General features: G+C 48.4%; 34 protein-coding genes and 1 tRNA gene (2 of these 35 cut by a window edge). 4 read left to right on the forward strand and 31 right to left on the reverse strand.

The window, feature by feature from the left end:
* From Q8L79_RS16585 to Q8L79_RS16600, 4 genes are all read right to left on the reverse strand, one after another.
* A protein-coding gene (locus tag Q8L79_RS16585) for a methyl-accepting chemotaxis protein (protein WP_305273505.1) crosses the window boundary here: on the reverse strand, positions 1 to 1,116 show its 5' portion. The gene continues 1,104 nt to the left of window position 1, outside the view; only the first 1,116 of its 2,220 coding nucleotides appear in the window; its start codon is at positions 1,114 to 1,116; its stop codon lies beyond the left edge, outside the window.
* A 123-nt stretch (positions 1,117 to 1,239) separates the two neighbouring features.
* Positions 1,240 to 1,512 carry a hypothetical protein gene (locus Q8L79_RS16590; RefSeq protein ID WP_305273508.1) on the reverse strand — a complete coding sequence of 91 codons (273 nt, stop codon included), beginning with the start codon at positions 1,510 to 1,512 and terminating at the stop codon, positions 1,240 to 1,242.
* 222 nt (positions 1,513 to 1,734) lie between these two features.
* Positions 1,735 to 4,881 (reverse strand): ABC transporter substrate-binding protein, encoded by a 3,147-nt coding sequence (locus tag Q8L79_RS16595; RefSeq protein ID WP_305273511.1) that lies wholly within the window; start codon positions 4,879 to 4,881, stop codon positions 1,735 to 1,737.
* Complete coding sequence (locus Q8L79_RS16600) at positions 4,878 to 9,185, reverse strand: EAL domain-containing protein (RefSeq protein WP_305273515.1); 4,308 nt, start codon at positions 9,183 to 9,185, stop codon at positions 4,878 to 4,880. Before Q8L79_RS16600 ends, Q8L79_RS16595 begins: the two co-directional genes overlap by 4 nt.
* A 797-nt stretch (positions 9,186 to 9,982) precedes the next feature.
* On the opposite strand from Q8L79_RS16600, the gene rpiA reads away from it, so the two are divergent.
* Positions 9,983 to 10,660, forward strand: coding sequence for a ribose-5-phosphate isomerase RpiA (gene rpiA / locus Q8L79_RS16605; RefSeq protein WP_305273517.1), 678 nt, complete (start codon positions 9,983 to 9,985; stop codon positions 10,658 to 10,660).
* Between the two features lie 49 nt (positions 10,661 to 10,709).
* Here the strand turns inward: rpiA and Q8L79_RS16610 are convergent, their stop codons facing one another.
* The 10 genes from Q8L79_RS16610 to Q8L79_RS16660 all read right to left on the reverse strand — a co-directional run bounded on the left by Q8L79_RS16610 (position 10,710) and on the right by Q8L79_RS16660 (position 19,725).
* Positions 10,710 to 11,813 (reverse strand): TIGR00266 family protein, encoded by a 1,104-nt coding sequence (locus tag Q8L79_RS16610; protein WP_370870021.1) that lies wholly within the window; start codon positions 11,811 to 11,813, stop codon positions 10,710 to 10,712.
* A gap of 230 nt (positions 11,814 to 12,043) precedes the next feature.
* Positions 12,044 to 12,403, reverse strand: coding sequence for a VanZ family protein (locus Q8L79_RS16620; protein ID WP_305273520.1), 360 nt, complete (start codon positions 12,401 to 12,403; stop codon positions 12,044 to 12,046).
* 199 nt (positions 12,404 to 12,602) lie between these two features.
* Complete coding sequence (locus Q8L79_RS16625) at positions 12,603 to 13,985, reverse strand: glycosyltransferase family 39 protein (protein ID WP_305273522.1); 1,383 nt, start codon at positions 13,983 to 13,985, stop codon at positions 12,603 to 12,605.
* 296 nt (positions 13,986 to 14,281) lie between these two features.
* Complete coding sequence (locus Q8L79_RS16630; protein WP_305273524.1) at positions 14,282 to 15,148, reverse strand: glycosyltransferase family 2 protein; 867 nt, start codon at positions 15,146 to 15,148, stop codon at positions 14,282 to 14,284.
* Positions 15,149 to 15,166: 18 nt separating this feature from the next.
* Positions 15,167 to 15,526, reverse strand: coding sequence for an SMR family transporter (locus Q8L79_RS16635; protein ID WP_305273527.1), 360 nt, complete (start codon positions 15,524 to 15,526; stop codon positions 15,167 to 15,169).
* A complete protein-coding gene (locus Q8L79_RS16640) occupies positions 15,523 to 16,359 on the reverse strand; it encodes a sugar phosphate isomerase/epimerase (protein ID WP_305273530.1) in 837 nt (278 codons plus the stop codon). Before Q8L79_RS16640 ends, Q8L79_RS16635 begins: the two co-directional genes overlap by 4 nt.
* Positions 16,356 to 17,147 carry a hypothetical protein gene (locus tag Q8L79_RS16645; RefSeq protein ID WP_305273532.1) on the reverse strand — a complete coding sequence of 264 codons (792 nt, stop codon included), beginning with the start codon at positions 17,145 to 17,147 and terminating at the stop codon, positions 16,356 to 16,358. Before Q8L79_RS16645 ends, Q8L79_RS16640 begins: the two co-directional genes overlap by 4 nt.
* 39 nt (positions 17,148 to 17,186) lie before the next feature.
* On the reverse strand, positions 17,187 to 17,330 hold the full coding sequence (locus Q8L79_RS16650) for a hypothetical protein (RefSeq protein WP_305273535.1): 144 nt from the start codon (positions 17,328 to 17,330) through the stop codon (positions 17,187 to 17,189).
* Between the two features lie 242 nt (positions 17,331 to 17,572).
* Positions 17,573 to 18,697, reverse strand: coding sequence for an FAD-binding oxidoreductase (locus Q8L79_RS16655; protein WP_305273537.1), 1,125 nt, complete (start codon positions 18,695 to 18,697; stop codon positions 17,573 to 17,575).
* A complete protein-coding gene (locus tag Q8L79_RS16660; protein WP_305273540.1) occupies positions 18,697 to 19,725 on the reverse strand; it encodes a glycosyltransferase in 1,029 nt (342 codons plus the stop codon). Before Q8L79_RS16660 ends, Q8L79_RS16655 begins: the two co-directional genes overlap by 1 nt.
* Positions 19,726 to 20,923: 1,198 nt before the next feature.
* Here Q8L79_RS16660 and Q8L79_RS16665 point away from each other — a divergent pair.
* Positions 20,924 to 23,269 (forward strand): right-handed parallel beta-helix repeat-containing protein, encoded by a 2,346-nt coding sequence (locus Q8L79_RS16665; protein WP_305273542.1) that lies wholly within the window; start codon positions 20,924 to 20,926, stop codon positions 23,267 to 23,269.
* Positions 23,270 to 24,011: 742 nt separating this feature from the next.
* Here the strand turns inward: Q8L79_RS16665 and Q8L79_RS16670 are convergent.
* The 17 genes from Q8L79_RS16670 to queA all read right to left on the reverse strand — a co-directional run bounded on the left by Q8L79_RS16670 (position 24,012) and on the right by queA (position 56,485).
* Entirely contained in the window at positions 24,012 to 25,115 is a 1,104-nt protein-coding gene (locus tag Q8L79_RS16670; RefSeq protein ID WP_305273543.1) for a glycosyltransferase family 4 protein, read from the reverse strand.
* 329 nt (positions 25,116 to 25,444) lie between these two features.
* Complete coding sequence (locus tag Q8L79_RS16675; protein ID WP_305273546.1) at positions 25,445 to 25,681, reverse strand: Ig-like domain-containing protein; 237 nt, start codon at positions 25,679 to 25,681, stop codon at positions 25,445 to 25,447.
* An 86-nt stretch (positions 25,682 to 25,767) separates the two neighbouring features.
* On the reverse strand, positions 25,768 to 28,851 hold the full coding sequence (locus tag Q8L79_RS16680; protein ID WP_305273549.1) for a PIG-L family deacetylase: 3,084 nt from the start codon (positions 28,849 to 28,851) through the stop codon (positions 25,768 to 25,770).
* Positions 28,852 to 29,418: 567 nt separating this feature from the next.
* The gene (locus tag Q8L79_RS16685) at positions 29,419 to 30,546 is read right to left on the reverse strand and encodes a glycosyltransferase family 4 protein (RefSeq protein WP_305273552.1); all 1,128 of its coding nucleotides are present in this window, start codon (positions 30,544 to 30,546) and stop codon (positions 29,419 to 29,421) included.
* 2 nt (positions 30,547 to 30,548) lie between these two features.
* Positions 30,549 to 31,661: a glycosyltransferase family 4 protein gene (locus Q8L79_RS16690; protein ID WP_305273554.1), complete on the reverse strand. Its 1,113-nt coding sequence runs from the start codon at positions 31,659 to 31,661 to the stop codon at positions 30,549 to 30,551.
* 110 nt (positions 31,662 to 31,771) lie between these two features.
* Positions 31,772 to 33,019 (reverse strand): glycosyltransferase family 4 protein, encoded by a 1,248-nt coding sequence (locus Q8L79_RS16695; protein WP_305273557.1) that lies wholly within the window; start codon positions 33,017 to 33,019, stop codon positions 31,772 to 31,774.
* Positions 33,012 to 35,915, reverse strand: a complete 2,904-nt coding sequence (locus Q8L79_RS16700) for a flippase (protein WP_305273559.1) — start codon at positions 35,913 to 35,915, stop codon at positions 33,012 to 33,014. Before Q8L79_RS16700 ends, Q8L79_RS16695 begins: the two co-directional genes overlap by 8 nt.
* Positions 35,916 to 36,033: 118 nt before the next feature.
* Entirely contained in the window at positions 36,034 to 36,708 is a 675-nt protein-coding gene (locus tag Q8L79_RS16705) for a glycosyltransferase (RefSeq protein WP_305273562.1), read from the reverse strand.
* Positions 36,705 to 36,977 (reverse strand): hypothetical protein, encoded by a 273-nt coding sequence (locus Q8L79_RS16710; RefSeq protein WP_305273564.1) that lies wholly within the window; start codon positions 36,975 to 36,977, stop codon positions 36,705 to 36,707. The genes Q8L79_RS16705 and Q8L79_RS16710 overlap by 4 nt, the downstream gene beginning before the upstream one ends.
* 203 nt (positions 36,978 to 37,180) lie before the next feature.
* A complete protein-coding gene (locus Q8L79_RS16715; RefSeq protein WP_305273567.1) occupies positions 37,181 to 44,371 on the reverse strand; it encodes a non-ribosomal peptide synthetase in 7,191 nt (2,396 codons plus the stop codon).
* Between the two features lie 75 nt (positions 44,372 to 44,446).
* Positions 44,447 to 47,188 (reverse strand): amino acid adenylation domain-containing protein, encoded by a 2,742-nt coding sequence (locus tag Q8L79_RS16720; protein ID WP_305273570.1) that lies wholly within the window; start codon positions 47,186 to 47,188, stop codon positions 44,447 to 44,449.
* 856 nt (positions 47,189 to 48,044) lie between these two features.
* Positions 48,045 to 49,724, reverse strand: coding sequence for an XrtB/PEP-CTERM-associated polysaccharide biosynthesis outer membrane protein EpsL (gene epsL / locus Q8L79_RS16725; RefSeq protein WP_305273571.1), 1,680 nt, complete (start codon positions 49,722 to 49,724; stop codon positions 48,045 to 48,047).
* A gap of 211 nt (positions 49,725 to 49,935) precedes the next feature.
* Positions 49,936 to 50,829, reverse strand: coding sequence for a chain length determinant protein tyrosine kinase EpsG (gene epsG, locus Q8L79_RS16730; RefSeq protein ID WP_305273574.1), 894 nt, complete (start codon positions 50,827 to 50,829; stop codon positions 49,936 to 49,938).
* Complete coding sequence (epsF, locus tag Q8L79_RS16735; protein WP_305273577.1) at positions 50,829 to 52,265, reverse strand: chain length determinant protein EpsF; 1,437 nt, start codon at positions 52,263 to 52,265, stop codon at positions 50,829 to 50,831. Before epsF ends, epsG begins: the two co-directional genes overlap by 1 nt.
* 81 nt (positions 52,266 to 52,346) lie before the next feature.
* Positions 52,347 to 53,156, reverse strand: coding sequence for a polysaccharide export protein EpsE (gene epsE, locus Q8L79_RS16740; protein ID WP_305273579.1), 810 nt, complete (start codon positions 53,154 to 53,156; stop codon positions 52,347 to 52,349).
* Positions 53,146 to 54,177 carry an undecaprenyl-phosphate glucose phosphotransferase gene (locus Q8L79_RS16745; protein WP_305273581.1) on the reverse strand — a complete coding sequence of 344 codons (1,032 nt, stop codon included), beginning with the start codon at positions 54,175 to 54,177 and terminating at the stop codon, positions 53,146 to 53,148. Before Q8L79_RS16745 ends, epsE begins: the two co-directional genes overlap by 11 nt.
* A 1,261-nt stretch (positions 54,178 to 55,438) precedes the next feature.
* Entirely contained in the window at positions 55,439 to 56,485 is a 1,047-nt protein-coding gene (gene queA / locus Q8L79_RS16750) for a tRNA preQ1(34) S-adenosylmethionine ribosyltransferase-isomerase QueA (RefSeq protein WP_305273583.1), read from the reverse strand.
* 89 nt (positions 56,486 to 56,574) lie between these two features.
* Here queA and Q8L79_RS16755 point away from each other — a divergent pair.
* Positions 56,575 to 56,661, forward strand: a tRNA-Leu gene (locus Q8L79_RS16755).
* A gap of 177 nt (positions 56,662 to 56,838) precedes the next feature.
* On the forward strand, positions 56,839 to 57,671 hold the 5' portion of the coding sequence (locus tag Q8L79_RS16760) for a tyrosine-type recombinase/integrase (RefSeq protein WP_305273585.1). It continues 421 nt past the right edge of the window; the window shows 833 of its 1,254 coding nt (coding positions 1-833); its start codon is at positions 56,839 to 56,841; its stop codon lies beyond the right edge, outside the window.

Consider the following 57,671-nt stretch of genomic DNA (forward strand, 5'->3'; position numbering starts at 1 on the left):
GGCTTTAACGCGCTGACTGACGTCGCCTTGAGCAACTTCGGCCATAATCTCACCCACATCGTCCAGCATGGTTTGCATCGCTTTCATTGCGTTATCGACAGTCAGTTTGAATTCGCCTTCGACCCTGACATCAACCCGTTTGGTAAAATCGCCTTCATACAGGGCTTTCATGACCTCGGTAAGCGCATCCATGGTTAGTTCAAGCTTGTCTACGCTGGCGTTAACGTTCTCTTTCAGACAATTCAAGTCACCACGCGCGGCGACGTTTACCCGCGTAGTGAAATTGCCCTTGGCTACCGCTCCCATAACGGTATTGGTGTCAGACAGCACGCTTTGCAAAGAGTCCATCATACTGTTGAAGGAAGACGCGACGTGTCCCAGCTCATCCTCAGTTTGAATATCCGAGCGTATGCCAAAGTTTCCGGTATGGTTGATTTCCTGGGTAATCTTTACCAAAGCAGCCAGGGGATGCGCAATACGACGGAAGATATACCAAGCCAGCATACTAAAAACAGTCATCGACACAGCCAGAATCAGCAGGGTATTTATGCGGCTACCGGATACACGGTCATCCGCGGCTTGCTGTGCCGTATCGGCTTCTTTCTGAATCAGGTCGGCGAGCTTCTCCATCTCATCTTCCAATGCCTTGAACTCGTGATCGAAAGTCGCCCTTGCATCCGTTTCAACCTTTCCGTTTTGAATTGCAGCTACGACGACCGCTTGAGCTTGCTGGGTATAGGAGTTTACAACGGGAATAATGGTCTCAATCTGGCGCTTGACAGACGCGTCCAACTGAGCCTGGGCATTGTCGGCAAAGTTCTTGTTAAAGCGCGCGATGTGGTCGTTTAGCTCATCCTGGATTGCCTTCATCTTTTCGGTATGTCCGTCCAGGCTGGCTAATACAACGCCGAGAACATCGCTGCGGATGGCATCGTGCATCATGTCTGCATCCATCTGCCTGCGTAGGGCCTGTCCGGTATTGGCAACGAAAGTTATGCCCTCGTTGAGTTGCTGAACATTACGCAACCCCACAAAGGAAAGCAGTAGCATGGACAGCAAAACCACTAGGGTCATCGCCATCAACATCTGACTTACTGTGAGCTGGAGCTTATTCATTTGGGTAATTCCTTTATCTTTATAATGTATCGTGAAGAGTTGCTGAATGTATCGGTTCTGCTACGAGCTTGTATAAGCGCGTTATTTTTAATAAATTTGTGTTTGTCACAAGTGTTTCGGCTGCTATCGTTGGCCCGCATTACGAGCACTTAAAACCTTAAAGTCGAGCATGATGGCGCGTTTTATCCATGCCTCGCATGACGACTTAAGCGTCTCGTTTTCCTGCTCTAAGGTAGCAATATAGGCTTTTGAGTGTTTTAAATTAGCGTTTATGGTCTCAAGCAGACTTTCAATCTCTCTCAGCGTTTTAATGCTGTTGTTCAGCTTTTCACCCAACACATATTGAGCATTCAAACTTTCGCTTAATTCATTTTCAAGTTGTTCGATCTTTGTCATTTAAATTTCCTCTTCATAATTACCAATGTTGTGATTCCGGCTATGGCAATCACAAATACGGCGTGTAACCAAGCCATAAAAACCACATCCCCGGTCACAACCACTTAAATATTGCCGGGGTGGACAAGCTTTTTTGTTTGCAGACTCTGTATCGGTTACCGGCATATTGATCTTCATAAACGGTCTCTGTATTGGTATTTTCCCGAAAGGCGGGCTGTAAGCTTATGGGTTAATGTCATTGTGTTCTTTTGCCGTCATCGGCACTGGTGACACAGGCAGGGCATGCTGTTGCAAATCGGCTGTATGTTTCATCTCAAGCATTCCTGATCCTGCAGGCAACTGATTTTTGAAAGTTTTTCGGATCAGAGCAATCAGTTCGGACACGTTGAACGGTTTGGTCAGGTAAGCCAGAAAACCGGCTTTCAGCCCTGCCTCAATATCATCAGGCATAGCCGCAGCGCTTACGGCAATCACCGGAATAGAGCTAGTATTCGGATTGGACTTGAGTGCATGCAGTGCCTCCAGACCCCTCATGCCGGGCAGGTTAACGTCCATCAGCACAAGTCCGGGCGGTGTCCTGCGAATCAGTTCCAACCCTGCTTCGGCGTTTTCGGCGGTTAGCAGCTCAATATCAGGAAGCCGGCAAAAAACGTCTCTCATCACATTAAGGTTGATCGGGCTGTCTTCAATGTAGAGCACTTGAGCGCTGACCAGCCCGCTTTGATCCGAGACTCCCGTTCTTGCCTTAGCCGACGGTTCGGTAAAAGTTCCGCAAGCGGGCGCGACAATAGGAAGTTCGATCCAGAACTGGCTACCGATACCCAAGAAGCTGTGGAAGCCGATGCTGCCGCCCATGGCCTTAATCAGTCGATTGCAGATGACAAGACCGATACCGGCGCCCTCAATAGCGGTTTTTTCGATACCCAAGCGCTGGAACGGTTGAAATACCTCTGCTTGATACTGATCGGATATGCCCATACCCGTATCCAATACGGTGATACGTACATTATTGCCGATTACGTCGGAGGACAGCGCTATGCTGCCGCCCTGCCGGTTATACTTGATGGCGTTGGACAGCAGGTTTAGCAATATCTGCCGGAGACGGCGCGCGTCAGCGCGGACCAACACTCTGTCGTGGCCGGTGTAGCTGTGACCAATGTCGATATGGCGTATTGCGGCCATCGGCCGTATGCGCGATAACACTTCGTCCTTCAATACTTCCAGATCAACCGTTTCGATGTTCAGCTTCAGCTTGCCGTTTTCGATGCGCGCCAGATCGAGAATTTCGTTAATCAGGCTTAACAGATGGCTGCCGCTGGTCATGATGTGTCCAACCGCCTCTTTTTGGACACTGCTCAGCGGCGTTAATTCGTCAATTTCCAGCAATTGTGCGAAACCGATGATGGCGTTGAGCGGCGTGCGCAGTTCGTGACTCATGTGCGACAGAAAATCCGACTTGGCTTTATTGCCGTCTTCGGCGGCGGTTTTAGCCTCAACCAGCTTGTCTTCGATGTGTTTGCGTTCGCTGATGTCCCATAAAATGCAATGAGTGCGCATAAATTCGCCATTGACATCGCGTTGGATGCGTCCGTCGATTAACACCGTTAAGGTGCTGCCATCCTTGCGGCGCAATTGCAGTTCGGAATCAACACCGCGTGCAGTTTTAAAGTCTTCGCAGATAACAGGAAACTGACACTTAGCTGTTTCAACCAAAAAATCCTTAAAACAACGGCCTAGCAATTGTTCCCGGCTATAGCCCAACATTTCCGCCATTTTGCTATTCAAGTCCAGGTAATGGCCTTCAATATCCAGCGACTGGTAAGCGACCGGAACATGCTCAAACATTTGCCGGAAACGGTTTTCGCTGTTTTGCAAGATCTGCTCCGCATGTTTACGTTCAGTAATGTCGCGAATAAAACCATGCCATAAAACAGCATCACCGTTCAGCCGTTCCGGTGTGGAGTGGCTTTCCAGCCAGATTTCGCCTTTTTGGGGATGAATCACGCGAAACTGTTGCATACAATCGGTCATTTGCTGTGCGGAATTACGGATAGATTCCCAGACAAGTGCGATATCATCGGGATGCAACCGTAAAAAAATCGCAGTGGCGTCGTGTTTAACGGTCTTCGCCTCAATACCGAAAACGTCGGCAATGCCTTTGCTCGCAAAAGGGAAGCGGCTGCTGCCGTCGGCATTGAGTTGAAATTGATACGTCATGCCCGGCGCGTTACCGACTAACTTATCCAGGGTTAACTTGGCGATACGTAATTTATGACGACTGTGCGCTACATAGGCGCTAAAGAGCGCTAATATCACCAGCAAAAATGCCCCGCCGCCCAGCCATGGATAAAGTTGCTGCAAATCGTAAGGCTTGGAGTCGTAAAGCATGCCCGAGAAATCAAAGTCTGGCGGCAGCATGCCCAATTGCGCATAAGTATCGGCAATATGTTGCCAGCGTCTGGAGCTCATGTGTCCAAGTTCGATCAAATCCGCCATGATGAAAGGCCGGTAGCGACGCGCTTCCCACAGCAAATGGTCGAGCGAACGGTCTGTGGCATAGCGTTGATGAATCAGCTCGGCAATTTCGTCGGGATGTTGCATGGCATACGCCCAACCTTGCAAGCTGGCCTGGCGAAAAGCTTTTACCTGTTCGGGATGATCCTTAATCTGTTGTTCGGTGGTGAACAACACATCGCCGTAAAAATCGATACCGCCATTCAGGGCTCTCAACTCCAGGTAATCGACCCCGGCTTGTTCCAAGGCATAAGGCTGATTCGGCGTGTAAGCCGATAAGCCGTCGGTGCGCCTGTTAATCAGGTCAACGACGTTCTGACTGTGCTGTTGCCGCTGGAAACTGCCTTCATCAAGCCCGCTTTGTTTAAAATAAGCCCGTAGTTCGGCATCATCGGGGCCGATCATCAGTTTCCGGCCCGCCAAATCCTTTACCGTCCGGATACCGCTATCGCGGCGAACCACCATACTCAACGGCGAGTGTTGAATAATCGCGGCCAAAGCCACGACCTGTGCGCCATGACTTCTCTCCAGCAGCAGTTGGGTATTACTGACACCAAAATCCGCGCCGCCATTGATCACGGTCCGGACCGGCGGGCGTTCGGGGCCGCCCTCCAGAATCCGCACATCCAGGCCCTCTTTCCGGTAATAACCTTTTTCAAGTGCTGCGTAATAACCGGCAAACTGAAACTGATGCTTCCATTTCAGTTGCAAAGTAACACGCTGTAAAGGTCTTGAAGCAATGTCGTCAGCCAATATCTGCGGCGATAACAGCAGTACGCACAAATAGCAGGCCATAAAAAATCCTTTCATGGCGATAGCGATAACCGGGCTGGCCGGGGATTTCTTACGGCTCAAGCGTTGCGCTCCTTTAGCCACACAAGCAGCGCTTCCATCGGCATCGCCTTGGCGACAAACCAGCCCTGCACCAAATCACAGCCAAGACCGCGCACAAGATCCAGTTCGGCCTGGATTTCAACGCCCTCGGCAACGGTGGAAAGTCGCATTTTTTTTGCCATCTCGATGGTTGAGGCCAGGATAGCGCGTGCGGCGGTTTTCTCGATGGCGCCCTGAACGAAACTCCGATCAAGCTTTAGCTCGCCAAAAGGAATACGCTGCAATTGCTCCATGGATGAGTAGCCCGTTCCGAAGTCGTCAATGGAAAGCTTGAAGCCCTTGAGCCGCAAGCGGGTCATTACGTCCAGCGCTGTCGCCATATCGGCCATCACCCCGGTTTCGGTGATTTCCAGGATCAGATTTTCGGCCTTGAAACCGGTTGCCTGGACGTTGGCCAATATGAATTCCGGCAGCCGGATGTCGGAGAGCCAGTTGGCTGAAAGATTAACAGCGAGAGTCAATGAATATCCCGCTTCGGCCAGACGGGCTCCGCCGACCAGCGCTTTGGTGACCAGCAGCTCGGAGAGCTCCCCAATCAGGCCGTGCCGCTCAGCCATGCTGATGAAGACATCCGGAGAAATCATCTGGCCATTGTGCTGCCAGCGAGCCAGGGCTTCCATACCCACGACGCGGAGTCTGGCTGCATCCACCTTGGGTTGAAAATGCACCTCAAATTCGTTGTGGCGGATGCCCTTTTGAATATCGTCCGGCGTAATGGCGATCTGTTCACGTTGCGCCGAAGGTACCGTCGTTGTTTCGCAAGCGCCCGTCAACAGACGCAGAAGAGCGTCTTGCGTCACCGGTTTTTTTAAGATGCCGCGCAGATTCATACCCTTGGCACGCACCATTTCAGCGGCGGTCTGCAACAACTGTTCCTCGACGCCGCTGGCAATAATTATACAGCCCCGGTAATTGTTGTCGGCCAAGTGGCGCAAGAACTCAATGCCGTCCATGCCGGGCATTTTAAGATCGCTGACGAGCAAATCGATGCCGCCATTGGCGCGGGCGATTTCTATCAGCGCCACTTCGGCGCTCTCAACTGCCCGTACCTCATGGACGCCCAATGAATACAACAGCATTGCAATTTGCCGCCGCGCTACGGGGTCGTCATCCACGATCAGCACACAACCCGGCCGCATGTCTGCTGTTATTGATACGGTATCTACCTGTTGAATAGTCGATACCATCGACACGCCAAGCCGACTCACTGCGGTTTCCACGTCGCTCAGTGCGTGCTCAAGCTCGGTGAGCAAGTTTGCTGCCGCATCTAATCGATTCGCTTTGGCAACGTTCTCAAGGTTTTCGGCCAAGTGAGCGAAAACCAGCGCCCCTACCATGCATGCCGATGACTTGAGTTTGTGCATTACCAAGGACAGCTTATGCCCGTTGCGTTCGGCGAGATGCTCCCGACAGGCCGGCAGATCGTGGCGTGCCGTGGTCGTAAATAAATCGATGAGTTCCCGCTTCTGCTTCGGATCTGCGTTACCGATGATGCGCGCCAGATAATCGGTATCCAGTATTGCTTTGTTTTCCCCGATGCGCATATTGACTTCGCCGTTGCGAGATGCGAGCGGCGACGCGTGCGGTAGCCACAGCTCCAACATACTTCGCAAATCATCCAATTCAATAGGTTTAGGCAGGACGTCATCCATGCCCGCTTGTCGGCAAAGCGAGATCTCTTCCGGGTGCTGAGCGGCGGTGATGGCAATGATGGGCACATACGCGCCCGTTTCTCTTTCGGTGGCGCGGATGGCGCGTGTCAATTCCAGGCCATCCATGCCGGGCATGTTACGGTCGGTCAGGATTAGATCGTGCCCTCCTGCTTGCCATTTAAGCATTGCTGCCGCGCCGTCGACAGCAATATCGGCAATAAAACCCAGCACACCGAGTTGCATCCGCAGTACTGCCTGGTTGGCGGGGTTATCTTCGGCAACCAGAATGCGCCGCTTCTCCGAATCGCTGTTACGTTGGGCTTCGGCTATGATCGGCGTTTTGGACTCCTGCGGTATCTTGGCACTACCCTTGGCGTTGATATGATCGAACAAACCGCTGATCAAGTGAGTGAGCCGTTGACCGTCTTTTGCAATTTCGACGACTTTTTGCCGGGTTTCGGCCTCCAGCGTATCGTTCATTTGCAGAGTCTTAATATGACTGAGCATCGCGTTCAAGGGTCTGTGAAGTTCGAGCCCCCAATTGGCGAGGAATACTGACTTGGCTTGATTGGCGCGTTCTGCGTCGTCTCTGGCCTGTTGCAAGTCGAGCATAACCTGTTGCCGGAAATGCCTTACCCGTGCCGCTTCGAGGATGCTGGCGTAGGTGGCTGTAAAGGATTGCAAAAAGTCCCCTATGGTGGATACGTCGTAAGCGTCGGACGGGTTAGCCAGGCCAACGATGCCGATAAGCGCCTCCCCATAGTAAATAGGTATGCCAATAAAATCTTCCCGCAGAGGATTGCTTTCGGCTGAATCGTTGGCGATAACAACTCCGCCGGTAGACAACACTTTGTTGATCAGGCTGTCGAGATTGAGAGACGCCATGCCGGCAACCTGTTTTTCCATAGAGAGGCCGCGAACAGTATCGTCCCAGGCGACATTGATCAGGGCATGAGTCTTTAGGTAAGGCAACCCGTCCGGGTCATAAAGTACTTCACCCAGAAAACCGGAGGCGCTGTCGATTAACAGCAGCATGCCTTCCAGTAACAAAGTGCTGGTCACGCCGATGTCACGGTCGGTAATGTATTGCTGGAACGCCTGACACAGCAGGTTGAGCAGGCGGGTTTGATGTTGCCGTTTTGCCTGTATGCTCTTTTGCACAGTAATATCATTACGGATGGCGACATACTGCTCCGGCACACCGAACTCGTCCAAAATGGGTACTATGGTGCTTTGCACCCAATAGGAACTACCGTCTTTCCGTCGGTTTTGAATTTCACCCTGCCAGATTCGGCCTTCGGAAAGCGTCTGCCACATCCCTTCGAAGAAGTCTGCCGGGTGACGGCCGGACTTGACGATGCGGTGGTTACGGCCGATTAATTCCTCGCGGCTGTAGCCGCTAAGTTCGCAGAACCGGCAGTTGGCGTCAATGATAGTACCGTCTGCGGCAGCAATGGAGACAACGGCGTGTGCATCCATTGCTGTCCTGAGATTATCGAGCTGACGCCATGCATGCCGGCGCTGACGATAGGCCGCTTCGAGCATGCGAAATTGCTGTGTTCGCGCCATAACCGCTGTTACCAGCAGGCGCGTATCGACCGGCTTGACCAAATAATCCTCTCCACCGGCATGGCGGGCGTCAAGCTGATGGTTTATATCGGCGAAGGCGGACAGATAGATGATCGGCAAGCGGGTGTAGCGCTTGTCCCTGCGCAGCAGAGCGGCAAGGTCGGTACCTCGACAAGCCGGCATTTCTACGTCCAGCACACAAGCCTCTGGCGCGAAGTCGCTCAGAAAATCCCGCGCGGCAACCGGATCGTCGATTGCCAACACTTCGAAACCGGCGGCCTGTAGGATGTTGGCATGCAGAGTCATAACAGCGCTATCGTCATCGACGAGCATGACGCGATAGGCATTGCGCGGCATCCAGGCTAGACCGGCCAGTTCCGTTATCAAGCGCGTGACATCCAGCGGCGGGTCGAGCAGAAGTCGGGCGCCGATCTGTCGGGCCTTGACCTGGGTGCGAAAATCGTCGGTATCGGCAATAGCCGCCAGCAACACCGAAGCGGGAAAGCTGTCGCTCGTTGTCGGCAAGAGTGCAGCTATGCGCTCCAGGTTTTCGGTCAGCCAGCTTGCGGCGGCGATCAGGATGACTTGATCGACCTGACAAGCTTCCGCTACGTCATCAATATTTTCCACGCGGATCACCGAGAATCCCAGCGAAGCCAGATTTCCGGCCAGCTCTGCGTTGCTGTCGAAAATATGACTCGCCAGAACAAACAACCACTCCTGCGGTCGAGCAGGCAGAAAGTCACGCTCCACATGGGCTGCATGCTGCCCCGCCTCCAGCAGGTCAGCCAATGCCGTGGCGGCTTTCAGCGCATATTTAAGACTGGACTCCTTGGGTGCTTCCTGAGCGAACTCGCAGAACAAATCAGCGAGCTCACTGGCACGGCCGATGGCTTCCATCCATTTGATGCGTCTGCACTCTTCAAGGCTATCCGCCGCAGTATGCGCCAAACGAAGTCCACGAAGACGGTCCCAGCCATCGACAGTTAACTTGACTGTCAATTCACGGATTTCGTGTGCAAGTTGTCGTTGGGTTGTTGTCATGATGACGCCGACAGCATCGTCAGACGCCGGATCATTTTAAGACCACCCGTTTCCGGCATGGACAAGTCGATGATGATGGTTTGGAGGATTTCCCCTGATTGCTGGATAGCGATCATGCAGATGCCGTCGCACAATAGGCGCGGGTTGCCGCAATCAAGCAGCAAAGCGGCAAAGATATGTTAACCGGAGCGGAAAAGTAAATTGTAAATTGCCTGAACACAGCGTCTCCTGCCTTTTGGGCATTTTTCGTCAATTCCCGTTTATGAAAAAATCTACACGGGTAGCTTAACGAGGCGTGTTCTGGGCCTCAAAGATTCGGCGCCGGGGTCAAAGGCAAACCGTAATCATTGTGTAAGTTATATCCTACATTCATCGTGGAATCAAAATATTTTTCTAATTCCCAAGATTCAGGAGTTCATTTTTTGATAACGTCCAGCGTCAGTTTCGACCGTTTTCGGTACCGGCGATTGTCTGACTGATACCCGGCTTGTTGCCATTTTTATGATTATCCATATACCAAAAACCTGTCTAAAATATCACCCGTATCAGGATTTGTTCAGGCTTGCGACAAGAACGGGCATACTGGACATAAAAAACAGCGTGGAGAATAATATCTCTCGGGTAATGGGTGCCTTTAAATCCGATTACCGGTTTTTTCAATCGCTTTGACCCATTTTGCGACGGCAGCCTTTTTTATCGACCCAGCCCCTAATAATGCCTTGCTGTGAGGCGCTCAAAAACGGCATATCGTTATCATTTTATTCAACCCGTCCAACCATTACATTGAGGTGTAAACCATGAACGACAAAGAACTTATTGCCAAACATGCCGCCGACCAGGTGGCGGACGGGATGCTGGTTGGGCTTGGGACCGGCTCGACTGCGAATTGTTTTATTGAGGAACTGGCACATCGCAGCCGTGAACAGGGGCTTAAAGTGACCGCTGTCTCCAGCTCGATTACGAGTGCGATTAAGGCGCAACAACTGGGTTTACCGGTGCTGGGTTTCGATCAGGTCAGTCACATTGATCTTTATGTCGATGGCGCCGATGAGGTATCGCCGGAATTAGCCTTGCTCAAAGGTCAAGGGGCCGACTTGGTACGCGAAAAACTGTTGGCTACCGCCAGCAAGCAGTTTTTAGTACTGGTTGAATCTAACAAACTGGTTGAGCGGATCGGTCAGCATTTTGCAATTCCCATTGAAGTGATGCCTTTTGCCTGGCAACTGGTTAAAAAGCAGCTGGAAGCAAAAGGCGGGCACGGCGATTTACGCCAAAATGCCAATAAAAACGGTTTTGCGATAAGCTCTTACGGCAGTTTACTATTGGACATGAGCTTTGACGCGCATATCGATGCTGAAACACTCAACGATACCTTAAACAGTATCCCCGGCATCGTTGAGCATGGTATTTTTTACGCGTTGGCAACCACGGTTTTAATCGGTGTCAACGGTCAAGTGCAAGAGCGGAGCCGTTAATCGTTAACGCGCCTGTCCGGTAAAGTGACTGAATATTTTTTTTACGGCATCAATCGCCGCCCAGTAAATTACCCAAACCGCCCAGAATTGAACCTTCATCCTGCTGCCTGCCCCCGCCTTGCGGTGCGGCTGAAAGCATTCGGCCTGCCAATCGGGAAAACGGCAGGCTTTGCAACCAAACCGTGCCGGGGCCGGTCAATTTGGCAAAAAACAGACCCTCGCCGCCAAACAACATGGTTTTAATGCCGCTTGCCTGTTGAATGTCAAAATCAACGCTGCCGGTCATTGCCGCCAGGCAGCCGGTATCGACATGCAGCGTTTCACCGGCGGCCAGTTCTATTTTTTGCAGGCAGCCGCCGGCATGGACAAAAACCCAGCCGTCGCCTTCCAGCTTTTGCATGATGAAACCTTCGCCGCCAAACAATCCGGTTAAAACACGGCGTTGAAAATGAATACCCACTTGTACGCCTTTGGCCGCCGCCAAAAAGCTGTCTTTTTGGCAAATCAGTTTTCTATCGTAGTCTTGCAAATGTAAGGCCAGAATGGTGCCTGGAAAGGGCGCGGCAAATGCCACTTTGCCTTTACGCTGCGCGGTTTGCGTAAACACGGTAATAAACAGGCTTTCGTTAGTCAGCAAGCGTTTACCCGCACCCAGCAATAGTCCCATAATACCGGCTTGTTGCGAAGCCGAGCCATCGCCGAAAACGGTTTCCATTTTCACATCCGCGCTTTTGTACATCATCGCCCCTGCTTCTGCGATCGCGCTCTCTTGTGGATCAAGCTCGATTTCCACAAACTGCATTTCATGGCCGAATATTTTAAAATCAATACCGTCGGTGACCGAATGCTGACCAAAACCGCTGGAAGACTGGGTATGCGCAACGGACGACTGCGCAACAACCGGATTAACTGACTGGGCGACCGGCAATGTCGTCGGCTTGGGCGACATCATATAGGCGGGTGTCGGTGGAAAAGGCGTGACGCCGTCTTTTTTCATCGGCCTGATTTCAGTCGCGTCATAGACGGGAACCCAGTCGGCGAAACCCTGACGCCAACAATAAGCGCCCTGATGTTCACGGGCAAACGTTTTTGCATAATCCAGCGTATAGGGCCCGCCGGTTACATTTTCAAAAGAAAAAAACCATTCGTTCATAGTGTCGGCCTTGGTCATTATTGGGTGTAAAAATAATGCAGGAAAGTATAAACCACTGTGCTTTATACCGTAGCTTTTGATAAAGCGGATCGTTGCATGGCGCTTTAACTGTTTGCGGAAAAATTTTATTTCGGAGCTACTTTGGTTGCAGCGGTTGTCGCAGGCTTATTGATCGCATAACGGATCGTTGTGTAATTGTTAATTACCGGATGTTTCCATTAACGCATTGATCAGACTGTGCAGTTTTGCTGCTTTCTGATGATGGAAAAAACGCAGACGACGGTGACGGCGCCAAAACTATCAGCCAGCCAATCATCAATACCGGGTGAGCGACCCGGCAGCAGCATTTGGTGCAACTCATCTGCTGCGCCCAACGCAACTGTCAAAATAGCGGCATATTTGAGCTGTATAGTATTACTCATGACTATAGCGAAGGTGAAAGTCGCAAAGTAGAAAAAATGCACCAGCTTATCAACCGGAGGCATAAACAAACCGGCAGCTTCCGGCTGTGAACCACCTATAAACAAGGCCAGAACAAGACTCAGGGAAAATGTAATAAAGCTAAATCGATAAATATGCGATATTGTCATAGGATAGCAATTGTCTCTCACAAAGTTATGGTTTAAGGCTGTAATGTCATAATAGTTACAGTGATGACGCACTGTAACTATTATGAACGATAATTACCGTCACGTAATATTACAACTAATATTATAACTCGCTCTGTTTCACAATTTTTGGCTGGTAAGGTTAGGATCGTCAAAAAATGCCCGATCCTTGAGCTGCTGATTAAGTGTTTACTGCAGGATTTGACCCTCTATCGGACGCAACATCTCTGGCCGCGACTCTCAAGGCGCGACGATTTAAAAATTGATCGATATAAACGGCTCCAACGAGAAGATAAAACGGTTCACAAGGCAATTTATACCGAGCAAGACCCATTGGGCCGCCAGGGATCGTAAAAAACACAATACTCGCAACGAATAAAGCAAAAACGGCCAACTGATGGCGCCTCATCAAGACGTAAGCGCCTAATAAAAACGTTGAATAATTTATCAAGAGCAGCACCAATACGATCAAACCCGACGAGATCTCAGCGAAGCTCTTTGTTTGCAAGAAAAGCGATATAAGCTTGAAGCCCTTCTCATTGACGAATGAGTCCGGCGGCAGCTGTGTAGGGGTCATCCCTAACTTATTGACGATATCGGCAGTACCCAGGTTGACATATGTGTTAATCATACCTTTGATCCAACGTGATGCAAAAACTACCGGGTGCGTCTTTATATACTGAACCGCGAGCTTCTGTGCAATGGATTCGTTGGTAAAAGGATTACTGTTTTCCGAGTAGCCCAAAGCCCTGGCTTGTGACTTGAATTCGGCAGCAATTACCTCACGAGACTGATGCGTCTCCCAGCCTCGGGTATACCCGACCTGCCAGAACAGGAGAGTCTCCCCCTGAACTGAAGAGAGCTTTACGGTATCGTAGAGCGTGTAATTTCGATATAACCATGGGCTGATTGTGATTACAAAAGCAAGCGTATATAGAAGCCCCCATTTTAGCCGGGTCACCAAGTTTCTTGTCGGCCACAAGAGGGTAAAAAAAAGTAATATTAAAAAATAATACTGGCCGACCGGCCTGACCAAAACAGCCAGAGCGAGCAGTCCCCCTGCGATTAGAAAATTCCGCCCCTCCCCTAACTTCAGGCCGCGCAAGTAAAAGTACAGAAAAGCCGAAAGAAGTGCAACAAAGAGGCTGTCACTATAAAGGCTTGCAGTCGTAAATATCGAATTTGGATTGATGGCGAGGAAGGTCGCGGCAATAATGCCGACTCGCCTGGAGAAGACCATTTCGCCAATTTTCAAGACATAAAATATCGTTACCAGATCGACAAAAATTTGTGCGAACAAAACCACCCAGGGCTTAGCGCCGAAGAGCGTGTAGAAAATAGCGATGAAGAATGGATAACCCGGCGTTCTGAACGTATTGCCGCAGAAGGTGAAGTGATTGACAATGCACTCTGCAAGCTTGTGATATTCAGGAGCATCGCCGTCTAAAACACTTTCTGTCTGCACTTGGATGTCCCATGGCCGAAAGAGCAAGAAAACCGTCAAACGAAGGACAAAAGCGACAAGAAATATTAGAAATATTTTTTCTTTTTTGATGATATTCACGATGACCTCTTCATGCTCAAGCATGACTAAATGTATAGATACTGTTAATAGCAAAGTTGCACAACATGATGAAGACCGTTACAACATCTGCGCATAGATGTATGTAATTTCCTGCCTCTCTGTCAGCTAAGGAACGTGCAAAAATAACCGAGTCGAAATTTTATTGGAGCGTAGCGACGCGAGGACTTTATTTTTTGAACAATGGCTATGGCTTCCATGGCGGGAATACCTCCGGCGGCGGTTGTTGAAAATAGTTCAATGTTAAGGACTCCCGCTCTTCATTTTAAGGCCTTGCTCTAGCTGCCCACGGGCTTTCTGGTTGCTCCCCCATTTCTTATAATCGAATTTCCTCCCGGGGGATTATATTCGCCGAAGCAAGCCTGAATAAGCACCTGCAATACCGATAAATTGCCATTAATGCTACTGATCTTTGTCGGTACTTCCCCTTTTGGATATTGCCGGATACTCGGCAACTCAAGACAGCGATAACCAAGCTTGGGCGCACGATAGGAAAGATAGGCAAGCAACTCGTAGGTCATGAATACATCGCGGAATACAGCGATCTTGGGATCAAGCAGCATCTTTCTACTATAGGCGCGAAAGCCTTGAGTGGTGTCGGTCCATCTAAAGCCGGAAAACAGACTCAGCATTGGCGCATGTATAAAACGGATGGCGAAGTCCCTTAACTTAGGCGTGTTCTCTGCCATCCCTCCTTCGATGAAACGGGAAGCCTGCACAAAATCCACACCCTGCTTTAATGCTTCAATGAAGCGCGGTATCGCCTCAGGATCATCCTTGTCGTTACCGTCAATGGTAACGATTCCTTCATAGTCCTGGTCAAGTGCAAAAGCGTAGGCGCAACGAAGCTGTGCGCTCAATTTACCCGGCCCCGTCTTGACCAGCAGGCCGCGCACGCCTTTCTGTTGTAGCGACTCCGGTTCCAGCGACCCATCGGTACTACCGCCATCCACAATAATGATGTCGGTGATGTCGTCGATTTTTAGAATCGCCATTCTGGAAAGCAGGTTCTTGATTCTTTCGCCTTCATTAACTACTGGAATTACGACGCACCATGGATGCTGTCGTCCAAGCCAGAGAGGGGTATCAAAGGTGGGTACTTGCCAATTGGCGCGAACGTCTGGAGTAATGTCAGGGTTATTCATCTTCTATTTTCTCTGTTGTTAGGATACTCGGACCGTGATCAGTCCCACACCGACAACCACCAACAAAATGCCCGCGATGGTTGTCCAGTGGAAAGATTCGCGAAAGATCAGTAAGGAACATAATGCTACGGCGGCTACGGCCCCTGAGGTGAGCACCGGATGCGCCACATTCAGCGGTAAGCGGGCCAAGGCGGCAGCGTAGAGCAGGAATGCCATACCGTAAAGCACCAGACCCAACCAGAATGGCCAGTTACTAATAACAGACCTGATTGAATCATCTAAAGCGGGGAATTTACGAGGAGGAAGCATAGCCATCTTAACCAATACGCTGGCTGAAGCATTGGAGGTGATACCGAGAATCAGGATCAGCCACTTCATGTCTTAGCCTCAATACCATGATTACGATAGTGCCGAACCGCCACAGCCAGTGCGCGCTCTATCGACGCCTCATGGGGTTCATTGCTGGTCGCCAGCATCTCAATTGAAACCACATGATTAGGCAGATGCTGCTCCAAGGCTGCAAACATCTTGCCGTGATCGGTTCCGCCGTCTCCCAAAGGAAGCAGATCCGGCTCACTGGCATGAATATGCCCGATGAGGGACGCATAACCTTGAAGCACGGTAGCAGGGTCTTCACCATTGATGGCCAGCGCACCTGTGTCCAACTGCATCCCGATGGCCGGATGAGCAATCTGATTCACCACCAGTGCCGTTTCAGCACTGGTGGTCATAAAGTTGGCGCCATAACAGCTGGGATTGGGCTCAAGGCAGATTACCACGCCATGATTTTGGGCGATGTCTCCAAGGTCTCTAAAAAAAGAGACCGCCACATCCATCGCTACCTGATCGCTCAATCCGGTGCGATCCCGGTTTTTCGGCGAACCGAACACCAGTCGCTTGGCGCCCAAGCTTCCACCGATACGGCACACTGCGCCGAGATGTTGCAGCATCGCATCCCTAACCTCCGGCGGGCCAAAGACATTCAAGCCGTTTGTGCCAAACAACAGCGCCTGCATACCCGTGATTTCGACACCACGTTCCGACCACCAGTTCTTGATACGGGCGATGTCCTCATCTGTTGCCTTGGCCGGCTCAGGAAAATACTTGCCGGGTGCGACATCAATGGCATCAACACCAAAACGATGAAGTAGCCTGGCTGTCGCTTCATCTTCAACGGTATCCCAGGCAATGTTTGAAATAGCTATCCTCATGCTTTCGCCTCCGTACCGGGTTTGATCGTGAGCGGCTCGGACTGTGCATATCCTCTAACAGCTTGAATGGTTTCACGCGAACCGTACTGGTAATATCCGGGGGCTCCAAAAATTTGAGCATAGCGGGTTTGCATGTTGTAGACGGCCGGGTTGTTGGCTAAAGCGTGGTCGAACGATTTACCGAAACCATGCATTGCAATATGCGCGACAGTGATCGGTTCTGCGGTGAGGTGTACCAATTGCAAACCGGCACTGAGTGCAGTTTGAATGTCGTACCAGAGATTAACCATTGGGTAGAACTGGAAAGTACCTCGGCTGTCGATCGCTTCGATATTATTGTCATTCAGGAAATCAAAAATAACGTTCTTGCGCAATCCCGGACCGACCAATCCCGGCAGGCGAACAATCAGGTGGCTGGCGAAATGGCCTTCGACAAATTTTTCGAGCAGGCGGCGATGCAGACCGTAAGCATGAAGTCCTGACTCATCGACCGGTGTCGCTTCGTCAACCCCTAACGGACTTTTGAACACATCGACAGTGCTGATCAGGATAAAGGTTTTGCACTGAATGGTTTTCAAATGTGCAATCAGGTCATCGATTTTTTGCCTGTCCGCCTCCGGTTCCCGAATAGCAATCCACTTCTGCGCAGGGGCGCCGGCGCATACAACAGTATCGAAGGATTTACCGTCGATATCGCTGATATTTGTTGAGCGAAACAGTGACTCGAAAGGTGTTTGTTTAAGAAGCGTACTGCCTACAAACCCTGAAAATCCAATTAGTGCATTCATTTTATACCTTTACTAGTGATAACAGCCTTAGAATCATCATTATGCGTAATCAGGGAATACCCATGTAGCATCTAAATAAACAGGAAGCGCAAGCATTCCGCTTTGCCCGAAGCTCAGTGCTTTCTTGATATGAAGCATGCCCTCTTCTAACTTCCGGCAGTCGCCAGGAATGGGATAGGCCATAGCCTTGACTCAAGCCAACAGCAGTAACTGTCAAAATATTCCTCGCGAGAAGTCTTCGTAAAAAAGCCCCAATTACACGCCGGAACCCGACAATAAAACTACGGTACATAAACATCGTAAGTTGTTTTTAACTTCCGGGCACCCATCGCTCCTCTGAAATCCTGCTGCCTCAAGATTAAAGAAAATATCAGCAGTAGCATCAGATGAATGCGCTCAAGAAAAATGGGTTGCAGAACGTGTTGTTAAAATTTCTCGTCATTTAACTTTTCCAGAACATCATAAATATTATCAATCTTTCCTCCCAATATAGAGTAGCAACCCGGCAACTCCGGATGCTTTTCAAAAAGAATGGGCCGTCCATCATCACTCTCGTTCTTCACCAGAACAGTTTTTATTTCAAAGAGCGAATCGACATATTGCGCATCCAGCACCGCAGGCAGGTATCGGCTGACGTCCCTTACCATGCGATCGACACGAGTTGCACTTTCGTACTGAATTAGTTTTTGGTAAGGGTCGATGCCTTGCATGTCATTCCAGTGCAGGTGCGGGGTGTAGCGAACATGAGAAAGCGTATGCAGTCCGCGAGCAGGAAACGGCATCATGGAAAAAAAAGGGCCGTCCATCACCGTGATACCCAACCCATCAAGTGCAGGTGGCGCCTGTATCAGTGCCATTTCAGTTATTTCCTGTTTGAGACCGGTTCTGGTACCGAGAAAGTCCCCTTTGAATTGATTGAGTCCGCTATAAGTACAGTTGAATACGTAGCGGCAAGAAATCAGCTCTTCAATGCCTTGATCCGGCTGCAAGGCAACGCGCAATGTTCCATTTGGCTCATTTAAGATGGCAGTAGCCTGCGTTTCAAAACAGATTTGCACACCACATTCACTCAGTTCACGTTCAGCCCAATTTGCCAGCTTTGTGGTATCGAAAACATATTCCTCGACCAAAAACACATCCTCGATCAGGCGCGGTTCAAATAATGTTCTTAGCGCTTGATCCGCGGGTTGGATCTTGGCGCCGATGTCACGACAGAAGCGTATAAACTGTTTGGCGGTGACCTTGGAATTACGGCGTGCAATGGCGTATAGCTTGGTGAAATCCTGCTTTACCGCATCGGGCCAGTCACGTACGAAATTAGGCAGATTAACCCGACTTCGATACGCGGTCGTAAAGCTGCGTGGATAGTGATAGCCGTTATGGACGCGGGCCTGATTGTTATAGGAAGCACGCGTGAGAAGTGCTTGCTCACGCTCTACAAGGATAATGCGGTTGAAACCGCGCTGCTTGGCAAGGTAAATGGCAATTGCAGCGCCGTAAAATCCGCCACCGATTATGATTGCGTCTTGGTTAGTATTCGTGACAGGCATCAGGCAGCCCGTTTAGGGTAAGCGACGAATGGCTCGTGCGATGTCTTTGACGCTACTTCCTCGATATTGAGCTTCTCGCGCCTTGTAATCCGGGAACTGGTGAACTCTTGCCCTACGTGATAAAGCGGACCTTCATTTTGAAGAGAAACCATGTTCAGGATGTACTCGGCTAATACCAGCAATACCAATGAGATCAAGAAAAACATTCCTGATTGCTGTAGGGATAAACTGATCCAGCCTGGCGCAACATCTGTCTTTAGTAAACCGATGACAACGACATAGCAGGAATACACAAGGTTCGAGAAAGTTCCAAACAAAGTGAGCGAGGTAACAAGACGCATCGGTGCGCGAGTTGTTGAAACCAGCAACCGTATACCACGGTCGATGCAACCCTTCAATCGCTTGGTGTACGAAACTCTTGGCATTGCACTGTAGTTAAGATTGGCTCGCGCAAATCCCCCCGTCGCTGGAAGATGGCGATAGGCTATCGCAGGCTGGGGATGCTGAAGAATGAAGTTGACGATTCGTTTGCTCAGGACGCGAAACTGCGGCGCCTCCTTGGTCAGATTGATACCGTTGGCCCCCTTGTAGAGTCCATTAAAAACAGCGTATGCAATCCGATAGGCGAGACTCTGAGCAGGTTTCTTCTGATTATTGGCGAACACCACATCGGCGCCGCTGACCGCCTTGTCGAGCATTTCCGGCAGAAAGCCGATATCGTCCAACCAAGGATTAATGACGGCGACAAAGTCACCCAATGCGTTTTCCAGCCCAACCCATGATGCCGTATCGGTATCCACTTCCTTGGTCAGCGCATACACCTGTAAATTGGGTTGCCCCCCCTCTCCCGTTAGATTTTTGAGGACGGAAACGCTGTCATCATTCGATGCGTTGTCAACGATGATGAGCTCATAATCGCTGACCATAGAAGAAATATTGGCAGCAGCTTCTGATAGTATTGCTTCAATATGGTCTGACTGATTGCGTACGACGAATACAACAGACAGAAAAACAGGAAAAAACGTCATTACAAACCTCCCAAACGCTAACGACAGGGTTAGCACTTCTTTTTTATTACAAAATAATCACGGAATCTTAGTAACTCCCAAGCCTCTTTGTTCTAAAAATCCATATCGACTAAATGCATTAAAAACAATGAACAGACACAATCTTAAGAAATTATTAAAATCAAACAGGTGTAAAAACAGACACCACCGGCATGGAATGAATTCGCTTTTATATTCCTGAGCAGTATAAAAGGAGGCGATTCAAATAACTGCCGCCAAACCGGCACGCTAAAAACGCATCGATTACCTTTATAGCTATTCTTCCTTGCCAGCCCCCCCATTACAATTAGTACAAACACTTAATGGAAGCTACGCATTGCCAGACGATGTACAACATGAAGAGGGGGTACTGTAAAAAATGAATATGTGTCCCTGGTGAATAACCGCTATACCGGCAGCCAAGTGCGTCTTGGCTACGCGATTTCACCGGCCCGGTAAAGTGGACCCTATCTCAATGAATCGAGAATTCTGAAACTTTAAATGGATAGCGTAGACTGCCGGCCTGTCTATGATCTATTTCAACGTTGATGAAGAGGATTACACACGGAGGTTCAAACAAGCGTTATAGTTCATTGATGCCAAAAACGCTTAGCGTCTGCGACTCGGCTAATACCGATGCCGCTTGATTTGCCCGTCCGATACACCTTGTTAACCTATTGATAATCGTCGAACCTCAATCGATCTTCTCCATCTACGTAAAAATACGTACGTATTTACACTTAGATTTAAGAAAACATTAATATTTTGCGGATACACTTCAGTTCGAGTTATATAGAAATTGTTTCGTATGAATAAAATGAAATGAATATCATGCTTCTTACGATTATATTTATAATTCAATGCGTTATAAAAAGAGACCTCGAGTGTCTTGTAAATTAATTGGTTTTTGTAATAGAGATAATTTATGAATAAATCGACTAAAGTAGCATGTTTGCTACCATCTTTAACTAACTGTTCAGCAGCGGCTCTTAGCTTGCCTCGGCGGAAACATAGATCAGATATGAATGACTTGAATTTGGATTTACAATCCTTAAATGCTCAAGACAATCGGAAAATCCGGTCTACGACGAAGCATCTTTCTAGGATCTCCCACCTACATGTCCCTCACACAGCATCACATGGGACTAAACAAGTAATTAAAAATTCAAAACAAATTAATATGAAGAAAAAAGTCTCCCGCAAATTATTTTATATTGTTTGCATTCAAGGTCTATTAGGGCTTCAACAAGCTTATGCGGCTACCTATTATGTTTCGCCTACCGGTTCTGATAGTAATAACGGTACAGCTCTTTCATCGCCTGTAAAAACTATAAGACAGGCGTTGAGCAAGGCTCAGAGTAATGGCGATATTGTTTATGTGACGACGGGTACTTATGCGGAAGTAGTTTACATTTCGCAAAGCGGTATTACGCTGAGTGCTTATCAGGATCATAAACCCGTTATTGACGGCGGGACCTCATTGCCTAGCGGGAATTGGGGTAAATTAATTTCCGTGGACGGCAATAACAACACAGTTTCCGGTTTTGAAGTAAAAAACTGTAATAGCAATGGCGCATATATAGGTGGCTATGGCATACAGGTAGCGGGGCATCATAATACGATCAGTAAAATAAACGTTCATCACACTTGGGCAAATGGAATCTTGCTTAATGGCGATTACAATACTGTCGAAGATTCTACAGTATGGCAGACAATCAGGTCGAATTCGGGCAATCCTGGGACAACAGTGTGGGGCTCTGCACTCAGTGCCGCTCGAAATGAGAGACCAGAAGCCTTAAAGCCAGGCATTACCTCTTATGCCTCTTTCCGGCGCAATAAAGTTTTTAACAATTGGGGCGAAGGTCTATCCTGCTATGAGGCGGATCATTGTGTAATGGAAGATAATACCGTTTACGATAACTATGCAGTTAACTTGTATCTTTCCGATACTTCCAACAGCTTGGTGCAACGTAATATAGTTTATACTACTTCAGCACCTGCAATTGTTTTGGCGACTCGTACCGGTATTACTCTGGCCGATGAAGTGGCAAAAGTTCCTCGCTCTGCCAATAATACGATTATCAATAATTTTCTTCAAAACGCGACATTAGATGCCTTTAGTTGGACGATTGTTCCCGATTCCGGATTGAAGAATGTATTGATAGCAAATAATACCATCGTTGATGGCGGTATATCGACAGGGTCTGTTAATACAAATTCCCAAATTAGAAATAATATTATTTTAGGAAATAAGAACCGTATACCTAGTAACAACGGCATTACTTTTTCTCATAATAATTGGTCTGTCACTCCTCCATCAGCAGCGGCAGCGTCAACTAACATACTTGGAGATCCTCAGATAGCTAGAGCGGGAACAACGGCACCAGGCGCTTTGACATCGGCTTATTTCAAAGTACTTGGAAGCTCACCTGCGATAAATGCTGCAATGCCAGTCAGTACCGTGCCTAGCGATTTCTTTAAGGTCAGTCGTGGAACAGCGCCGGATATAGGTGGTTATGAGTACCAAACATCCAGCGGCGGCACTCCTTCGCCTACTGATTCCACCGCGCCTTCCGCTCCATCCGGTCTTGCCGCTACTGCCGGCTCTGCTACCCAGGTCAATCTTGCCTGGAATGCATCTACTGACAATGTGAGTGTTAGCGGTTACAAAATCTATAGAAATGGTACAGAAATTGGATCGAACGCTGCAACCAGCTTTACCGATACGACTGTTGCTGGAGGAATAACCTACAACTACACGGTCAAAGCCTACGATGCTGCCGGCAATCTCTCGGTTGCCAGCAACACGTCTACGGTTAATACTCCACAGTCGACGTCGACAGCCAGCATATCTTCCTACTCTGCGGGGAGTATAACTGCCAACAGCGCCACGATTAACTGGACCACCAACGTTCCTTCTACCGGCGTAGTTTCTTACGGAACCAGTGCGACCAACCTTAGTTCGCAAGTTAGTGCCGGCACTCAGGCTACCAGCCAATCAGTGCAAATTACCGGCCTGACCAGCGGTACCGTTTATTACTATAAAATCAGTGCTAGCAGTGGTTCTGTTACTTCCAGCTTCAAGACTTCCGATTCTTCAAGTTCAGGAACTAACATAGCGCCACTGGCGTCGGTAATAGCATCTTCACAAGATATCTATAACAATCAACAAGCAATCAAAGCTATAGACCGCGTAGTCTCCGGTTATCCGGTAGACGCTACTCGCGAGTGGGCTACAATGGGTCAAAAAGCAGGCGCCTGGATTCAGCTTAACTGGAGTACTAACCGTCAAGTCAACAAGGTCGTTTTATATGACCGCCCGAACCTTAACGACCAAATCACCAGTGCTACACTCACTTTCAGCAACGGTTCTACCGTAAAAGTGGGAACATTAAATAATTCAGGCGGCGCAGTAGTCATTAACTTCCCGTCAGTGTCTACAAAAAGTGTAAGGGTAACTGTAAACACCGTAAGCGGCAGCACTGTAAACATAGGTTTATCTGAGCTTGAAGTATTCGGTATTTAAAGAGTCTCTGAACAAGTAAAATTGATCAAAAGTTCAGCCTTTTACCAAGGTACTGAATGACTTAACAATGAAGTGAAAGGGCTGTTGGAGGGTCCTTTCAAAATTATGCAACTTGTCGTAACCCGTTGGACAATCCGGTCCGGATTACCCAACGGGTTACGACCTATATTTCCGTATCTCCAAGACAGTAACTGAACATGCATCAGCCAACTGGCCTCCAAAGCAAACAGTGCCAAGCAAACTCCAGAAGACTCCCGCTTTAAGATTTTCGCTCCATCACAGAAGATAACAAGCAACTTACCAGCGTAGTACCCCTTCCCTAAGCCGCTTTAAACTTTAACAGGTTGCACATTGCTGCTTAAAAGCTTTGCCACACTTTTGTCACAACAGATCTAAAACAACTCCTAATATGTTCGCGAATAACCCTGCCCTGCCGACAGGATCGGTCTTGTTTTAGTTCAGCTAATTTAATTCTTTCGCCCTTATATTTTGTATCAGGAGGCGCTGGTTGACTCATTCATTAAAAAGTTACTTGATTAGCAAGATGCTTCAGCTAGCACCGTCATACTGGCAGGGATGCCAGCATCCAGAGCCAGGGATGGTAACTTTCCGATACCGCTGTGGCATGATTTAGGCTTGATGCCAAGCCATAGTCTCACATCCATGTGACTGGATTCCGGCATCCCTGCCAGAATGACGAGCTTTTTGGCACTAGCTGAAGCATCTTGCTAATCAGGAAAAGTTAAACATTAAGTAAATTATTATAAGCATTGATTACATCAGAAACCCATTTATCAATGTTGAATGTTGTTTGAACATAGTTTTTTTGTTCGAGTTGAATTTTTTCGCGTTCATCAGCTTGCATATCAATGCAATGTAAAATATGTTTTTGAAATAAATCTATATCATCAATATTAAATTCTTTTGTATGTGGAACTTTTAATAAATTTAATCCGGGAACATTACTTGCAATAATTTGAGCATTACAATATGCGGCTTCTATAACTGCGTAACAAAAGCCTTCTTCCCGACTTGGAGAAAGAAATACATCAACAGCTCTGTAATAAGATCCCATATCAGATTGTGCACTCATTACCCGGATCCACTTTGGCATTGGTCCAAATTGACTTTCTATTAATTTAATCGTTTCATCTTTTCCTATGGAACAAATAATAATTAAAATAATATTTTCCTTTTCAGCAATAGGCATTAATGCTTGTATTGCCAAATCAACGCCCTTTATAAGATAAAGACCCCCGAATATGAGTAGAATACGAGAATTTTTAGGAACATTTAAATCTTTATGAGTTAACGTTTTATAATTATCTAATCGAGGAAAATAGATAGCGTTTTTAACAGTAATTTTATTATTATCTTTAAGCCGTTCGGGTAGTTTTTCTGTAACCGATTGACTTACTCCAATATGCATATCTGCTGCATATATATAATTTTTTATGAATGCTTTTACACGGCTTTTTGGACTTCTAAAATGATTGTGATGATGAAAAACTATTTTAACGGACGGATGCAGTAACTTAATTATTCGCATACAAAAAAGAGTTTGGTTAGTAGCAAAATGTAAATGAATAATACCAATTTTTTCTTTTTCAATAATACTGCGTATCAATATAACTGTTTCTATTAAATTATCTTGATATAAATAGACGGACCGACCACGATTTTGTATTGCTGAAATCCACTCAAACTCTTTAGTTTCTTTAGGAAAGAGATAACTCGTGGATTGCCCAAGTAATAGCAGTTCTTCTTCCAGTAAGCGAAGAGATGGAATAAAGTTTCCTTCATAAGAAGGACTATAACATGCAAGGTGGAGAATATTTTTTTTCATTAATCAATCCTTTACGTCGAAGTTGCGATTGTGTTTTAAATATCATGAAGGCTGGACTCCCATCACTACGGGTAAAGCTATCCTGCTAAAGCCGGCTTAAGTGCCTGGAAATAAATAAACATGTATTTTTCACTTGGAACACCCGTAAATAAAGATCCGGTGATAACAGAATACATGCCGACTTTTTTCATTGCACTTATTGCCCATGCCAGAAATTTAAAAGCCTAACCATTGATTTAACTTCTTAACTTGTTAAAGACAGCCCCTTTGCCACATTCTTCTGCCGCAGAGTTATAAATCCATTTTGTCCAAATGGATTTAAGTTATTTTTATAAAACAGTCACAGTAAAAGTTCCGATCACTGTCGCTATGCCATCGCTGACCTGCACCGTAAAGCTGTCGGAGCCTCTATAGCTCCCCACCGGCTTGTAGGTAATAGTTCCACCGGGCGTGATATTGGCGCTGCCGGAACTGGCCGTGGCGCCGGAAAAGCTCAGTGCGCCGTGCGCGGGGCGCGCGCTCTGGCTCCCGATTTCCGTCTGCCCGGTGGTCGATGTCGCTGACATGCAGGTTGGGCTTCAGGTCTAGCGCCGAACTGTCCTGCACCACTGTCAGGGCAGTGGTTCCGCCGACGAAGGTGGGCACGGTATTATTACTGCCCACCGAAGAGCACCCCATATACTTCCATTTCTGATAAACCGATATTTACCGTAGTGCCGCTCACAGTGGTTACCGTCACCCTGACGCTAGTGGTTACCACCGACGCAAAGTTGATCGCAACTTCGGTACCCGCATTGCTCAATGCACCTACCGTTACAGTGGATCCATCACTAAAAGTGAGCGTAGCGCTGGTGATTTGGTCGTTAAGGTTCGGGCGGTCATATAAAATCACCTGATTTACCTGATAAGCGGTACTCCAATTTAGCTGAATCCATGACCCGGCAAGTCCGTTAATAGTCGCCCATTCTCTTGTATAGTCACCGGGATAACCATCGACTACGCCATCAACAGCCTTGATTGCTTGTTGATTGGTACTAATATTTTGCGAGGATGCGGTTACCGTCGCCAATGGCGCTATATTGGTTCCCGAACCTGAGGGAGCGGTAACGGTGACATCAACCGAGTCGGGAGTGCTATTCAATTGCCCATCGTTAACTATCAATGTAAATGTCAACCTTGTCGTTACCGTTAAACCCTGCGGCGTCGTGAAACTCGGCGCAGCTGTATTGGCTCCTGACAAGGATACGCTCGGTCCGGCTGTTTGCGTCCATTGATAGCTTAAGCTATCGCCGTTGGGGTCAGAGCTTCCGTTGCCGTTAAGATTGACTAAAACGCCTTGCCCTGCCGTCTGGTCCGGTCCCGCGTTGGCAACAGGCGCCAGATTTCCTCCTGTTGGCAGAGTGCCATACACTTCGAGTTCGGATAGCCCAATGTTTGCAGTGCTTCCACTCACGGTCACCACGGTAACGCGCAGGCTGTTGGCCATGAATGGACCGACATTAAACTCAATACCCGCTCCCGCATTGTCCAGCGCGCCTACCGTTATGCTGGCGCCACTGCTAAATGTGAGCGTGGCGCTGGTTATATGATCATTCAGGTTAGGACGATCATGTAACACGACTCGAGTGATTTCATAAGCCGAACTCCAATTAAGCTGTATCCATGCGCCCGCACGCTCGCCAACAGTCGCCCATTCGCGCATGTAATCGCCAGGATAGCCGTCGGATATGTTATCAACGGCTTTAACCGCTTGCTGATTAGTTTCAAAATTTTGCGAGGAGGCGGTTACCGTCGCCAATGGCGCTATATTAGTTCCAGAGCCGGAGGTAGCGGTAACGGTGACATCAACCGAGTCGGGAACACTATTCAATTGCCCATCGTTAACTATCAATGCAAATGTCAACCTTGTCGTTGCCATTAAACCCTGTGGCGTCGTGAAACTCGGCGCAGCCGTATTGGCTCCTGACAAGGATACGCTCGGTCCGGCTGTCTGCGTCCATTGATAGCTTAAGCTATCGCCGTTGGGGTCAAAGCTTCCGTTGCCGTTAAGATTGGCTAAAACGCCTTGCCCTACCGTCTGGTCCGGTCCCGCGTTGGCGACAGGCGCCAGATTTCCTCCAGTTGGCGGAGCGCCATACACTTCGAGTTCCGATAGCCCAATGTTTGCGGTGCTTCCACTCACGGTCAACACGGTAACGCGCAGACTGCTAGTCATGACTGGATCGATATTAAACTCAATGCCCGCTCCCGCATTGTCCAGCGCGCCTACCGTCATGCTGGCGCCACTGCTAAAGGTGAGCGTGGCGCTGATTATATGATCATTCAGGTTGGGACGATCATATAACACGACTCGAGCGACTTCATAGGACGAACTCCAATTAAGCTGTATCCACGCGCCCGCACGCTCGCCAACAGTCGCCCATTCGCGCGTGTGATCGCCAGGATAGCCGTCGGCTACGCCATCAACGGCTTTAACCGCTTGCTGATTAGTCCCGGTATTTTGGGAGGATGCGGTTACCGTCGCCAATGGCGCTATATTGGGGAGCGGAGATGAGGAAAGGACGCGCACTGAAACATGATCCGGCAAGGTATCCAAAATGCCATCATCCACGATCAATTCGAAAACCAGCGTTGTATCAATGATTGAGCCTGTCGGCGCTGTAAAACTTGGGTTGGCCGTTGCGGCATTGGCGAGTATTACAGGAGGCCCAACTATTTGCCGCCATTGATAAGCCAGCGTGGCGTTGTTCGGATCGTTGCTAGCTGAACCGTTGAGCAGTACCGTAGAACCTTGCGTCACGGTTTGATCCACGCCGGCATCAACACGCGGTGGGGGGTTGCCGCCATTTAAGCTGGTCGGCCAAAAGAACTCATCCTTGTGGACGAAACTCCCAAGAAAATCATTATCGGTCCCCCCTTGGCTAACATGGGCATCAATTGCGCTGGCCTTAAGATTCGTTATACCCACGACTTGCATGGCTAAAGGCACGTCCAGGCTTTCACGATCAGACCAAGCGAATCCCGTGCCCATCAATCCCGGCGGTTCGCTAAAATAGCTCTGCGGATCGGCCAAATTAGGCCATATACTGGAATTAGTAGACCATACCAACGACTTATTGAATACCGGAACATAGCCTGGATTGGCCGCGGTAACGGCAAGAATCGCATCGCGTACTGCATTAGAGGTAGTGAGGTGATCCGGATGCTGGTCTAACTCCGCAACAGTAATAATATGCTCCGGGCGTTGGGTGTTGATAATGTCCTTCAGGTCCGCCAGGAGGTTGAAACGATTATAATTTGCGTGCGTTCCAAACCGAAAGTTGTGATAGTCAGTCCCGCCAAGCCCCCTGTGAGCATATGTAGCGATTTGACCGCTTGGCGCGGCTAAAAAGTGATCGGATTCGTTAGGATAATTTTGATACATAGTGGCTAGACCGCCATCGGGATAACCGAGAAAGATTAGATCACTTTCTACAGTGCCTAAATTGTTAATCTGCCCGGCAGCAGCTTCATCTTGACGTAAGCTGCCCAGTGTAGGACCGCCGATATCACCGTTTGTCATATAAACAATTGTTACCTGCTCGCCTCGCTGTGTCGCGGCATAAGTAACTCCCGCAGCGATTAGAAGATCATCATCGGGATGCGGTGCAATTACAAGAATAGTACTGTTCGCAAATCCCCCCCAGAACAAGAACATTATTAAAGACAAAAACGACAATAACTTTGATCCATTCATAACCTTACCCATTTATTAGATTGTATGTTATTCCACAAAAAAACTCTGCCGATGGGTAGGCATGGCTTTTTAAATTGAAATCCTGATAACAAACATCTCAGCCGATTCATGATCTCCATTCAGCTTTTCAGTTCCGAACTGGATTCGCTTTGCGCTCTGTCGGCACAACGCATTTTTCGACTAGCCGATGATTTCTTGCCGGTGCTCAATCAATCATTTAACGACGGGTAAAATTAAATAACTTTAAATCAATAGATCTTTTTAATGTTTACTTAGTCTTTAAGTGATAGAGATTAAAAATCTGCGCCTATTACAAAACAAAAGGGCAGGGAAAAAAAGTGGTACGAATACCTATCAATACCTATCTATGCAACCAATAGCCGAGCTCCACGTCTTTTCTTCAAGTGTCAGCCGGGCCGTTCAGGATGGAACTTTTAGCTATGCTTAATACGCTGACTGAGGCTTAGTGCTTTTTAAGGTGCCAATAATTAAAAACTTGAAGATCGCGAGTCATGTCGAACTGCATATACTGACTTTTTAATTTAACAGCCTACCCATTCAATAAGATCATGGCCGGTTTTCGCCTAGCAAACTGGTATAAAGCCCTAATGTTTTCTCGGCTATATCCTGCCAATCATAACGCTGAGTCACCCAGCCCCGGATACTCTCGCGTTCAGCCATGTTCAGTCTCTCGCGTGACAACAATGTGATACGGTCAGCAAGGGCTTCGATATTCCCCAGTGGAAAATACTGTTCAGCGGGCAGGCACACTTCCAGATTGGCCGGGATGTCGCTTGCCAGCACCGGCAGCCCGTAGCTCAGAGCCTCCAGTAATGCGATAGGCAAACCCTCATGCGATGAAGGCAGTACAAAAAGACCCGCATGCGCATAAAGCTCCTGCAATGCCAATCCACCCTGAAATCCCGTCATCACAGCACCAGCCTCTGCCGCTTTATCTAACACCTCACGTTGATAGACGTCCGGATGGTCTGCGCCTCCCACAATGACTAACTTCCAATCCGGCAAGCTGGCGCGCTTAAAGGCAGCAATCAAATCCAGATGGCGTTTTTCCTGTACCAACCGGCTCACCAGCAACACATAGCGACCTCGATTCAGGCCGAATTTATCAAGCGCCCCGATAGAATCCGGAAGCTGCGGCAAAACCACACCATTTGGAATCAGTGCCGACTCCATACCATGTTTACCACGAATCAGATCAGCGATTACTTTCGAAATGACAATGCGTCCATTCGACCAACGCATTCCCCAGCGCTCACCCAGTTGGAGGATAAAGCGGGCAAACTGCCCCCACTTCTGCCGGTCGTAATCCGGGCCATGGTGTGTTACCACTACCCGTAATCCCAACAGCCTGGCAGGCAAGGTCATGAGAGCGGGACCGATGGCCTGAATATGCAAAATATCCGGGCGCTTGACAGCTGCGTAGAGTACCCCCAGAAAACTGTGCAGGATCGCCTCCAGTCCTTTCGATTTGGGCGTCCACAGCGATACAAACTTCACGCCTTTCCATTCCGGCCCAGTCTCGGCAGGCTGGTAAGGCGACCGCACCAACACCGTCACATCGCAACCCCTTTCGACCAGCTGCGAGCATAAATTCTCGGCATGTGTTTCCACCCCTCCCTGCACTCCCGGGAAGCCTCGCAAGCCCAACATCATCACATGAACCGGTCTATTCATTTCTATTCTACCTTAGCGAAAACACCCAACACAGCGCTGGCCAACTTAGCCCAGTTGTAGTCCGATTCGAGCAAAGCTCGGCCATTCCTGCCCATTTCAGCCGCCAACAGAGGATTTGATAACAGTTCCAGCACCTTGTCGGTCATCACGACAAAATCGTTGGGCGCCGTCAGCGAGCCGGTCTTGTCATCAATAACCAAGCCGCGATAAAAGAGGAAGTCCCAGACAACGACAGGCAGCTGCATCGCCATTGCCTCCAGACATGTTCCGGGTAACCCTTCATAATAGGAAGTGGACACATAAACCCGGCTTCGGTTGTAGTACCCCAGCATTTCCAGGAACGGCACTTTGCCGGTCATCAGTACATTCTGTTCATAAGGCGCCAGCTCGGCTTTAACCCATGCATCGTCATCGCCATAGCCAACGATAGCTATGCGGATATCCGGCTTCCTTGCAATCAACTGGCGGCATAGTTCTGCCATTGAGCGACTGCCCTTGCGGAACTCGATACGCCCGCAAAACAGTACGTCGATATCTTTTTCGATAGCATCATTTGGCGTGAACAACTTGACGTCGGCGCCGTTCGGAATCACTGTTACCGGCCCCTTAAAGCCATAGGCAAGAACCTCCTGCCTGCCCTGCTCTGTCAGGGTAATCACCTTGCTGGTCAGGTTGAAAATCCGGTGCTCCATCCATAATTTTACGGCAATCGACAATCCACTCCACTGGCTCACGAAATGCCTTGTCTCGTAAAACCGGCCGGACATACCGAGATAAGTAGTATGCGCAGTCAGTACCACCGGAATATGCCGAGGCAGGAACAAACCGGGGATCAATGGCGGAAAATGCAGATTGACCCATTGGATCTTGCCTTCGTCATAGAGGCTTATCAGCTTGTTGCGTACTTTTAAACTCCAGAAAAAAAGACTGAATCGACTGTGATTGTATGGAAAATGGATGATTTCCACTCCAGCATACTGTCGCTCATCCCGATGCTCGTCACTGGTAATCAGGTAAACAGGCGGATGATCCGCCGGCAAATTGGAAAGAAAAGAGTCCAGGTATCTGGCAATGCCGTGAACGCCATAGAATTGAGGATTAACGATTGCAATCATTATTGTTCCATCTCTTAATTATTGATTTACTCAAGTTACGGCATGGTAATTCCGCCAATTTATAAAAAACCATTGCTATGGTGACTAAGGGAACCAAGATGATCTTCGCTTCATGAGGCGCCTCTCACTGGTGCGGTTGATCTGCCAAGATCGAGATAGACCGCCGCCACCGTACGTGCAATGCTGTCGTAATCTCTTTTACCCAACACATACTCACGCCCTTTAGTTCCCATCTGCCGCATCGTTTCCGGGGAATTTAATAAACCGGTCACGGCTTGTGCAAAGGCATCGCCATCTAACGTTATACATATTCCGGCACCACTCTCTTCGATCACTTGTGCCTGGTCAGGATTGTCGTTGGCCACGACGGGCAATCCCAAAGCCATGTATTCCATAGCTTTAGTAGGTGAGGCGCTGTCTAATAAAAAACCGCGAGGAAATGGAGAAAGCCCGATTTCTGCCGACCGCACATAGCTCCAGGCTTGCGACGCGGGTAACCATCCTGTCCAGATAACATAATCCGCAACTCCCGTACGCTCAGCTTCCTGCTTCAACCAGTTTCGATGTGCTGCATCTTCAATATCGCCAACAAGTACCAGCATGATATTGGGAATCTGTTGTTTGATTAGTGCGAGCATTTGAAAAAGAATTTCGATTTTCCTGACACGATCCAAGGTGCCTAGGTAGGACAAGACACGCTTTCCTTCGAGACGCGGGTCATCAGCCGGCTGAATGCTCTCCGGAGTAGCCGTTTCCATATCGACTCCCATGGGCACCGGCGTCATCTTCGCCATGGGGATACCCTGTTGTGCAACATCCAGTTGCATCTGGCGACTTTGCACAAACACACGGTCAGCCTTGGGTAACACGACCCGATACAATAACCATTTGCCGAATATGCCCTGCACCAGAGGGAACCAGAATCGCATGCCCCCCTTGATCCCTCTGGCCATTGCCCGATCGATCTGCCCTTCTGATTGCGGATAGGAAAGCCAGTAAAAGAACGGAATTCCTTTCAGTCTGGCCGCGATAAGCCCTGCGAGAGCCGTCACCGACATGTCGCGCACCTGGATCGCATCGTATTTCTTTCCATCCATGGCGATCAGCACTCGCAGGTTATGCCAAAATTTAACCAAATGCTGGCTGGCGCGATTGCGAGGCACATTGCATAACACTGCCTGGCCGCCGCCCCATGGCGTTTCAGGATTATCTTCTACCGCACTATTGCGCTCTGTTACCAGATCGCATGTGATTCCATACCGGGGCAGATATTTGCCGAACAAAGCGACAACATCAGGACGGAATGTTGGCCATTGTTCTGCGGTAAAGTACAACAAATGAAAGCGATTGTTATGCATTGAGCTTTACCGAAGTTTGTTTGGATGAAGATACTGGACAGCGCTGTCTGCCGAGAAGGCCGTGGTAATTCATTAAATACCCCAGATAGCCCAGCACAATCGCGTAGATCAACTCCATAGAAACCAGATTGACGCTTGAGGCCGAATACACCACATCCAAAAGAAAGAGCGAAATCGCCATCTGAATTGCGAGAGCATCCGCCCTCACTGTTGGATCGCTAACTGACCGGCGCAGCTTACCGGCAGCGCCCCACGCTGCAATAAAGATGCTCACGAACATCATGAAACCAATCAGGCCGGTATCCCAGAGCAGTGTAGAAGCAGCTGTCAAATCGATGCCGTAGTTTAAATATTTTAACCCAAGGTGACCTGCCAAATTATTTAGGGAAGTATAAGAACTACCCAACCCGTTTCCGATAATAAAACCTAAGAGATCGTGCCAATTATGCTGAGCCCAGAATGTGATGGCGGTCCAACGATTAAGAGACCCCGCCTCCCCTGAGTAGCCCTGATCTCCGACGTTGTACCGTAGCGTTGCAGCCACAACCTGATCCAGACTGCTATGCATTATGATCACCACATACAGGTAACCAAGCAACATCGTTAGTAAAGCCAGCATAATAATGGCGGGCAGAAACCGTAGCGGCGCACTGATCAAATCATCTTTGAGCAAAATCAATCCCACCAACGGCAGCATAATGACAGCAATCTTCGTCTCCCCCATGCCTAAAGGCAGTAGGCATATAAAAGCCAACGGATAAAAAATCTTGCTGCTGATTAATCCTGCTCGCCAGCGCGCTGAAAGAAATGATAGAGCGATAAAAAGGTAAATCACCATAACCGAGTTGGGGCTGCCACCCTCTAAATTAGCCCCGAATGTGCCGGCGACAACATCAGTTGTATAACTCGACAGGGACAACCCGCCACGTAAGGGAACAAGCACCACCAACTCGTAGAGTGCGAATGGAAATTGCAACAAGGCCACTGCCATCAAAAACTGGCGCCATCGAACATAGTTTTGAGGTGTAAATGCGATCATGGTCAACGCCATCATCAGGCCAAACGACTGAAAATATCGCTTGAACCCTGCAACAAACTCCACAAGGGAATAGCACTGAACTATGCTGACCCCAACCGCATAGACAAGAAATAGCAGCGCAATCAGCATAAAACCCGGCGCACGTCTTTGCTTGCTCCACAAGATATTAGTCAGCGAGGGTATAAGCAGCAGCATACTCAGCAGAGAAACACCCCAGGTAACCTTACTTAGCGCGCCGGCTGAAAGTACGCCCAACAGAAACCCGATAACAAGTATCAACCATATGGTTAATTCAGGCATGATCAGCAGCACTGGGCCCAACACCAAGCACACGCCCAGGCCAATCATGACCGGGTTGGCAGTGACGGCCAACAATCCCATCAACACTGCGCAAATTCCAAGACCTGAAATCAAGGCCAGATTACTTATTTTGGCATGACCGGAAGCATAATTTCTGGGAGCGGCGCCCAACCCCATACTGCGCCATCGTTGGCTGCCGATAGACATCAACCCTGTGCATGAGGCTCGAAAACGCCGAGTTTTGTTTATCGCAATACTGTAAATACCGGCCAGCAAAGGTCGAACTTCGTTTATCGCAAGACGGTAAATACCAAACACATCCCGTAATGGCGGATATAACATCGGCAGCACCAGCACTGTCGCAGTCTGAGCAATCAAGGTTGCCACAGCAGCGCCTGGCGCCCCGTAACGCGGCACCAGAAACAGCGCCAGACCGAAATTAAATAGCAATAACACCACGGACTTGACCACTAATTGAGACTGCCGGTAAGTGGCCAGTAAATACTGGTTCACTGGCGCATCAATGAAGATCAGCACCGCCATCCATATATGAATCATGAGAACACTACTAGCCCCCAGATACTGATCGCCGAGAAGCATGCTGATCATCTCCGGGCCAATTGCCGAAATAAAAACGCAAGGAATCAAAGACAACAATGCCATGCCGGCAATAATGCGCGCCACATTACTCTGGAGTTGTTCGCCCAAGTCTTTGGGATAGATGTAACGCGAAGCCAGCGATTGAACAATCATCGGCGGCACCACCCACCAGATTCCGGAAAAACGCATAGCAGCGGCGTACACACCAACCTCGGTCATACTCGTAAGGCGGCCAAGCATAACTTGGTCGACTCCTGCGTTAAGCGACGCCACCAGCGTATTGAGAATAATAGGCAAGCCGGTTAGCAGCATTCGCCAGGCGTGGCGAGTGTCAAATCGCCAATGGGAGAAGCGCTCACCATACCACCAATACGCCCCTACCAGACACATCCAATATAAAACGGATTCCAACGTCAATACTGTCATCAAGCCGATCAATCCCGCACCGGCAACAATGACACCCACTCTCAACAAAGCACCTATAATAATAGAGATATTCTTGCCCAAAACTGCAGGCCCAATATTGGTGTGCGAGGCAAACCATATCCAAATGCCTCCCGTAGTCTCGGCAAAGGGAACTCCGACACACAAGATGGCAAGCAGCATGAAATCGGTCTCATTAAAGCCCCCCAGCGGTCTGGCCGCCGCGAGCATTAATGCGATGGCCAGCAGGGAACCGCACAGGCGAATCATGAAAGCGCTGCCCATAATGCGGTCTTCGTCGGCGCGGTCGCGCACCATGTCGCGCATCATGGTATCGCCCACCCCCAACCAAGCTATGGCCCCAAACATGCCAAGCCAAGCCGTAATGTAGTTGAAGCGCCCGAACTGCTCGGGACCCAAATAACGCGCAAGCCAGAGGCCCACCAAAAAGCCGATGAGCATACGCAGCGCCTTCTCGCTGGAATGCCATGCGATATTGCGCAACACCTGGACGTGTCCTTTGTTTGAAGTCATGGCATCAACTCTTCAGTGCCGAGGGAGGCATGCGCGCCAACACCAAGTACGCTACCCGCCGCATAGGCTGCGCTATTTAACGCCGACATGATGACGAAAATACGAATAGTTACAGGAGTCATAGGGCACCAATAAGTTGCAGCGTGCGCTTGATCTTACGAAGAACCCGTGTGACAAATTGATGGTTGCTATCGCTCCAAGAGCTAGCCCAGCGATGCACTGCATAGGCCTGCGGAAAATGATCGTTGGCGCGATGGGGCTCATTCCAGTTGTATGGGTAGAACCACTCGCGGGGAAACAGTGTAAAGTCTCCGGCTAGGCCACCGCCGAGCAGAACCCGAGTAAACAAACCGGGCCCCGTCTCAACAGCAGTATTTATTTCTCCCACCCGCTCCGGCAGCGCACTTAGGCAGCGCTCCATATAGATGGAATTTGGCTCTACGCCGATGATGCCAATGGATACGCTAAGTCCGTCCTCTGAGCATGAAAAATTTTTCACGCCAACCAGGATCGGGTCAATATTACGCAAACATTCAAAATCGGTGTCCAGATAGACGCCGCCGTGTCGCAGCAATATCTCATAACGCAAAATATCCGCCATTTGCGCATAGTTCGACGCAGCGCTTATGAGATCCATGCGCCGTGGTGTGAAACCGAGATTATCAAGATTCCACAGCTTGTATTCCCAATCCGGATGCAATGCTAACCAACCATCCCGGTAAACACGGAATTTCTCGGGCAACTCCGGGTTATCCCGGTTAATCCAGATTTGGTGAAAAACTTTCGGGATCATAACGCTCTCCTGGAAATGTTGTGATGTGTCTTCTTTAATACAGTGAATGTTTTTTCGGCACAGCAGGACATAACCCGTCCAAAATGCAGGAAAAAAACTTGAGTTTCCGATGAGTCGACCAGGTTTCGTTTATCCGGATTGATCGGGAGATTAAACAACAGCATCACAGCAAAACTGATCCGCTGAATCGAAATTTCTTCGTCACCGACCTTGGGTAGGTGTAAGTTGAGGATTGCGATGTTGTTGAAAGCATTGATTTTATTTGTCATGATCATAGCCGGGTTTACCCTTATTTCTAATACTTAAGACCCCGATGGTAATGCTGCCCGGTAGGTAACATCAATTTAAAGCCGATACTACCGGCATTGTATGTTGGCGTTCAAAACTAACGCCGTTGGTACCTGCATTGCCCAAGACATGGGCAATGCAGCCCTCTTCTACCATCCGCCGGTTACAAATAGCGGAACAGGGTTCAAGATAATGGATCGTCATCGTTAATAACTTTATCCATGCAAGCGATTAGTTTTTTAGCCAGGATTCTGACATGAGGCTCTCTGAATATATCAAAATGCGCTCCGGAAACCTGTTGAACTTCCAGCTTGTGACCCAGAAGTTTTTTCCATGCCTGTTCTGGACGGACATAGCTAATAAACTTACTCGTCGACTCCCATCCTTGAAATAGAGTTACATGACTGCCGTTATAACTTTTTGGTTGATAATTATTGTGACAAGCGTTGTCAGGTGCTGATGTATAAATATGGGGCCAGAAATCCGTGCCGTATTTATAGGAAGTTCCCAGATCATTGATTTTATTTTTGATCTTTTTCAAGAGCTGGCTTGGGCTTAGACTAAAAAAATTACAGATAACCCGATGATAAGGCAGCCACTGCTTTTCATGTGTCAGGTGGGTATCCATCAATCCTACCAAGTTCACTTGATGTCCATTTGTAACTAATTGGCAGGCCATTTCATAGGCAATCACGCCACCAAAGGAAAACCCGATCAAATAGTAGGGGCCATGCGGCTGTATCTGTTGCAGTTCCTTAATATAGTGGCTGGCCAGATCTTCCAATAAGGGTAGGGAGAGAGAACGATTGCCAATCTCTGCTGCCATACCGTATCGTAAGAAATATAGCGGCTGATCCTTTCCAAGATGTCGCGGCAAGTCTACTAGGGATAATGTGTGAATCGCGAATAAGGGAGGCCGTGAACCTTGCGTTTGAATCGGAACAAGGGAATACCATGAAGGCTGCCGGTTACCGGACGATATTATTATTCCAAGTTCTTCAACTAGTGGAGATTGGTAAATTGCGCCCAAGGGTAAGTCGATATTGAACAGCTTATTAACCTCAGCAACCATCTTAACCACTAACAAAGAATGCCCGCCCAACTCGAAGAAATTGTCGCGAATGCCGACCCGATCAATCTCCAAAACATTGCACCATATCTCGGCCAGCTGCTTCTCCACCGGATTGCGAGGGGCGATAAAATCGGCTTCCAGTTCTTGCTGACTTTGATCCGGCTTCGGCAGAGCCTTTCGATCCAGCTTGCCATTGGGAGTGAGCGGCAACGCGTCGAGGCATACAAACGCCGAAGGGATCATGAACTCCGGCAACTTAGGCTTAAGAAAGTCTCGTAGCTCGGAAACGAGTGGTGCGGGAGTACTTTGGGGTACTAGATATGCCACCAGGCGTTTGTTCCCGGGAACGGGTTCGTACACTTCCACCACGACCTCAAACAGTTGCGGGTGTTGTCCCAGCACCGATTCAATTTCACCCAGCTCAATACGAAACCCGCGAATCTTAACCTGATGATCTATACGCCCCAGAAATTCAATAGTGCCGTCAGGCAGATAACGAGCCAGATCGCCGGTTTTATATAAGCGAGCATGCGGATCATCATTGAAAGGATGTTTAATGAATTTTTCAGCGGTTAACTCAGGACGATTGAGGTAACCTAGCGCTAAACCATCGCCGCCAACATGAATTTCTCCTGATACACCGATAGGGACCGGCTGTAAGAGCGCATCCAGAATATAGATTTGGGTGTTGGCAATGGGGTATCCAATGGGAATTGAAGTCGCTTGATCAGCAATCGTTTTCGGAATCGGGTAACAGCAGGCAAATGTAGTACTCTCGGTAGGACCGTAACCATTAATTAATTGAGTGTCAGGTAATTGCTTAAGAGCGCGATTAATATGGCTTATAGATAAAGCTTCTCCGCCAGTCAGGACTTGTGCAACGGTGCTGAGAATCTGGGGCTTTTCATCGATAACGGTATTAAATAATGAGGCTGTTAACCATAGAATACTGATTTGCTGCTGCTTGATTATTTTTTCCAGACTACTCAAAATCGGGACTCGTTCAGGATAAATAACACAGCGAGCACCATGAAGCAGCGCACCCCATACTTCAAAGGTAGAGGCATCAAATGCAATGGATGCTAATAATAAGAATTTCTGCTTATCATCAAATCGGGCATAGGTATTATTTAATATCAATCTTGCAATATTGTAATGGCATACCTCAACGCCTTTAGGCACTCCGGTAGAGCCCGAAGTGTACATAACATAAGCCGGATTGTTCAAGGCAGTATTGCAATGCAGATTGTCGGTACTTCCCTGATTAATATCATTCCAGCATGTATCGAGACAAACAAGCCGGCCTGAACAAATCGGTAATTGTGCAACCAGTGAAGAATGCGTCAATAGTACCCGGGCATTTGTATCCTCCAGCATAAAAGCCAGACGATCCCGAGGGTAAGTCAGATCAAGCGGCACATAAGCCCCACCTGCTTTGAGTATAGCCAGCAGGCCGATCACCAGATCAATAGAGCGATCCATGCAAATAGCCACCCGGGTACCCGGTTTGACACCCACTGTTTGCAGGTAATGCGCCAGTTGATTGGCTTTGGCGTTAAGCACCTGATAACTCAGTTGTTGATCTTCAAAAACCAGCGCGATGGCATCCGGTATCTTTGCCACCTGCTCTTCAAAGAGTTGATGGATACATTTATCTTTCGGATAGTCAGTACGGGTGGCATTCCATTCGACCAATAACTGGTGACGTTCAGGTGCAGTGAGTAGCGGCAATTCAGCAACGGCGGTTTCCGGGTGCTCGACTATTGCTTCCAGTAAAGTTTGAAAATGGCTGCCCAGCCGGGTAATGGTTTCGGGATTGTACAAGTCCGTTCTGTATTCAATCGTACCGGTTAAGCCATCGCGATGCTCCACTAATGAAAGTGTCAAATCAAACTTGGCCGTCTCGTTGGTTACAGTAAGGTCGGTAATCGTCAGGCCGGGTAATTGCATGTCTTGCAATGCCGTAGATTGCAAGACCATCATGACCTGAAACAACGGATTCCGACTCATATCCCGTTGTACCGGCAATTCAGCGACCAGTTTTTCAAAAGGTAAGTCCTGATGAGCGTATGCACTCAGGCAGACCTCACGTACTCGGCTTAACAGCTGGCGAAAACTCGGCTTTCCTGATACATCGGTCCGTAATGCCAGTGTATTGACGAAAGAGCCGATCAGATTTTCAGTTTCCTGCAGGTTGCGCCCGGCAATCGCAGTGCCGACAACAATATCTTCCTGACCGCTGTAACGGTGTAGCAGCACTTGAAAGGCCGCCAATAGCGTCATGAATAAGGTCACGTTTTGCTGTCTGCTCAAGTCTTTTAAACCCTGGGCTAATGCTGCCGATAATTGAATGACTTCTTGTGCGCCCTGGTAAGACGGTTGCTTCGGGCGGGGCTTATCAGTAGGTAACTCCAGCACGGTCAGATCGGCCAGTTGGGTTTTCCAATAGCTGAGCTGTCTTTCCAGTACCTCACCTTGTAACCATTCGCGTTGCCAGACCGAGTAGTCCGCATACTGAACAGGCAATTCAGGTAAGTAAGCCGATTTATTCTGGCTAAAAGCACAATAAAGGCTTGCTAATTCCTGCCTGAATACGGCCATGGACCATCCATCAGAAACAATGTGATGGATGATTACCAACAGAATATGTTCTTGTTCGGATATCTTGAACAGCAAGGCGCGTATTAAGGGCGTCTCTTTAAGATTGAACGGTTTGTGGCTTTCAGTATGGAGCAGGCGTTGGATTTCGCTATCCCGATTTTCTTGAGGATATGTCGGCAACGTCACCAAAGCGCATTCAAAGGGCATTGATGCTCTGATGATCTGCAGGAGTTCGCCGTCCTGTTCAACAAAACAAGTCCGCAAGACTTCATGACGAGCGACAATTTCATTAAGGCTTTGTTGTAATGCAGAGGTATTCAGGCTGCCATTGAGTTGAATGGCCCAGGGAATGTTATAAAGGCCACTGGCGCCGAGCAATCGATCTAAAAACCAGAGCCGTTGTTGGGCATAGGATGCAGGAAGCGGCAGGTCGCGTACAATTGTATGAATTTGTTCTACATTCGCCGCCGGTGTCTGTTCAAGCGTTGTTGTTAATAACTTTGATACCCCGGCAACGGTTGGCGCTTCAAACAACAAGTGCATCGGAAAATCAGTTTGAAATTGCTTGTTGACACGCACAATCAATTGCACGGCCAGTAATGAATGTCCGCCCAATTCAAAGAAATTATCATGAATGCCAATCCGGTCAATATTCAGAACCTCTCGCCAAATAGCGACCAGCATCTCTTCAATAGGAGAACGGGGCGGAACATAGGATTGTTCAAATTCAGGGCGTGTGTGATCAGGAGTAGGCAAGGCTTTCCGGTCGATTTTGCCACTGGGAGTAAGGGGTAATTTATCCAATAAAACAAATGCCGAAGGTACCATGAACTCCGGTAACTTTGGTTTAAGAAAGTCTCGCAGCTCCGACGGGGTCGGCATGGAATCGCTTTGGGGCACTAAATAAGCCGCCAGTTGTTTGTTCCCGGGAGCAGACTCGTACACGCCCACCACCACCTCGCGTAGCAGCGGGTGCTGGCGTAATGCCGCCTCGATTTCACCCAGCTCGATGCGAAAGCCCCGAACCTTGACCTGGAAGTCGTTGCGCCCCAGGTATTCGATGGTGCCGTCAGCCAGCCACCGGGCCAAGTCACCGGTCTTGTACATCTTCGCATCTGTTTCTTCAATGAACGGGTCACGCACAAAGCGCTCTGCGGTCAGTTCCGGCCGGTTCAGATAGCCGCGCCCGACCGGCATGCCACCAATATGAATTTCTCCCATCACGCCAATCGGCACCAGTTGCAGACGATTATCCAGGATGTAGATGCGGGCGTTGGCAATCGGCCTTCCTATGGGTACAGACCGGTTGCGGTATTGCTCAAGATCAGGAGGCAGCCGGTAAAATGTAGACGAAGAAGTGCACTCAGTCGGCCCGTAAATATTAATAAACTCGGGCCGCGGTTCCGGCAGTTCCAATAGTTTGGAGGGATTCATCTGTTCGCCGCCGAGAATAACCCGCCGCAGCCCACCGAGTTCCCCGTTGGTGTCGGTATCGATCAGCACATGAAACCCGCTCGGCGTCAGGTTCATCATGCTGATACCTTCCTTTGCCACCAATGTCACGATTGCCTGCGGGTCAAAGGGTTCGCTCGCCAAAACTACCCGCGCGCCGACGAGTAAAGGGGCGAAAATGACCTTTTGAGTAAGATCAAAAGCTATCGACGATACGACTAAAACCGTATCCTCGCACGAAAGACGCGCCTCTCCTGAATACCAGGGAAACAGGTTTTGCAAGCCTTGATGCACGGCACCTGCACCCTTGGGCTTTCCGGTCGAACCGGAGGTATAGATCACATAAGCCAAATTTTCAGGTGTGAGTCCCACCTTGCTGTGCTCAGGGTTGGTCTCCGGCAGATTCGCCCACAACGGGCACTTGGCCGACAGATTAATCAACGGCGGACATGTCGGCATATCTGCGAACAACGCGTCATACTTACCATCGGTCAGCAATACCAACGGGGCGCTGTCTTCAAGCATGAAGGCCAGACGTTCCCCGGGATAAGCAGGATCAAGCGGCACATAGGCTCCTCCGGCCTTAAGGATACCGAGTAATCCGATCACCATCTCCAGAGATCGCTCAAGACAGATACCCACCAGCACCTCCGGTTTCACACCGATATTGCGCAGATGATGGGCCAATTGGTTGGCGTGGGCATTAAGCTCGTCATAGGTTAGCTGCCGGTCTTCATAGCTCACTGCCACAGCCTCAGGAGAGCGGGCGGCTTGTTCTTCGAACAACTGATGGATGCAGCGCTCAGGAACCGCTACGGCAGGGCCTTTCCACTCCTCCAATAATTGCCGACGTTCGGAATCGGTCAACAGGGGCAAGCCGGACAGTCGCGTTTCGGGCTGTCCGACGATACCTTCGAGCAGGGTCTGAAAATGGCCTATCAGACGGCCTATGGTCGCGGCCTCGAACAAGTCAGTAGCGTATTCCACCCGGCCTGTCAGACCATGCAAGGTTTCCGTCAGTTCGAGGGTAAGGTCGAATTTGGCCGTTTCGTTATCGGCCTGTATGTATTCTTCGGTAATTTCATTTAACTGTAGATTGTAATCGGGGGTGTTCTGAAGTATGAACATGACCTGAAACAGCGGATTGCGACTGAGATCGCGTTGCGGATGGAGCACCTCGACCAGTTTTTCAAACGGCATATTCTGATTAGCGTAAGCTCCAAGCGCGACTTCCCGCACCTGTTTCAGCAGATCACGGAAACTCGGATCACCTGAAAGATCGGTACGCAGCACCAGGGTGCTGATGAAAAAGCCGATTAAGCCTTCGAGCTCCAAACGGTTTCGTCCGGCGCTCGGGGTACCGAGCACAATGTCGTCCTGACCGCTGTAGCGGTGCAACAATACTTGAAAAGCCGCCACCAGGGTCATGAACAAGGTTACGCCTTCGCGTTGGCTCAACGCTTTCAGTCCTTCGGTCAAATCGGGCGACAAGCTGAATTGCTGACTCTCCCCGCGGTACGACTGTACTGCCGGGCGCGGCTTATCGGTAGGCAGTTCCAGCGTTGGCGCATCCGCCAGTCGCGCTTTCCAATAATCCAAAAGCTGTTCAATGGCCTCACCTTGCAGCGCTTCCCGCTGCCAGACGGCGTAGTCGGCGTACTGGATCGGCAATTCGGGTAAGGCTGAAGGCCGCTCTTGAATGAACGCCCCATACAGGGCCGACAACTCGCGCGCAAAAACCGTCATTGACCAACCATCAAAGATGATGTGATGGAAAACGAGGAGGAAAATGTATTTTTCCTCCTCTAAGCGTAGTAACTGAGCCCGCAGCAGCGGGAGCTTGTCCAGATCGAAGACTGTCAACTGATCGGCCTGAACAATTCGCGCCGATTCTGCCGTTCTTTGTTCTTCGGGATAGCCACGAAGGTCCATTATCGTCAACGGGATAGAAAGCGAGGATTGGATGATTTGCACCGGCTCACCATCCCGCTCGGCGAAATAGGTTCGCAACGCTTCATGACGAAGGATAATCGCGTTGAGCGCAGCTTCCAAAGCCGTTACGTCCAGTCTGCCCTGAAGCTCGAATGCACAGGGTATGTTGTAGTTTCCGGTTGAGCCCGCCAGCTTATCTTGAAGCCAGAGACGCAGCTGTGGAAAGGACATGGGGAAAACGAACAGCTCGGTAGCTGCATCGGTTGCCTCCGCTGAACATTCAACGCAACTGTGTGAGGTATCTTCAAAAAGCTTCATATTTATTCCTGTTTATTTATTGCTGCGCCAGACTTTTTTGAAAACCTTGATAAAAAACAATCCGCTGTCGCTGAGTTATATTAAGAATTGAGTGTTAACCTTATAAGCCGAGCGACGCTGAGGGATAATGCGATTGGCATGGTTTAGCGCTATTGCTTCAGTATTTTCAATCAACTTCGCCAATGCCGCGATAGTCGGCGTTTCAAACAAACGGGTTAGTGGAATGTCCACCGATAGTTGTTCTTCAACACGGATAATCATTTGCGTAGCGAGCAATGATTGCCCGCCCAACTCGAAGAAATTGTCATGAATACCGACATCATTCATTCTTAAAATTTCTCCCCATATCCCGGCTAGTTGTTTCTCTACCGGACTTTGTGGAGCAACAAAATCATGGTTCACAGCCTGCCGGCTAATGTCCGGCTTGGGGAGGGCCTCGCGGTCCAGTTTGCCATTAAGGGTAATTGGCAACGTATCAAGAAACATAAATACCGAAGGCACCATGAACTCGGGTATCTTTTCCTTAAGGAAGTCCCGTAGCTCAGAGACGCCGGACGTAAAATTATGTTTCAGCACTAAATAAGCCACCAGGCGCTTGGCGCCGTCACCGTCATCATCCGCCAATACCGCCACTTCGTGCACCGACGGGTGTGTCGCCAGCTTTGCTTCGATATCGCCCAACTCGATCCGGAAGCCCCGGATCTTGACCTGGAAGTCGTTGCGGCCCAGAAATTCAATGGTGCCGTCGGCCCGCCATCGAGCCAAGTCGCCGGTCTTGTACATTCGCGCACCAGCTTGCGCAGTATACGGATCGGCTACAAAGTGTTCCTCAGTCAGTTCCAATCGATTGAGGTAGCCTCTGGCAACGCCCACACCACCGATATAAAGCTCTCCTGTCAAGCCGATCGGAACCGGTTGGTTGTTGGTATCGAGAATGTAAATACGGGTGTTGCTGATGGGGCGGCCGATGGATTGCCAACTTACAGAATCGGCCAACGGCTCATGAACAGTTGCCTTGACCGTCGCTTCCGTCGGACCATACTCGTTAAATACCTTGGGACGGTAACTTTTGCGTTCAAACCAGGCCGCCAGGATCTTATTGTTGACGGCCTCTCCGCCAAAGATGATCTGGCGAATAACGGGAGGGATGACGGCCTGCTCATCTTGGGCCAATTGTTGCCAAAAAAGAGTTGGCAGAGTGATCATCGAGACATTATTCTTTTCGCACAACGCCCAAAACTTCTTCGCACCGGCTATCCAATCATCATTGCGCAGCACTAATGCAGCGCCCGAGAGTAAAGCACCGAAGATTTCCTGTATAGACACGTCAAAGCCGATAGCGACGAACTGCAGAATTCGGTCCTCGGCACGAATATTGTAACGGTTCTTCAGGTCCGAGATCAGGTTACACACACTCCTATGCTCGATCATCACACCCTTGGGTTTGCCGGTGGAGCCGGAAGTGTAGATCATGTAAGCCAGGTGGTTAGGGGTAAGCCCTTCTTCATGGCTAACCGGATTGGTGTCCGGTCGGTTCGTCCACGGGGGAAGCTCGGCATCCAGATAGATTACCGGCAAAGCTTTTGCCATACCCGTAAACAGACCGTCAAGCCGACCTTGAGTCAGTAATGCCACTGGAGCGCTGTCTTCGATCATGAAGGCCAGACGTTCTTTGGGATGAGTCGGATCAAGCGGCACATAAGCGCCTCCGGCCTTAAGAATAGCCAGCACTCCCACCACCATATTCAAGCTGCGCTCGGCGCAAATAGCCACCAGCGCATCCGGCTTAACGCCCAATTCGCCGAGGAGATGTGCTAACTGGTTGGCTTGGGTATTCAGTTCGGCATAGGTCAGTTGGTTCTGCTCACACACCAGGGCCACGGCCTGTGGAGTTGCTGCTACCTGCGCCTCAAACAGCTCATGGATGCATTTATCTCGTGGAAACCAAGTCCCTGTGTCATTCCATTCTATCAACAGTTGCCGACGTTCGGGTTCGGTCAGCAGGGGCAACTCGGACAGGTGTGCATCAGGGTCGGCGGCGATGCCTTCAAGAAGGGTCTGAAAATGGCCGATCAGGCGATCTATGGTCGCAGCCTCGAACAAGTCGGCAGCGTATTCCATCCTGCCTGCCAAGCCATGCGGGGTTTCCGACAGTTCAAGAGTAAGATCGAATTGGGTAGTTCCGGCACTGAGCTGTGGAAGTTCCGGGGTATCCTGAAGCACGAACATGACCTGAAACAGCGGATTGCGACTGGGGTCGCGTTGCGGATGGAGCGCATCGACCAGTTTTTCAACGGGTATATCCTGGTTGGCATAAGCTCCTACAGTAACTTCGCGCACCTGCGCCAGCAGTTCCCGGAAGCCCGGATTGCCTGAAAGATCCGCACGCAACGCCAAGGTGTTGACGAAGAAGCCGCTTAAACTTTCGGGTTCCAGGCGACTCCGCCCTGCGCTCGGCGTACCGATCACAATATCGTCCTGGCCGCTATAGCGATGCAACAGCACATAGAAAGCCGCCACCAGAGTCATGAACAAGGTCACACTCTCGTCTCGACTCAGGGCTTTCAGTCCCTTGGTCAAATCGGACGACAAGCTGAATTGCCGACTTGCCCCGCGGTACGACGGTATCGCCGGGCGCGGCCTGTCAGTGGGCAACTCCAGTATTGGCGCATCCGACAGCCGACCCGTCCAGTAATCCAGCCGCTGCTCCATCGACTCAATCATTTCCGGTGTTAGCCCTACCCTTTCTAGAAATGGTTCAGTTACTGGTTCTGAGGACTGCTTTAGTGATTCCATAGATGGATCAAGTAAGCTCATTTTCATATTTCCCTAAAATTAAGAATTGTCGTCTTGGCGAAACAGCGCTTTATACTCAGTTGCATTAACCTAAAAAGATCAGTTGCTGTCGTATATGTGTTTCTAGGATAGAAGTTTCAACTTCTTCAATCAATAAGTGCGATTACCTATCGGAGAAGCCGGTTTTATTGATTCGGAACATCTGATGAAGCTATCCCGCACTCCCCCTACAATCACCCTAACCTATTTCCTAAGTCTGTATGCGTGACAACTTGCGAGCCGATATAGGCCTCAAAGCGGGACGACATAAACTTCCAGCGGCAGCCGCTATGGTTAGATAGCCAACGCGTTAAAACGACACCATTGACTGGCGAATGACTGGCGAACAAGGCTATAACCCGGACCAAAAGATTCAAGGATTAAACGCCACATTTTGGCGGGATTATTAATTGTCGTGATGACAACGGCCATTCAAGACTGTGATGGTGAAAAGCTTGTTTTGAAGGTTAACGGGTACTGTCAGAAGCTTCGTAGAATATGGATAGATGGGAGACTATTGAGGAGCTTTGGGGGGCTGAGACGAACACTTTTATGTGTATTGGATGGTTTAATGCGCTTGCTCGCGCTCCTCAATTTATCAAGATGGCGGATGATCCGTTAATGGGATTAAATGGGCTTAAATGGGCTTATAAACTGAAAGACGTGAGATAAATACGAAGTCAAACGTCGTCAAAAAAATACCACTACTGGAACTGAACGAGGAGACTCACTGCGGCTATAAAAACCGCACTGTCGACCAACAACACAAGCTAATACAAAGCTATCGATGACTTATACTTCGACACACCGATGTATCAAGACTTTCTACCGATAGAATTTAGAAATCCGCTTGTAAATTAACACCGGCGGATTTGCTTTCGTAGGATGAGGCCGGATTGTTGGAATCGCGTTTTTCGTAATTCAGCACGGGACCGATACTGATGCTGTCTAATGGCTGATACATGACATTAAAGCCGATATTACCGACTTTATCTTTTTGTTGCCCAAAACTAAAGTCAGCGACGCTGGTACCGCTACCGCCCAGATAATCTTGCTGTTGATAGGACATGGGTAACCTTATAGCAATTTTGGGGGTAGACTGCCAACTCAGGTTAAACCACACACCTTGGGTTAGCACAAAGCTGGAAAACAGGTTATCGGCTTGGGCAATTTGGCGTCTTGCGGACAGCGCCAACAATGTTTTGTCGCTGGCTTGCCAGTTCAGACTAAGCTCCGCGACTATGTCGTCAAAATTACGGATACCAAAATTCGCATAGTCTTGTTGAGTGTAACCGACAAGCCCATCAATACGTGTTTTACTGTTGGAATGCCAATCCCAGACCATTGCATAGTTCATTCGGGTGTAGGCGTTATCCTGAGTGCTGCCGACGGTTAACTCGCGCTGCGGATATTGACCATCGGTTGCGATTACTCGCAACCCTAAACTGCTGCCTGTGGGGCTTAGGTATTGCAGATTGGCTTCAGCATTATCTTCAGTGTTATTGCTGAATTGCCGGCCTGTACCGTCAAACTCGATCTCTGTCCGAAACAGGCCGAGCCTGATCTTGCCGTTGGGGTGAAACAGGTACCCGGCGTTGGCAAAGTAACGTTGGTTATTTGTCAGGTTGCCTACCAGATTATTCAATTGACCAAAACCGCCCAGTGTTTGAGCGTTGGTATAACCAATCTCGCCATCCAGATTATTCCCTATTCGCCAATTCCATTGGGCTTGGGTGTCCCAGCCGGTGTAATCCAAAGTGGTGAAGTTTTGGAACCAGTTCTGGTTAACACTTCCTTTGACAATAATATGTTGTCTGCCGATCGTCCAATCTACATCAAATCCGGCCGCGACTTGTTTAACAAATTCGCTTTTGTCGCTTTTACCTGTAACCGACACTGGATCGACACTGTCAGATAGCCGTAAAAAATTGCTGTCGTATAACAAGGTGGAGGCAACGTATGGCCTGATGGTATCGTCTGGCGATGCCAAGGCATAGGTTTTACTTGGCATCGCCGCTGCTAGCAACAACATGAAACACGACAATAAGTACCGATTTTGAGTCGTATTGTTTTTGCGGCCGCGCTGCAAACTGTCCAAAAATAACATTACCATTATGTGCACCGCTATAGGTAATAAGCTTTTAAAGCTATTGTTAATTGCTTCATCCTTACCATTGGTAAGCCCTGGTCCGGTGTTTTTGCCGAGAAGGGCATTACGTGACAATAAGCCGGGCAATATGATGGTCTTGAAAGCCTTGGAGAACTTGAGTCGATACAAGAGCTGGCTCCTAAACTCTTCACTGGATATGTGCCAAGTTTGCTCGACGGAATGCACTATGTCTTTGACTGCCTGAGAGATGTTTTGCTGGAGTTGCTGAGACAGCTGTTTGTTTTTCAGGGTCGCTTCACTACCCGTATCGTAATTAAGTAAAGAGGCCAAGCCGCCTTTGGGATATCGCTTATAGTGGTTACGTATTGTTTTAAGGTCAATCATTAAAGCCTCGGCCACTTTTGTCATCGACCAACCTGCTCCTCTCTGATAAACAATCCTGATGCGGTCGTCATAGCGTTTATTGGATTTATGACGATGCTCGGACTGTAAATCTTCGAGTTCCTAGAGGGTAAGATGATAGTATAAAATTATAGAATAATTATATACTATTCATTTTATTAACACTATTACTTAAACCAAACTTTCACTAAAAACGAATATACCTTTGTTTTAACTGCTAAAAATCCGTCAATACAACACCGAGACATTGACTGCCTGTGTCTTGCAAAGCTTCTTTTAACAACTGCAAATCATTCATCCGGGTTTTGTGTTGTCGCACCACTAAAAGGGCGCCACCACAATTTGAGGCGATAATTTGTGCATCGATAGCCTGTTCTGCCGGCGGGGTGTCTATCAGGATTACGTCAAATTGTGTTTGCAATTCTTGCAGACAGGTCTTTAAGCCTCTGCTGATTAATTCGACCGGATTGGGCGGCACTGTGCCTGCCGGCAAGATCGATAAATCCCGGAACGCCGGAATTCGTGTAATAACCGTTAAATCAGCGCGCCCTGCTAACACATCCGACAGGCCATAAATACTTTGTAGCTTGAATAATGTATGCTGCCGCGGCTGTCGCAGATCGGCATCGATTAACAGGGTACGCTCGCCAAGCTGAGAAAAAACAATCGCCAGATTGGCCGCCATGAGGCTGCGCCCCTCACCACGACTGAGACTGACCAACGTCAAGGTTTTATGGATATCGTCAAACCAGCGTAGCATCAATTGTCCTCGCACCGCCCGCAACGCTTCCACCTGCATACTCATGGGCTCGTACGCGGCGACCAGTTCCCGGCTGATATTCTCTTCACTTCCAGTCAGGAATGGAAAGTCAAATTGATATGATAAGGCTTTTTGTATGTCATCATCGGTGACTAACCCGAGCTCCTTTGCGGCATCGCCAAAGAGCATGCCATTCTGTTTTTGCAAGGCGATGATACGTTCGGCATCCCGGACGCTGATTTTGCCGGCATCAAGCAATAAAGCCCCCATCGACGCGGTATTTTGTATTTTGGTTATTTTGCTGCTCATCTTGCCGTTCATCTTGCTGTTGATTATAGTTTCTGCTTGCATTATGCATTACCTCGATTATTGGAACCGTCATTGGGGCTGTCAAGATGAGGTAGCTGAGCCATCCGACTTGGCTTCGAAACCGGAAGTGAAATTACAGCAAGCACAGGAACAGTCAACAGCTCGGAAATATCAAAGGCAGATCGCACCCGACGATCCATAAACTCTGCCACTAACGCCGAACCCACGCCTAACATGCCACCCAGAAAAACCGACAGAATCAAGTTTATCAGCACCTTGGGTTTGGCGAATTTTTGCGGCGGAACGGCGGGATTAAGGACAGCAGTATTGGTTTGGCGCATTTCGCTTTCCATGCGGCTTTGTACCGCTCGCTGCAGGGCGGCATCGTATATCCGCTGTGCGCTTTCCACCTCACGGTTAAGCACTCTTATTTCATCATGCTGTTGTTTTAGCTCCAACACCTTGGCTTTCTGTTCAGCAAAGGCATTGGCAATTATCTTGTCATGTTGATTGGAGGAGGAAACCCCTCCTGCGATGCTGTATAGCACCATTTTAACTTCAGACTGAACTTTCTGTTTCAGGCTATCTACTTCGGCTTTCATTTGCTTATATTGCGGATGATTTATATCGACACGCTTGGACAATTCGGCAAATTTGGCTTCTGATTTCGCTAATTCCGACTTCAGCGATTGAATCACAGGACTGTTTAATACCTCTTGCAACGACTCTGACGATATGCCTTGCTTGAGGGTGGACGTCAGCAAATCTTTTCTGGATTGCAATTCGCTGGTGCGAGCCTGATTCTCTACCAATTGCCTTGACAGATCAGCCAGGCGAGAACTTTCCAAATCAAGACGATCGTCAGTTGCGACGATACCGTGTTGTTGTTGATAGGTGGACAGCACCGATTGTGCATGCTCAAGATTATTTCTCAATGAAGCCATTTGCGAGTCGAACCAGTCTGCACTCAATTTGGCTGGTTGAGCCTGCAACTCAATACTGGTTTGTATGTAGCCATCGGCAAAAGCATTGGCAATATTCGCGGCCAATTGCGGATCGGAAAAAGTAAAGTCAACCTGCATCACACTGCTTTCGCGTGACGGCATGATTTCCAGATTTTTCAGCAATGATTCCGCAACCCAATCCTTGATATTGCCAATGCTACCGGCTTTTACAAAGTCTTCTTGTATTTTCGAGTCTTCGCTGAGTTTTAACTTTTCTACCACTTTGCGCGCTACATTCCGGCTACTGATGATATCGACCTGCGTCGCTATATACCCGGGCAGCAGCTGTACCGGTAAAGTCAGGCCGGTCACCGGATCGACACTGCGCTGATCAACTACGATCGAAGTCGTGGCAACATATTGCTTGGGTAACGACAAGCTTACCCCCAAGGTTGTCATTACCGCCACCATCAATACCGACAAGACAATCGATCTGTGTGATAGGAGAATATTAATTAATTGATAAAAGTTCATAATGTTCCGTTACGTTATTGGCTCTACCTGAGCAATCGATAAAGGCAAGATAATTAATTACCTAACATTGTTTGCCACATGCTAAAACCAACGTTCGCCAACATAAATCACATCATCTTTTAATACGGCGTCGCCCAGCTCTACATCAACTTCCTGCAGAGCGCCGCTTTTGTCCTTGCGTTTGATGACTATACCGTTTTCAGTACCGCGTAGCGTTAGACCGCCACCCATCGGTAAAGCTTTTACCACCGAAATATCCGGTTCAACCCGATAACCGCCCGGACGCTGTACTTCGCCATAAATATAGAACATGGGGGCCTTGGGTACATAAACCTGATCACCTTGCCGCATCTTAAAAGGCGCGATGCTTTTAACATCCTCCAGATAAACTTTTAAATCCAGTTCCTGCTTTTGCGGCTTACCCTCGACAGTACGGGTTACTATTACCTTGCTGTCGCCCATTTCGTTAATTCCTTCGGCCATGGCGATCAAATCGACTATTGAACTATCGGAGTCCAGGGGATAGCGCCCCGGCCGATTAACATAGCCCAATACCGATACCTGCTGACTGACATGATTTAACACAGTGACATTGACTTGGGCATCATGAACAAATCCCCCTTCGATTAGACGTACGGCAATAGCTTCCTCCAGTTCTATACTGGATTTTCCGTTAACGGCGACCTCACCGATGAGAGGAAAGGTAATTCGGCCATCGGCTGAAACGCGAACCTCAGTTCTTAAATCGTCATAACCGTACACAGAAATACGCAAAAGATCATCCGGACCAATGGTATAGGCTGCCATACTTTTCTGAATGGACAATACCAATAAAACCATTAGCAACAGATAACGTTTATCAAACCAGTGTAATTTAATATTAGTAAGCATTTTTATCCCTGATGACCACGCTGATAGTTTTAAATATGATCAATAAGTCGAGAAATAATGACCAGTTGCGCAGGTAGTCGAGATCGTAATCAATCCGGGCCTGCATCTTTTCCAGAACATCGGTTTCACCGCGAAAACCGTTGATCTGCGCCCAGCCGGTAATGCCGGGCTTTACCTTATGCCTGATCATGTATCCTTTGATCAGGCTGCGGTACATTTCATTATGACTGATAGCATGCGGCCTGGGACCGACAACGCTCATGTGCCCCTGTAATACATTGATAAACTGCGGTAACTCATCCAGAGATGTTTTTCTTAAAAAACCACCCAGCCGAGTGATTCTAGGATCATTTCGGGTTGCCTGGTTAACCTGTTCATTGTCTTCCATCACCGTCATGCTACGAAATTTATAAACCACAATTTCCTTGCCATCTAATCCATAACGACGCTGTTTGAATAGTACCGGCCCGGGTGAGCTGAGCTTTATGCCAATGGCAATCAACAACATCAACGGTGCAATCAATAGCAAAATAAACAGCGATAACACCACATCGCTGATCCGTTTAATTATGCTGTTGATGCCGACAAACGGGCTTTCGCATATTGCCACTATGGGAATGCCGTCTATAGTACTGATGTTGGCCTGAATTAAATCAAACGAAACTATATCGGGTACAAAGTAAATTGATGCGGTGGTATCGCGTAATTCATCCAGTAACGCCATAACCCGCGGCTGTGCGGACAAGGGCAAAGCGATATAAATGTGCTGAACATTATAGGTTTTAACAAATTCAGCAGCCGATGCAATACTGCCAAGCAGCGTTTCCGGCTGATGTTGCTTGTCTTCCGATAAGCGTTCCGACCAACGATCATCAAAAAATCCCATACAGCCCACTCTCAATAGCGGATTTTGCCTAAATTTATGGGTTAATTTACGGCTTAAATCGCTAAGCCCGACAATAACTGCACGGGATGTCTCACCTTTGGTAAAAGGCCATCGCTGTAACACTAAGCTAGCCATGGAATTCTTCCAAAAGACTTTATTGAATTCTAAATCTATGCTGTTAATCATAATAAATGACCAGTAAAAGCGACAATGACATAACTCAAAACAACCATCTTCAACTCGTGTATGAGTTATTATTCAAAGAACCTGAATTCCATGTCAGCCCTCCCTCTCCTGCACAGCACCGATCAACTACGAACGAGCTTATAGACAACAAAACCAAGACATCCGCTTTAATACATTTCATGATGAACTCCTAAAAGGATTATGAAAGAAATTTGCTTTACATCGACCAATCAATTTAAAACAGGCTTAGACTGTAATTTAATGATAAATCCAGTCCGATATTGATGATGCAAACACCTCTATGTCCTAAAAATAAGTTGGTCCGTTGGAAAAATAGAAACAGCTTCAGGTTATAGGAAACAAACCATGTGAACAATTAGTAGAAACACCTAACGGCTTTCATATGCTTAACCTCTGACTCACTGCAACAGAGTGTCAATCCCTGATCACGGGGTATTACATTTTTCAGGCGAAAAGTTAAATGTTAGCTGCATTATTGGGTGTCCGTTGTCAGCAAACACAGCACTAAACTAAAAACGTATGACAACATTGAATCAATGGAAAAATGAACCTGCCACATGCTTTTGGAGCGCAAGACTTCATTTTCCCCGCTTGCTAAATCTTGAGTTAAACGCGCATCTGCAGGGGATACACACTAAATTAAATGACGAGTCATTGCTATATCGCTAAATACTTAGAAACGCTGGTTAAAATCTTGCCGACGGCGGGTAAATCTGTAGTTTGCAGTCGCATGAAATACTTTCAGGAAATCGTCTGTCCCAAGTGTGGCAGCAACCACATGGCAAGTCAGGTCGCACAGAGCGTTATTGATGTAATGAGGATGGCTCAATCAAGATATTCCTTCTTGACTATCGTTATAAAGCTTACGTACAGAATCAATCGCCAAGTGATGGAGATGACGATCAATGGCAGCGGTATTCGTAAAATACGGAGGCGGGTATGGGGGAATTAACAAAAACAGTACGCTAAAAAGCAAGCCCTGTTTACACAGGCAAACCTTATAGTTACGCTGGTTGCGTCAGATAATATGGAGGACAGGCAGCCTTCTTTGAAGCCGAAATGGACGAACACAAGCATTGACTCATCAGCTTTACCGAATGTAATGAATATACTTATTGCTCTTAATAAAACCTAATAAACCACTGTAAAATAAAAGTTTTATCGACATGAAAAAGAAGTATTGAGTTAATCAAAACCCATCATTATTCATAATATCATTCCCCAAAAACATCGCATCTCCATAGCTGAAGAATCGATAAGAGCGGTCAATAGCGTGGCTGTAAGCATTCATAATATGCTCATAACCGGCAAACGCCGAAACCAGCATCAATAAGGTAGACTCGGGAAGGTGAAAGTTGGTCAACATCGCATCGACCGATTTGAATTGATAGCCGGGAGTAATAAACAAGTCGGTATCACCAAAACCGGCCTCAAGTTGGCCGCTTCCGGATGCCGATTCCAACGCCCTGACCGCCGTCGTGCCTATGGCGATAACCCGTCCTCCTCTTGCTCTGGCTTGCTGAACGGCCGCTACCGTCTCCGGCAGCACGGCAAAATATTCCTTGTGCATTAAATGTTCGGATAACTCTTCCACCCTGACCGGCTGAAAAGTACCGCTGCCGACATGCAAGGTCACAAAAGCGCTTTGCACACCTTTGGCTTTAAGTTTTTCCATCATGATTTGATCAAAATGCAGACCTGCGGTAGGCGCGGCAACAGCTCCCGCCTCTCTGGCAAAAACCGTCTGATAGCGGGTTAGATCGGATTGATCATCCTCACGGGTAATATAAGGCGGCAACGGAATGTGGCCGATTTGCTCCAATAATGCGAGCAAACTGTTGTCGCCTTTAAATTCCAGCTGAAACAGATCGTCCGCCCTGCCCAATACTTCGCAGCAATAGCCCTTATCCAACTCTATTAAGGTACCGGCTTTCGACGACTTGCTTGATCTGACATGAGCAATAGCACGATGGTCATCCAGAATACGCTCGATAAGAATCTCAACCTTGCCGCCGCTTTGTTTTTTGCCAAACAATCTAGCCGGAATCACTTTGGTATCATTAAAAACCAACACGTCACGCTGATCGATTAAATCGATAAAATCGATAAATTGCCGGTCAGCTATTCGTCCGACGTTCCGCTCCATACATAACAGACGACTTGCATCGCGCTCTGCCAAGGGTTTTTGCGCGATTAGCGCTTCAGGCAACTGGTAATTAAAATCACTTTTTTTCATAGCGGGCGATATTATCAGGTTAAGCTTTTAAATACACATTAAAAAAAACTAGCATTATGGATAAACGTTGCCTATAATGCACGTTCTTTGCCGGGGTGGCGGAACTGGTAGACGCGCCGGATTCAAAATCCGGTTGGGGTGACTCAGTGCCGGTTCGATTCCGGCCCTCGGTACCAAACATTGGTTCAGAGCCGTGCAAAGAACTACAAAAACCCGCAAGTCATAAGGCTTCGCGGGTTTTTTATTGTCCAGCGAAATGCAACCAAATACAGCGGTATTCATCCAAAAGTATGTCCTTTATTATGTCCTTTGCTATAGTGCTTAAAAAAAGGATATAAATTAAAGGGTATAAAATGGCTAAGAATATCAATAAAGATGTGGTCTACAAGTCGGCCAAGTCTAAAGAAAAAGATTACATGCTTAATGATGGTGAGGGCCTGTATTTGTTTGTTGGTAAAACCGGCGCTAAGTTGTGGCGGTTTATTTATACGTTTGACAGAAAACAAAAGAAACTCGCTCTTGGTGGTTACCCCGGTATTACTTTAGAAGCAGCCCGAGACAAAGCAGAAAAAGCGCGTGACAATATCACCAAGGGCAACGACCCCGGAGAGATCAGAAGCGAAGATAAAAAAGCGCGGCAACTCTTAGCATCAAATAAAGAGCGATTAGCTGAAGGCCTGCCGATACTAAACAGTTTTAAACATATCACCCTAGAATGGTTAAGCTCTATTGAGCACCTGACAAAAGCAACCACTCAAACCAAGAAAACATCAAGACTTGAACGCCTAGCCTTTCCTTTAATTGGCGACATGGCTATCAATCAGATTAAATCATCCGACGTACTGGCCGTCATTAAACCCGTAATAGATAAAAAACAGCTTGAGACAGCTCACAGACTACACAGCGAAATAAGCGCCATTTTTGCTTATGCCATTGTTCATAACTTCACTGATTACGACCCCGCTCAACCTGTAGCCAAACAGATACCCGCTCAAAAACCCAAACACAGAGCTGCTATCATAGACCCTAACTTGTTTGGGCAATTGCTCAGGGACATAAATAACTACAACGGCACCTTTGTTGTACAGTTAGCCTTTCGATTTTCACCGCTGGTCTTTCAACGACCTGGAGAGATACGTCAATTATTATGGTCAGATATTGACCTCGTAGCGCGTGAATGGCGACC

Origin of the sequence: Methylobacter sp., from assembly GCF_030680395.1 — a bacterium.
Taxonomy (GTDB): domain Bacteria; phylum Pseudomonadota; class Gammaproteobacteria; order Methylococcales; family Methylomonadaceae; genus Methylobacter_A.

Bases quoted from the DNA above. Each gene is read 5' to 3' on its own strand.
- Q8L79_RS16590 (WP_305273508.1), bottom strand. From the start codon at position 1,512: ATGACAAAGATCGAACAACTTGAAAATGAATTAAGCGAAAGTTTGAAT.
- Q8L79_RS16600 (WP_305273515.1), bottom strand. From the start codon at position 9,185: ATGACAACAACCCAACGACAACTTGCACACGAAATCCGTGAATTGACA.
- rpiA (WP_305273517.1), top strand. From the start codon at position 9,983: ATGAACGACAAAGAACTTATTGCCAAACATGCCGCCGACCAGGTGGCG.
- Q8L79_RS16610 (WP_370870021.1), bottom strand. From the start codon at position 11,813: ATGAACGAATGGTTTTTTTCTTTTGAAAATGTAACCGGCGGGCCCTAT.
- Q8L79_RS16620 (WP_305273520.1), bottom strand. From the start codon at position 12,403: ATGACAATATCGCATATTTATCGATTTAGCTTTATTACATTTTCCCTG.
- Q8L79_RS16630 (WP_305273524.1), bottom strand. From the start codon at position 15,148: ATGAATAACCCTGACATTACTCCAGACGTTCGCGCCAATTGGCAAGTA.
- Q8L79_RS16635 (WP_305273527.1), bottom strand. From the start codon at position 15,526: ATGAAGTGGCTGATCCTGATTCTCGGTATCACCTCCAATGCTTCAGCC.
- Q8L79_RS16640 (WP_305273530.1), bottom strand. From the start codon at position 16,359: ATGAGGATAGCTATTTCAAACATTGCCTGGGATACCGTTGAAGATGAA.
- Q8L79_RS16645 (WP_305273532.1), bottom strand. From the start codon at position 17,147: ATGAATGCACTAATTGGATTTTCAGGGTTTGTAGGCAGTACGCTTCTT.
- Q8L79_RS16650 (WP_305273535.1), bottom strand. From the start codon at position 17,330: ATGGCCTATCCCATTCCTGGCGACTGCCGGAAGTTAGAAGAGGGCATG.
- Q8L79_RS16655 (WP_305273537.1), bottom strand. From the start codon at position 18,697: ATGCCTGTCACGAATACTAACCAAGACGCAATCATAATCGGTGGCGGA.
- Q8L79_RS16660 (WP_305273540.1), bottom strand. From the start codon at position 19,725: ATGACGTTTTTTCCTGTTTTTCTGTCTGTTGTATTCGTCGTACGCAAT.
- Q8L79_RS16665 (WP_305273542.1), top strand. From the start codon at position 20,924: ATGAAGAAAAAAGTCTCCCGCAAATTATTTTATATTGTTTGCATTCAA.
- Q8L79_RS16670 (WP_305273543.1), bottom strand. From the start codon at position 25,115: ATGAAAAAAAATATTCTCCACCTTGCATGTTATAGTCCTTCTTATGAA.
- Q8L79_RS16675 (WP_305273546.1), bottom strand. From the start codon at position 25,681: ATGTCAGCGACATCGACCACCGGGCAGACGGAAATCGGGAGCCAGAGC.
- Q8L79_RS16680 (WP_305273549.1), bottom strand. From the start codon at position 28,851: ATGAATGGATCAAAGTTATTGTCGTTTTTGTCTTTAATAATGTTCTTG.
- Q8L79_RS16685 (WP_305273552.1), bottom strand. From the start codon at position 30,546: ATGAATAGACCGGTTCATGTGATGATGTTGGGCTTGCGAGGCTTCCCG.
- Q8L79_RS16690 (WP_305273554.1), bottom strand. From the start codon at position 31,661: ATGATTGCAATCGTTAATCCTCAATTCTATGGCGTTCACGGCATTGCC.
- Q8L79_RS16695 (WP_305273557.1), bottom strand. From the start codon at position 33,019: ATGCATAACAATCGCTTTCATTTGTTGTACTTTACCGCAGAACAATGG.
- Q8L79_RS16700 (WP_305273559.1), bottom strand. From the start codon at position 35,915: ATGACTTCAAACAAAGGACACGTCCAGGTGTTGCGCAATATCGCATGG.
- Q8L79_RS16705 (WP_305273562.1), bottom strand. From the start codon at position 36,708: ATGATCCCGAAAGTTTTTCACCAAATCTGGATTAACCGGGATAACCCG.
- Q8L79_RS16710 (WP_305273564.1), bottom strand. From the start codon at position 36,977: ATGACAAATAAAATCAATGCTTTCAACAACATCGCAATCCTCAACTTA.
- Q8L79_RS16715 (WP_305273567.1), bottom strand. From the start codon at position 44,371: ATGAAGCTTTTTGAAGATACCTCACACAGTTGCGTTGAATGTTCAGCG.
- Q8L79_RS16720 (WP_305273570.1), bottom strand. From the start codon at position 47,188: ATGAGCTTACTTGATCCATCTATGGAATCACTAAAGCAGTCCTCAGAA.
- epsL (WP_305273571.1), bottom strand. From the start codon at position 49,724: ATGACAAAAGTGGCCGAGGCTTTAATGATTGACCTTAAAACAATACGT.
- epsG (WP_305273574.1), bottom strand. From the start codon at position 50,829: ATGCAAGCAGAAACTATAATCAACAGCAAGATGAACGGCAAGATGAGC.
- epsF (WP_305273577.1), bottom strand. From the start codon at position 52,265: ATGAACTTTTATCAATTAATTAATATTCTCCTATCACACAGATCGATT.
- epsE (WP_305273579.1), bottom strand. From the start codon at position 53,156: ATGCTTACTAATATTAAATTACACTGGTTTGATAAACGTTATCTGTTG.
- Q8L79_RS16745 (WP_305273581.1), bottom strand. From the start codon at position 54,177: ATGGCTAGCTTAGTGTTACAGCGATGGCCTTTTACCAAAGGTGAGACA.
- queA (WP_305273583.1), bottom strand. From the start codon at position 56,485: ATGAAAAAAAGTGATTTTAATTACCAGTTGCCTGAAGCGCTAATCGCG.